Source organism: Gemmiger sp. An194, assembly GCF_002160145.1.
Classification (GTDB): Bacteria; Bacillota; Clostridia; order Oscillospirales; family Ruminococcaceae; genus Allofournierella.
Genome location: NZ_NFKA01000022.1, coordinates 1 through 54,775, shown reverse-complemented (window position 1 = coordinate 54,775; position 54,775 = coordinate 1). Strand labels below are relative to the sequence as shown.

General features: G+C 59.9%; 62 protein-coding genes and 1 pseudogene (1 of these 63 cut by a window edge). 36 read left to right on the top strand and 27 right to left on the bottom strand.

Annotated features, from left to right (window positions below; translation table 11 throughout):
• From B5F28_RS14800 to B5F28_RS12335, 16 genes are all read left to right on the top strand, one after another.
• On the top strand, positions 1–102 hold part of the coding region annotated (locus B5F28_RS14800; protein WP_206423086.1) for a hypothetical protein (this coding region is incomplete at its 5' end). The annotated region extends 236 nt beyond the left edge of the window; 102 of 338 annotated nt are visible.
• On the top strand, positions 86–388 hold the full coding sequence (locus B5F28_RS12400) for a DUF3846 domain-containing protein (RefSeq protein ID WP_087296191.1): 303 nt from the start codon (positions 86–88) through the stop codon (positions 386–388). The genes B5F28_RS14800 and B5F28_RS12400, both read left to right, overlap by 17 nt.
• A gap of 21 nt (positions 389–409) precedes the next feature.
• A complete protein-coding gene (locus B5F28_RS12395) occupies positions 410–739 on the top strand; it encodes a DUF3846 domain-containing protein (RefSeq protein WP_087296190.1) in 330 nt (109 codons plus the stop codon).
• Positions 736–1,107 (top strand): sporulation initiation factor Spo0A C-terminal domain-containing protein, encoded by a 372-nt coding sequence (locus B5F28_RS12390; protein ID WP_087296189.1) that lies wholly within the window; start codon positions 736–738, stop codon positions 1,105–1,107. The genes B5F28_RS12395 and B5F28_RS12390 overlap by 4 nt, the downstream gene beginning before the upstream one ends.
• A complete protein-coding gene (locus B5F28_RS12385; RefSeq protein WP_087296188.1) occupies positions 1,085–2,473 on the top strand; it encodes an AAA family ATPase in 1,389 nt (462 codons plus the stop codon). The genes B5F28_RS12390 and B5F28_RS12385 overlap by 23 nt, the downstream gene beginning before the upstream one ends.
• On the top strand, positions 2,473–3,660 hold the full coding sequence (locus tag B5F28_RS12380) for an ATP-binding protein (protein ID WP_087296187.1): 1,188 nt from the start codon (positions 2,473–2,475) through the stop codon (positions 3,658–3,660). Before B5F28_RS12385 ends, B5F28_RS12380 begins: the two co-directional genes overlap by 1 nt.
• 164 nt (positions 3,661–3,824) lie before the next feature.
• Positions 3,825–4,292, top strand: a complete 468-nt coding sequence (locus B5F28_RS12375) for a DUF669 domain-containing protein (RefSeq protein WP_087296186.1) — start codon at positions 3,825–3,827, stop codon at positions 4,290–4,292.
• A 1-nt stretch (position 4,293) separates the two neighbouring features.
• A complete protein-coding gene (locus B5F28_RS12370) occupies positions 4,294–5,880 on the top strand; it encodes a DEAD/DEAH box helicase (RefSeq protein ID WP_087296185.1) in 1,587 nt (528 codons plus the stop codon).
• Between the two features lie 12 nt (positions 5,881–5,892).
• Positions 5,893–8,124 (top strand): AAA family ATPase, encoded by a 2,232-nt coding sequence (locus B5F28_RS12365; RefSeq protein WP_087296184.1) that lies wholly within the window; start codon positions 5,893–5,895, stop codon positions 8,122–8,124.
• 42 nt (positions 8,125–8,166) lie between these two features.
• Positions 8,167–8,583 carry a RusA family crossover junction endodeoxyribonuclease gene (locus B5F28_RS12360; RefSeq protein ID WP_087296183.1) on the top strand — a complete coding sequence of 139 codons (417 nt, stop codon included), beginning with the start codon at positions 8,167–8,169 and terminating at the stop codon, positions 8,581–8,583.
• Entirely contained in the window at positions 8,580–8,720 is a 141-nt protein-coding gene (locus tag B5F28_RS14795) for a hypothetical protein (RefSeq protein ID WP_158097602.1), read from the top strand. Before B5F28_RS12360 ends, B5F28_RS14795 begins: the two co-directional genes overlap by 4 nt.
• Before the next feature lie 17 nt (positions 8,721–8,737).
• On the top strand, positions 8,738–9,139 hold the full coding sequence (locus B5F28_RS12355) for a nucleoside triphosphate pyrophosphohydrolase family protein (protein WP_087296182.1): 402 nt from the start codon (positions 8,738–8,740) through the stop codon (positions 9,137–9,139).
• Positions 9,136–9,381: a zinc ribbon domain-containing protein gene (locus tag B5F28_RS12350; RefSeq protein ID WP_087296181.1), complete on the top strand. Its 246-nt coding sequence runs from the start codon at positions 9,136–9,138 to the stop codon at positions 9,379–9,381. The genes B5F28_RS12355 and B5F28_RS12350 overlap by 4 nt, the downstream gene beginning before the upstream one ends.
• A 1-nt stretch (position 9,382) precedes the next feature.
• A complete protein-coding gene (locus B5F28_RS12345; protein ID WP_087296180.1) occupies positions 9,383–9,691 on the top strand; it encodes a hypothetical protein in 309 nt (102 codons plus the stop codon).
• Positions 9,688–9,978, top strand: coding sequence for a hypothetical protein (locus tag B5F28_RS12340; RefSeq protein ID WP_087296179.1), 291 nt, complete (start codon positions 9,688–9,690; stop codon positions 9,976–9,978). Before B5F28_RS12345 ends, B5F28_RS12340 begins: the two co-directional genes overlap by 4 nt.
• Positions 9,975–10,352: a sigma factor-like helix-turn-helix DNA-binding protein gene (locus B5F28_RS12335; protein WP_087296178.1), complete on the top strand. Its 378-nt coding sequence runs from the start codon at positions 9,975–9,977 to the stop codon at positions 10,350–10,352. Before B5F28_RS12340 ends, B5F28_RS12335 begins: the two co-directional genes overlap by 4 nt.
• Positions 10,353–10,421: 69 nt before the next feature.
• On the opposite strand, the gene B5F28_RS12330 is transcribed toward B5F28_RS12335, so the two are convergent.
• Positions 10,422–11,249, bottom strand: a complete 828-nt coding sequence (locus B5F28_RS12330; RefSeq protein ID WP_087296177.1) for a J domain-containing protein — start codon at positions 11,247–11,249, stop codon at positions 10,422–10,424.
• A 150-nt stretch (positions 11,250–11,399) separates the two neighbouring features.
• Between B5F28_RS12330 and B5F28_RS12325 the strand changes: the two genes are divergently transcribed.
• A complete protein-coding gene (locus B5F28_RS12325) occupies positions 11,400–12,803 on the top strand; it encodes a KAP family P-loop NTPase fold protein (protein ID WP_158097601.1) in 1,404 nt (467 codons plus the stop codon).
• 55 nt (positions 12,804–12,858) lie between these two features.
• On the opposite strand, the gene B5F28_RS12320 is transcribed toward B5F28_RS12325, so the two are convergent.
• The 18 genes from B5F28_RS12320 to B5F28_RS12230 all read right to left on the bottom strand — a co-directional run bounded on the left by B5F28_RS12320 (position 12,859) and on the right by B5F28_RS12230 (position 33,679).
• Positions 12,859–17,793, bottom strand: a complete 4,935-nt coding sequence (locus tag B5F28_RS12320) for a hypothetical protein (protein ID WP_087296175.1) — start codon at positions 17,791–17,793, stop codon at positions 12,859–12,861.
• Positions 17,794–17,812: 19 nt separating this feature from the next.
• Positions 17,813–18,880: a hypothetical protein gene (locus tag B5F28_RS12315; RefSeq protein ID WP_087296174.1), complete on the bottom strand. Its 1,068-nt coding sequence runs from the start codon at positions 18,878–18,880 to the stop codon at positions 17,813–17,815.
• 58 nt (positions 18,881–18,938) lie between these two features.
• Complete coding sequence (locus B5F28_RS12310; RefSeq protein ID WP_087296173.1) at positions 18,939–19,202, bottom strand: phage holin family protein; 264 nt, start codon at positions 19,200–19,202, stop codon at positions 18,939–18,941.
• 2 nt (positions 19,203–19,204) lie between these two features.
• Positions 19,205–19,459 carry a hypothetical protein gene (locus B5F28_RS12305; protein ID WP_087181037.1) on the bottom strand — a complete coding sequence of 85 codons (255 nt, stop codon included), beginning with the start codon at positions 19,457–19,459 and terminating at the stop codon, positions 19,205–19,207.
• Positions 19,460–19,469: 10 nt separating this feature from the next.
• Entirely contained in the window at positions 19,470–20,744 is a 1,275-nt protein-coding gene (locus tag B5F28_RS15330) for a glycoside hydrolase family 25 protein (protein WP_087296172.1), read from the bottom strand.
• A 3-nt stretch (positions 20,745–20,747) separates the two neighbouring features.
• On the bottom strand, positions 20,748–21,371 hold the full coding sequence (locus B5F28_RS12295) for a hypothetical protein (protein ID WP_087296171.1): 624 nt from the start codon (positions 21,369–21,371) through the stop codon (positions 20,748–20,750).
• A gap of 13 nt (positions 21,372–21,384) precedes the next feature.
• Entirely contained in the window at positions 21,385–21,900 is a 516-nt protein-coding gene (locus tag B5F28_RS12290; protein ID WP_087296170.1) for a collagen-like domain-containing protein, read from the bottom strand.
• A 13-nt stretch (positions 21,901–21,913) separates the two neighbouring features.
• On the bottom strand, positions 21,914–22,981 hold the full coding sequence (locus B5F28_RS15325) for a collagen-like triple helix repeat-containing protein (protein ID WP_143424748.1): 1,068 nt from the start codon (positions 22,979–22,981) through the stop codon (positions 21,914–21,916).
• 4 nt (positions 22,982–22,985) lie between these two features.
• Complete coding sequence (locus B5F28_RS12280) at positions 22,986–24,857, bottom strand: hypothetical protein (RefSeq protein WP_087296169.1); 1,872 nt, start codon at positions 24,855–24,857, stop codon at positions 22,986–22,988.
• A 15-nt stretch (positions 24,858–24,872) separates the two neighbouring features.
• Positions 24,873–25,478 (bottom strand): hypothetical protein, encoded by a 606-nt coding sequence (locus B5F28_RS12275; protein WP_087296168.1) that lies wholly within the window; start codon positions 25,476–25,478, stop codon positions 24,873–24,875.
• On the bottom strand, positions 25,475–27,385 hold the full coding sequence (locus tag B5F28_RS12270; RefSeq protein ID WP_087296167.1) for a hypothetical protein: 1,911 nt from the start codon (positions 27,383–27,385) through the stop codon (positions 25,475–25,477). Before B5F28_RS12270 ends, B5F28_RS12275 begins: the two co-directional genes overlap by 4 nt.
• 99 nt (positions 27,386–27,484) lie before the next feature.
• On the bottom strand, positions 27,485–28,489 hold the full coding sequence (locus B5F28_RS12265; protein WP_087296166.1) for a phage major capsid protein: 1,005 nt from the start codon (positions 28,487–28,489) through the stop codon (positions 27,485–27,487).
• Positions 28,490–28,525: 36 nt separating this feature from the next.
• Positions 28,526–28,921 carry a hypothetical protein gene (locus B5F28_RS12260; RefSeq protein WP_087296165.1) on the bottom strand — a complete coding sequence of 132 codons (396 nt, stop codon included), beginning with the start codon at positions 28,919–28,921 and terminating at the stop codon, positions 28,526–28,528.
• A gap of 4 nt (positions 28,922–28,925) precedes the next feature.
• Positions 28,926–29,852, bottom strand: a complete 927-nt coding sequence (locus tag B5F28_RS12255) for a hypothetical protein (RefSeq protein WP_087296164.1) — start codon at positions 29,850–29,852, stop codon at positions 28,926–28,928.
• Between the two features lie 259 nt (positions 29,853–30,111).
• The gene (locus B5F28_RS12250; protein WP_087296163.1) at positions 30,112–30,294 is read right to left on the bottom strand and encodes a hypothetical protein; all 183 of its coding nucleotides are present in this window, start codon (positions 30,292–30,294) and stop codon (positions 30,112–30,114) included.
• Positions 30,295–30,301: 7 nt separating this feature from the next.
• Complete coding sequence (locus B5F28_RS12245) at positions 30,302–31,798, bottom strand: terminase large subunit (RefSeq protein ID WP_087296162.1); 1,497 nt, start codon at positions 31,796–31,798, stop codon at positions 30,302–30,304.
• 1,065 nt (positions 31,799–32,863) lie between these two features.
• On the bottom strand, positions 32,864–33,262 hold the full coding sequence (locus B5F28_RS12235; RefSeq protein ID WP_158097600.1) for a KGG domain-containing protein: 399 nt from the start codon (positions 33,260–33,262) through the stop codon (positions 32,864–32,866).
• Between the two features lie 162 nt (positions 33,263–33,424).
• Positions 33,425–33,679, bottom strand: a complete 255-nt coding sequence (locus tag B5F28_RS12230; protein WP_206423085.1) for a hypothetical protein — start codon at positions 33,677–33,679, stop codon at positions 33,425–33,427.
• Between the two features lie 383 nt (positions 33,680–34,062).
• Between B5F28_RS12230 and B5F28_RS14790 the strand changes: the two genes are divergently transcribed.
• From B5F28_RS14790 to B5F28_RS12215, 5 genes are all read left to right on the top strand, one after another.
• Entirely contained in the window at positions 34,063–34,221 is a 159-nt protein-coding gene (locus tag B5F28_RS14790) for a hypothetical protein (protein WP_158097599.1), read from the top strand.
• A gap of 53 nt (positions 34,222–34,274) precedes the next feature.
• The gene (locus B5F28_RS12225; RefSeq protein WP_087296159.1) at positions 34,275–34,457 is read left to right on the top strand and encodes a hypothetical protein; all 183 of its coding nucleotides are present in this window, start codon (positions 34,275–34,277) and stop codon (positions 34,455–34,457) included.
• Positions 34,458–34,496: 39 nt separating this feature from the next.
• Entirely contained in the window at positions 34,497–34,679 is a 183-nt protein-coding gene (locus tag B5F28_RS12220) for a hypothetical protein (protein ID WP_087296158.1), read from the top strand.
• Between the two features lie 159 nt (positions 34,680–34,838).
• Positions 34,839–34,997 carry a hypothetical protein gene (locus B5F28_RS14850; protein ID WP_164474891.1) on the top strand — a complete coding sequence of 53 codons (159 nt, stop codon included), beginning with the start codon at positions 34,839–34,841 and terminating at the stop codon, positions 34,995–34,997.
• 94 nt (positions 34,998–35,091) lie between these two features.
• Positions 35,092–35,271 carry a hypothetical protein gene (locus B5F28_RS12215; protein WP_087296157.1) on the top strand — a complete coding sequence of 60 codons (180 nt, stop codon included), beginning with the start codon at positions 35,092–35,094 and terminating at the stop codon, positions 35,269–35,271.
• A 142-nt stretch (positions 35,272–35,413) separates the two neighbouring features.
• Here B5F28_RS12215 and B5F28_RS12210 read toward each other — a convergent pair whose 3' ends face one another.
• The 3 genes from B5F28_RS12210 to B5F28_RS12200 all read right to left on the bottom strand — a co-directional run bounded on the left by B5F28_RS12210 (position 35,414) and on the right by B5F28_RS12200 (position 37,257).
• The gene (locus B5F28_RS12210; RefSeq protein WP_087296156.1) at positions 35,414–35,983 is read right to left on the bottom strand and encodes a hypothetical protein; all 570 of its coding nucleotides are present in this window, start codon (positions 35,981–35,983) and stop codon (positions 35,414–35,416) included.
• A gap of 259 nt (positions 35,984–36,242) precedes the next feature.
• Positions 36,243–36,608, bottom strand: a complete 366-nt coding sequence (locus tag B5F28_RS12205) for a hypothetical protein (RefSeq protein WP_087296155.1) — start codon at positions 36,606–36,608, stop codon at positions 36,243–36,245.
• A 115-nt stretch (positions 36,609–36,723) separates the two neighbouring features.
• Positions 36,724–37,257, bottom strand: coding sequence for a dihydrofolate reductase family protein (locus tag B5F28_RS12200; RefSeq protein WP_087296154.1), 534 nt, complete (start codon positions 37,255–37,257; stop codon positions 36,724–36,726).
• Between the two features lie 158 nt (positions 37,258–37,415).
• On the opposite strand from B5F28_RS12200, the gene B5F28_RS12195 reads away from it, so the two are divergent.
• From B5F28_RS12195 to B5F28_RS12185, 3 genes are all read left to right on the top strand, one after another.
• Positions 37,416–37,973 carry a DUF3795 domain-containing protein gene (locus tag B5F28_RS12195; protein WP_087296153.1) on the top strand — a complete coding sequence of 186 codons (558 nt, stop codon included), beginning with the start codon at positions 37,416–37,418 and terminating at the stop codon, positions 37,971–37,973.
• A 7-nt stretch (positions 37,974–37,980) separates the two neighbouring features.
• The gene (locus B5F28_RS12190) at positions 37,981–38,445 is read left to right on the top strand and encodes a GNAT family N-acetyltransferase (protein WP_087296152.1); all 465 of its coding nucleotides are present in this window, start codon (positions 37,981–37,983) and stop codon (positions 38,443–38,445) included.
• A gap of 65 nt (positions 38,446–38,510) precedes the next feature.
• Positions 38,511–39,368: an AraC family transcriptional regulator gene (locus B5F28_RS12185; protein ID WP_087296151.1), complete on the top strand. Its 858-nt coding sequence runs from the start codon at positions 38,511–38,513 to the stop codon at positions 39,366–39,368.
• Positions 39,369–39,493: 125 nt separating this feature from the next.
• On the opposite strand, the gene B5F28_RS12180 is transcribed toward B5F28_RS12185, so the two are convergent.
• A complete protein-coding gene (locus tag B5F28_RS12180; RefSeq protein WP_087296150.1) occupies positions 39,494–40,603 on the bottom strand; it encodes a hypothetical protein in 1,110 nt (369 codons plus the stop codon).
• Positions 40,604–40,663: 60 nt separating this feature from the next.
• Here B5F28_RS12180 and B5F28_RS12175 point away from each other — a divergent pair, with 60 nt between their 5' ends.
• From B5F28_RS12175 to B5F28_RS12140, 8 genes are all read left to right on the top strand, one after another.
• The gene (locus B5F28_RS12175; RefSeq protein ID WP_158097598.1) at positions 40,664–40,966 is read left to right on the top strand and encodes a YabP/YqfC family sporulation protein; all 303 of its coding nucleotides are present in this window, start codon (positions 40,664–40,666) and stop codon (positions 40,964–40,966) included.
• A gap of 1 nt (position 40,967) precedes the next feature.
• Positions 40,968–42,128, top strand: coding sequence for a sporulation protein YqfD (locus B5F28_RS12170; protein ID WP_158097597.1), 1,161 nt, complete (start codon positions 40,968–40,970; stop codon positions 42,126–42,128).
• 150 nt (positions 42,129–42,278) lie between these two features.
• A complete protein-coding gene (locus B5F28_RS12165) occupies positions 42,279–43,250 on the top strand; it encodes a PhoH family protein (RefSeq protein ID WP_058966360.1) in 972 nt (323 codons plus the stop codon).
• A gap of 32 nt (positions 43,251–43,282) precedes the next feature.
• The gene (gene ybeY / locus B5F28_RS12160) at positions 43,283–43,783 is read left to right on the top strand and encodes an rRNA maturation RNase YbeY (protein WP_087181019.1); all 501 of its coding nucleotides are present in this window, start codon (positions 43,283–43,285) and stop codon (positions 43,781–43,783) included.
• Positions 43,773–44,240, top strand: coding sequence for a diacylglycerol kinase family protein (locus B5F28_RS12155; RefSeq protein WP_087296147.1), 468 nt, complete (start codon positions 43,773–43,775; stop codon positions 44,238–44,240). Before ybeY ends, B5F28_RS12155 begins: the two co-directional genes overlap by 11 nt.
• A 7-nt stretch (positions 44,241–44,247) precedes the next feature.
• A complete protein-coding gene (gene era / locus B5F28_RS12150; RefSeq protein WP_247643484.1) occupies positions 44,248–45,147 on the top strand; it encodes a GTPase Era in 900 nt (299 codons plus the stop codon).
• Between the two features lie 6 nt (positions 45,148–45,153).
• Positions 45,154–45,909, top strand: coding sequence for a DNA repair protein RecO (recO, locus tag B5F28_RS12145; protein WP_242956205.1), 756 nt, complete (start codon positions 45,154–45,156; stop codon positions 45,907–45,909).
• 41 nt (positions 45,910–45,950) lie between these two features.
• The gene (locus tag B5F28_RS12140; RefSeq protein WP_087296145.1) at positions 45,951–48,332 is read left to right on the top strand and encodes an endonuclease MutS2; all 2,382 of its coding nucleotides are present in this window, start codon (positions 45,951–45,953) and stop codon (positions 48,330–48,332) included.
• A 90-nt stretch (positions 48,333–48,422) separates the two neighbouring features.
• Here the strand turns inward: B5F28_RS12140 and B5F28_RS12135 are convergent, their stop codons facing one another.
• The gene (locus tag B5F28_RS12135) at positions 48,423–49,187 is read right to left on the bottom strand and encodes an EAL domain-containing protein (protein ID WP_247643485.1); all 765 of its coding nucleotides are present in this window, start codon (positions 49,185–49,187) and stop codon (positions 48,423–48,425) included.
• Between B5F28_RS12135 and B5F28_RS15185 the strand changes: the two genes are divergently transcribed.
• Complete coding sequence (locus B5F28_RS15185; RefSeq protein WP_242962346.1) at positions 49,074–49,346, top strand: hypothetical protein; 273 nt, start codon at positions 49,074–49,076, stop codon at positions 49,344–49,346. The genes B5F28_RS12135 and B5F28_RS15185 overlap by 114 nt on opposite strands.
• 91 nt (positions 49,347–49,437) lie before the next feature.
• The gene (locus B5F28_RS12130; protein ID WP_058966348.1) at positions 49,438–49,779 is read left to right on the top strand and encodes a helix-turn-helix domain-containing protein; all 342 of its coding nucleotides are present in this window, start codon (positions 49,438–49,440) and stop codon (positions 49,777–49,779) included.
• Positions 49,780–49,936: 157 nt separating this feature from the next.
• On the opposite strand, the gene treC is transcribed toward B5F28_RS12130, so the two are convergent.
• Positions 49,937–51,595 carry an alpha,alpha-phosphotrehalase gene (gene treC, locus B5F28_RS12125; RefSeq protein ID WP_087296143.1) on the bottom strand — a complete coding sequence of 553 codons (1,659 nt, stop codon included), beginning with the start codon at positions 51,593–51,595 and terminating at the stop codon, positions 49,937–49,939.
• 10 nt (positions 51,596–51,605) lie between these two features.
• A complete protein-coding gene (gene treP, locus B5F28_RS12120; protein WP_087296142.1) occupies positions 51,606–53,537 on the bottom strand; it encodes a PTS system trehalose-specific EIIBC component in 1,932 nt (643 codons plus the stop codon).
• Positions 53,538–53,770: 233 nt separating this feature from the next.
• On the opposite strand from treP, the gene B5F28_RS12115 reads away from it, so the two are divergent.
• Complete coding sequence (locus B5F28_RS12115) at positions 53,771–54,502, top strand: UTRA domain-containing protein (protein ID WP_087296141.1); 732 nt, start codon at positions 53,771–53,773, stop codon at positions 54,500–54,502.
• 105 nt (positions 54,503–54,607) lie between these two features.
• Here B5F28_RS12115 and B5F28_RS15180 read toward each other — a convergent pair.
• Positions 54,608–54,775: pseudogene (locus tag B5F28_RS15180) on the bottom strand (dihydropyrimidine dehydrogenase); the annotation flags it as partial.

The window sequence follows — 54,775 nt, the reverse complement described above, 5'->3', positions numbered from 1 at the left end:
GCGCTGGAACGGCTGCTGACCGCGGCCGTGGGCTTTGCAAACGGACTGGAAGCGGGCCTTTGCGCCGCAGAAAGGGAGGGCAGCCATGCAGGTAATTCGTAAGGACCCGGGAAAACCGCCCCGATTGGTGGAGATCCCGAACACACTCAAGGCGCTGCAGCAGGCGGTGGGCGGCTACATCGAAACGGTGAGCTTCTGTGAGGATGCCCTGGTCATCTGCAACGAAGAGGGCCTGCTGATGGGCCTTGCACCGAACTGCAGCTTTCTGGGCATCCCCTTCGTGGGAACCATCCTGATCGTCGGCCGGTCCGGGGAGGAGTTCTGCAGCCTGAGCCACACGGCCCAGCAGCTGCTCCTCTCCCAGCTGGGCGCTGGCGAACAACCGTGAACATACAGGGAGGAATACAAGATGAATGTGATCAAGATCGAACCCGGCTGCACTCCGCAGCTGGCCAGCGTGGAGGAGATCAGTGTCCGGGCGCTGAGCGAGGCGCTGGGCGGCGGCATCGAGGTCTGGAACATGGACCCCTGCGGCCGTTTCATGGCGGTCTGCCGGGCAAACGGAGCGGAGCAGGGCCTGCCGGTGAACTGCCGCATCCCCTATCTGGGGTGCGTTCTGTACGGCACGGTCTGTGTGCTTCGCCGGGATTATAACCAGCTGGGCGCAGGTGTGCAGGAAGGCGACCTGTCCCGCATCGAAGGGCTGTACCAGCCCCTGAAGGAGGAGATGAGCGCATGACGCAAGAACGGATTTTTGAGGAGCTGAACCGGATCGGCGTCCCCACAAACGTGCAGGGCCGGTATTACATTGAGACAGCGCTGGACTGGATTCTGCGGCAGCCGGGCCACCGGTATGCCATCACCAAAGAGCTGTACCCTATGGTGGCAAAAATCTATGGTGTCACCGCCAACAACGTGGAGCGGGCCATCCGGCATGCGATCGCGAATGCCTTCACTCGGGGCAATGTGGAATACCTGAACCGCTACTTCGGCTATACGGTGGATTCCCGGAAGGATAAGCCCACCAATTCGGAATTTCTCACCATGGTGGCGCGCCGCCTGCAGATGAAAGGAGAGAATCAGCATGATCCGGATCAACAGTCTTGAGGCAGAGAATGTCAAGCGTATCCGCGCCGTGAAGATCGAGCCCACCGCCACCGGCCTCACCGTGGTGGGCGGGCGGAACAACCAGGGCAAGACCAGTGTGCTGGACGCCATCGCCTGGGCACTGGGCGGCGAGCGATACCGTCCCAGCGCGGCCCAGCGACAGGGCAGCGCCATCCCGCCCCGACTGAAGGTCACCCTCTCCAACGGCATCGTGGTGGAACGCAGCGGCAAGAATTCAAGTCTGAAGGTCACCGACCCCATGGGCAACAAGGCGGGCCAGAAGCTGCTGGACGCCTTTGTGGAGGAGCTGGCCCTGGACCTGCCCAAGTTCATGGAGGCCAGCGGCAAGGAGAAGGCCCGCACTCTGCTGCAGATCATCGGGGTGGGCGACCAGCTCATGGCGCTGGAGCGCAAGGAGACCGAGCTGTACAACCGGCGCCATGCCATCGGGCAGATCGCCGACCAGAAGAAGAAATACGCCCAGGAGCTGCCCAGCTGGGAGGGAGTGCCCGCCGAGCCGATCAGCGCCTCCGAGCTGATCGCCCAGCAGCAGGAGATCCTTGCCCGAAACGGGGAAAACCAGCGCAAGCGGGACCAGTTGGCCGAGATCACCCATGCCAAGCACCGGTACAGGGATGAGCTGGAGCGGCTGGACGAGCGCATCGAGATGCTGAAAAAGCAGCGGGAGGAGCTGCTGGAGCAGTACAACACGGCGGCCAGCCAGGAGGAGACCGCCCGCAAAACGGTCCTCCAGCTTCAGGACGAATCCACCGCCGAGCTGGAGGAGAACATCCGCAGCATCGAGCTGGTGAACATGAAGGTGCGGGCGAATCTGGACCGGGAGCGGGCGGAGGAGGAATCCGCGGAGTATGCCCGCCAGTATGCGGCGCTCACCGCCCAGATCGACGAGACCCGGGCCGAGAAGCTGGCCCTGCTGGAAGGGGCGGACCTGCCGCTGCCGGGCCTTTCGGTGCAGGACGGCGAGCTGACCTACAAGGGCCAGCAGTGGGACAATATGTCCGGCTCCGAGCAGCTGATGGTGGCCACGGCCATCGTGCGGCGGCTGAACCCGGAGTGCGGCTTCGTGCTGCTGGACAAGCTGGAGCAGATGGATCTGGACACCATGCGCAGCTTCGGCGCCTGGCTGGAGCAGGAAGGCCTGCAGGCCATCGCCACCCGGGTCTCCACCGGCAGCGAGTGCCAGATCATTATCGAGGACGGATATGCGCAGCAGACGCCGGGCCGAATCTTGCCCGGCGAGGACGGGTATGCGAGCGCGGGAAGCGCAGCAGCCCAGGCCGAACCCCAACCCGCAAGCACTCCCACACAGGAATCCCCCAAACAATGGAAAGCAGGTGAATTTTAATGGCATTTCCCATCACGAGCGGTGTGCAGAAAAAGGCCCAGAAGGCGGTCATCTACGGCCCTGAGGGCATCGGCAAAAGCACCATGGCGGCCCGGTTCCCCGGCGCGCTCTTCATCGACACCGAGGGCAGCACCGCCGGTATGAACGTGGACCGTCTCCCGGCCCCGGCCAGCTGGTCCATGCTCATGGACGAGGTCCGGTATGTCCGGGATACCCCCTCACTCTGCCGCACTCTGGTGCTGGACACCGCCGACTGGGCGGCCCAGCTCTGCACCCGGCATATCTGCGAAAAGGCGGATAAAAAGGGCATCGAGGACTTCGGCTACGGCAAGGGCTATGTGTATGTGGCCGAGGAGTTCGGCCGCCTGTTGAATCTGCTGCAGGAGGTGGCGGATCGGGGCGTTCATGTGGTGCTCACCGCCCATGCCAAGATCCGCAAGTTCGAGCAGCCGGACGAGATGGGCGCCTACGACCGCTGGGAGCTGAAGCTGGCAGGCAAGGAGGAAAAAAGCCTCTCCGCCCTGGTCAAGGAATGGGCGGATCTGGTTCTCTTCGCCAATTATAAGACCTATTCGGTGGCGGTGGACGACAAGGGCCAGAAGCGCAAGGCCCAGGGCGGTGCCCGGGTGATGTATACCACCCACCACCCCTGCTGGGACGCCAAGAACCGGCACGGCCTGGCCGATGAGCTGCCCTTTGACTATTCCGCCATCGCCCATATCTTCGATGGGGCGGTGCCCTTTGCCACCGCAGCCGCCGCAGGGGTCACTCCGGCAGCACAGCCGGCCGGGGCAGCGAATACCCCGCCCGCCCCGCAGCCGGACTCCGCCCCCAGCCAGATGGAATTGACTCCGCCCGCCGCCCAGCCGCCGATCATGGTGGAGGACGATTTGCCCCGGCATACCCCGCCCCAGAGCCAGACCGACGGCCTGCGCAAGGATGCAGACTGGCAGCAGCAGCGGCAGGTCCAGCTGGAAGAGGAGGGCATCCCCAAGGCGCTGGCTCAGCTGATGGCCCAGAACCAGGTGGACCCGGACGAGATCCAGGCGGTGGTGGGTGCCAAGGGCTATTATCCGGCGGATACCCCCATCCATGTGTATGACCCGGGCTTTATCCAGGGGGTTCTGGTGGGCGCCTGGTCCAGCGTGTTCGATGCGGTGGTGAAGAACCGGGACGTGCCGTTTTAAGCAAGGCGCTTGCTTAAAATCAATCCAAAGTCAATCCCCAAGTCAATCCAAAAGTTAACCGTTATAACAACCAAAAGCATCGCCGCACCTGTTGCAACAAGCGATTAAACAAGTGATAAGCGATCAAACAAGCAAGCAATCAAGCAATCAAGGAGGAAACCACAATGGCAAATGAACGTGAATTCGGCTGGGAAGACGTTATCGAGAACGACGGCGGCGCGTGGGAGCTGCTGCCCGAGGGGGATTATTCCTTCACGGTGGTCAATTTTACCCGGGGCCGCCACCCCGGCTCAGCCAAGCTGCCGCCCTGCAATAAGGCAGTGGTCACGCTGGCTGTGCAGGGCCCCAGCGGCGTGGTCAATATGGACCACAACCTCTTTCTCCACTCCAAGTGCGAGGGTCTGCTGTGCGCCTTTTTCACGGCGCTGGGCATGCGCAAGCACGGCGAGCAGCTGCGCATGAACTGGCCCGGCATCGTGGGCAAGACCGGCCGCTGCCACATCGCGGTGCGCACCTATAAGAAGGACGACGGCACCGAAGGCCAGTCCAACGACATCAAAAAGTTCCTGGAGCCGGAGCAGCCGGTGAGCGCCGCCACCGCCGGCCAGGGCTGGACCGCGGGAGCGTTCTGAGATGGAACTGCGGCCATACCAGAGCGAAGCGAGGCAGGCCGTACAGAGAGAGTGGTCCGAGGGCCGGCAGCGCACGCTGCTGGTCCTGCCCACCGGCTGCGGCAAGACCATCGTGTTCGCCAAGATCACAGAGGACCGGGTCAAGCTGGGGGAGCGGGTGCTGATCCTGGCCCACCGGGGGGAGCTGCTGGACCAGGCCGCCGATAAGATCAAGTCGGCCACCGGCCTGGGCTGCTCGGTGGAAAAGGCGGAGCAGTCCAGTCTGGGCAGCTGGTTCCGGGTCACCGTGGGCAGCGTCCAGACCCTTATGCGGCAAAAGCGGCTGTCCCGCTTTGCGCCCGATCATTTCGATACCATCATCATCGACGAGGCCCACCACGCGGTGTCCGGCAGCTATACCGCCATCCTGGACTATTTCAGCGCCGCCCGGGTGCTGGGAGTCACCGCCACACCGGACCGGGGCGATATGCGCAACCTGGGCCAGATCTTCGATTCGCTGGCCTATGAATACACCCTGCCCCAGGCCATCCGGGAGGGCTATCTCTGCCCCATCAAGGCGCTCACCGTGCCCCTGCGGCTGGATCTGTCCGGCGTGGGCATGAGCGGCGGCGACTTCAAGGCCGCAGATGTGGACAGTGCCCTGGACCCCTATCTGGAGCAGATCGCCGCCGAGATGGAGACCCAGTGCAAACACCGCAAAACCGTGGTCTTTCTGCCGCTGGTCAAAACCAGTCAGAAATTCCGCGACATCCTCACCGCCCACGGATTTTCAGCCGCCGAGGTGAACGGGGAAAGCGCCGACCGGGCCCGGATCCTGGAGGACTTTACCGCCGGAAAATACAACGTGCTGTGCAACTCCATGCTGCTCACCGAAGGCTGGGACTGCCCCGCCGTGGACTGCGTGATCGTGCTGCGTCCCACCCGGGTGCGCAGCCTGTACTGCCAGATGGTGGGCCGCGGCACCCGCCTTGCCCCGGGCAAGGAGCATCTTCTGCTGCTGGATTTCCTCTGGCACACCGAGCGGCAGGAGCTCTGCCGCCCCGCGGACCTGATCTGCGAGAGCCGAGAGGTGGCTCAGAAGATGACCGAGAACCTGGAAGAGGAGGCGGGCGGCGCACCGGTGGACATCCAGCAGGCGGAGGAAAAGGCCGCCAGCGACGTGGTGGCCCAGCGGGAAGAGGCGCTGGCCAAGCAGCTGGAGGAGATGCGCCGGCGCAAGCGCAAGCTGGTGGACCCGCTGCAGTACGAGAAGAGCATCCAGGCCGAGGATTTGACCGGCTATGTGCCCAGCTTCGGCTGGGAGATGGCCCCGCCCAGCGCCGGGCAGGTGAAAACGCTGGAGAAGCTGGGCATCCTGCCGGACGCAGTGGAAAACGCCGGCAAGGCAAGCCTTCTGCTGGATCGGCTGGAAAAGCGCCGGGAGCTGGGTCTCACCACCCCAAAGCAGATCCGTTTTCTGGAAGGCCGGGGCTTTGCCCATGTGGGCACCTGGCAGTTTGATCAGGCCAAAAGGCTCATCGACCGCATCGCCGCCAGCGGCTGGCGGATTCCGCCCAACATCGACCCGGCCACCTATCAGCCGGAATAAGGAGAGAAACACATGGAACAGCAGCGAAGCCTTACCCCGATTCTGGATTTTCTGGACCCCACCGCGCTGGATTATACCCAGTGGCTGCAGGTGGGCATGGGCCTCAAGGAATCCGGCTATCCGCTGAGCCTCTGGGAGCAGTGGAGCCAGCGGGATGCCGGCCGCTATCATCCGGGGGAATGTGCCCGCAAGTGGGAGGGCTTCGGCCGCTGCGGGGCAGCCCCGGTCACCGCAGGCACCATCGTGCAGATGGCGCTGGACCGGGGCTATTCTCCCGCCGGGGAGGACTATGCCCTGGATTGGGACGACCTGATCGGCCCCGCCTCCGGCAGGCAGGCGTCCGAGCGCCCGCTGGTGGATAAAAACTGGGTGGAGGGCCGGGAGCTCTCCATCCCGGAGACGTGGGACCCGGCCAGCCAGCTGATCGATTATCTGCAGGCCCTCTTCGAGCCGGACGAGCTGGTGGGCTATGTGACCGAAAGCTGGCAGAAGGACGGCCGGTATGTGCCCACCAAGGGCTGTACCGACCGCACCGCCGGCCAGCTCATCGATGCGCTGCGCACCTGTAAGGGGGACGTGGGCAGCGTTCTGGGCGACTATGACCCGAAGGTGGGCGCCTGGATTCGCTTCAACCCGCTGGACGGCAAGGGTGTGCGCAACGAGAATGTCACCGAATACCGGTTCGCGCTGGTGGAATCGGACTCCATGGAGCTGGAACGGCAGAACGCCATCATCCGGGAGCTGGAGCTGCCGGTGGCAGCGCTGGTCTACTCGGGCAAAAAGAGCCTGCATGCCATCGTCCACATCGACGCCGACAGCTACGAGGAATACCGCCGCCGGGTGGATTACCTCTACGCAGTCTGCAAGAAAAACGGCCTGACGCTGGACCAGCAGAACCGCAACCCCTCCCGCCTGTCCCGGATGCCGGGCGTGCAGCGGGGCGAAAACAAGCAGTATCTGCTGGATACCGGCATCGGCAAGCAAAATTTTGAGGAATGGAAGGAGTGGGTGGAAGCCTCCACCGACGACCTGCCGGACACCGAGGCTCTGGCGGATGTATGGAACGACCTGCCGCCCCTTGCCCCGCCTCTGATCCGGGACGTGCTGCGCCAGGGCCATAAGCTGCTGCTGGCAGGCCCCTCCAAGGCAGGCAAGAGCTTTGCCCTCATCGAGCTGTGCATCGCCATCGCCGAGGGCCGCCCCTGGCTGGGCTTTGACTGTGCCCAGGGCCGGGTGCTGTATGTGAATCTGGAGCTGGACCGGGCCTCCTGCCTGCACCGCTTCCGGGATGTGTACAACGCTCTGGGCTGGCGTCCGGAGCATCTTGCCAATCTGGATATCTGGAACCTGCGCGGCCGCAGCGTCCCCATGGATAAGCTGGCCCCGCGCCTGATCCGCCGGGCGGCGAAGAAAGGCTACCTCGCCATCGTCATTGACCCGATCTATAAGGTGATTACCGGCGACGAGAATTCCGCCGACCAGATGGCCGCCTTCTGCAACCAGTTCGATAAGGTCTGCACCGAGCTGGGCTGCGCCGTCATCTATTGCCACCACCATTCCAAGGGCGCCCAGGGCGGCAAGCGCAGTATGGACCGGGCCTCCGGCTCCGGCGTGTTCGCCCGTGACCCGGATGCCCTTCTGGATTTGATCGAGCTGGAGATCTCCCCGGAGCTGCGCACCCAGCAGGAGAACGCCGCCGTGTGCGCGGTGTGTATGCAGGCGCTGCGCCGGGCAGGGAAGGAGAGCGCCGCCAGCCAGGACGACGCTTGCAGCGCATTGCAGATGCAGCTGGTCTGCGGCGAGCAGCTGGACGGCATGGAGCGGGCCAAGCTGGCGCTGGACATCGAACAGGCCCGCCGGGCTGCCGCCGGGCTCACCGCCTGGCGCATCGAGGGCACATTGCGGGAATTTGCCCGCTTCCCGGCCATGAATCTTTGGTTCGACTTCCCGGTCCACCGGCAGGATACCACCGGCGTGCTGGGCGATCTGCAGCCGGATATGGAAACCAAAGGCGGCCGCACCAGCTGGAAGACCAATTTTAACAAGCGCAAGACCGAGGGCCAGCGCAGGGAGGAGCGAAAAAGCTCGCTGGATACCGCCTTCGATGCCTGCAATATGGAGGGCAGACCGGTGGCCGTGTCAGAGCTGGCCCAGTACCTGGGCGTCACCGAAAAGACCGTCCGCAACCGGCTTAAGGAGCACGGCGGCTTCTGGGTGGACGGCGGCCAGGTCGGCCGGAAGTGATCCGCATACAAAAGAAACAAGCGAAAGGAGGTGAACCCAGCGATGGAGCTGGAATTTTTCCTACCCATGATCCCGCCCACCGTCACCCATCAGGATAAGGGCCTGCGCACCTGGCAGAAGGAGGGGAAAGCCAGGGCAGTGCTGTACGATTCGCCCCAGCTGACCCAGGCAAGGGCCAAGCTGCACGCCCACCTTGCTCCCCACAGGCCCCAGAAGCCGATGCAGGGGGCGGTGCGGCTGGTGGTGAAGTGGTGTTTCCCCACCGGAAAGAGCCACAAAAACGGGAGCTATAAAACCACCAGGCCGGATACCGATAACCTGCAAAAGGCCCTCAAGGACGTGATGACCCAGCTGCACTACTGGAAGGACGACGCCCAGGTGGCCAGTGAGATCTGCGAAAAATTCTGGGCCGATGTGCCGGGCATCTACATCCATGCCCAGGAGCTGGAGCAGGGATGAACCGGCACGATGTGCGGCTGGCCCGCCTGTTGTACCGGCTGCTGTGTGCCGGGCTGCTCACAGGGGCCGTCGTCACCCTCATCCTGTCCGCCGCGGCCCTGCTGGGTGCTTTGCGCCTGCTGACCTGGCTGCTTTAAACGAAAGGAGAAACGGAATGAGTAAACCTGTGAACATGAATGAACTGGCGAAAGAGATTCACGAAAACGCGGTCGCGCACGGCTGGTGGGAAGAGGAGCGCAGCTTTGGCGAGATCGTGGCCCTGTGCCACTCCGAGCTGTCCGAGGCGATGGAGGAGTACCGGGCCTGGCGGCCGATGGAGTGGCATGAATGTAAAATCGACGGCTTTCCGTGCGATGAAGCCACCTGCGAATGCGAAGATTGTGAAGGGGCGCATTTCAGCGAAAAGCCCGAAGGCATCGCCGTGGAGATGGCAGACTGCCTGATCCGAATCCTGGACTGGTTCGGAAAGGAAAACCTGGACGTTGACCGCATCGTGCAGGAGAAGATGGAATACAACAAAAGCCGTCCCTACCGGCACGGGGGCAAGAAATTATGAACCGGATGCAGTGGGAGGCAGCCATCCACAGGCTCTGGCAAATGGAAGAACGGCTGCCGGAGGGAAGCTTCGACCGGCTGGCTCTGGAACAGGCCCGAAAAGCGGCCCAAAGCAAAATTCCGGCCAAAGTCCGCTACGGCGGCGGTGCCTGGCGCTGCCCGGAATGTAACGAAAGTTTGCGGCCCGGGCGAAATTACTGTGGGAATTGTGGTCAAAAGCTGGAATGGCCAAATGAGGTGTAATATGAAAAAGCTGAAAAAGATCTACTGGTTTTTGCTGATCGACCACAGCACCGGATTTATGCGGGTATGCCTGCTTATGCTGATTCCCTGTGCTTTGTCAGAGGTTTTCTGCCATGTATGGATGATGCTTCTGGCACTTCTGTGCGCTGTGGTCATGGTGGCATCCGCCAACCGGTGGAACCGACATACCTGCGACACCTGCCAATGGTGGGAACCGTTCAACGGTGTGTGCTGCAACGGGGACAGTCCCAATGTTGCCGATTTTGTAGACGATGGATGCGAATGCTGGGAACGGGGGTACCCTAAGTGAAAGCCAGATACCTGACCACAAAGGAAAAGGCAGCCGCCCGCATTGCCGCCGAGTCGGTGCTGGACGCCCAGGTGGAGGACATTACCAACCGGGTCCAGTGCATGGTCTTTGCGGCCATGCTGAACGCGGGCCTGTCCGCAAAAACTGTTAACCGGGTGATCGACCAGCTGCCGGATGTGATCGACAGCTACGGCCGCCTGCGCAAGGAAAAGCTGGCCGATTACGATATGATCCAGGGCCTGATCGCCCGCGGCGTGAAGGTCCGCATGACCAAGGAGGAGTTATGAACCTGTGGGAATACCGCGACGCACTGAAAGCCGTCCAGGCGGCCCGTGAGCAGCTGCTGGAGCTCAAATCCGAGCGCATCACCCAAAGCCTGTCCGGTATGCCGGCAGCCCGCAGCCGGGAGGGTGACCGGCTGGCCAGCCAGGCCGAGCGGATCGACGAGGCCCGCTGCCGGCTGGATGCCGCTAAGGTGGAAATGTACGCTGCCTATGCCAGGGTGGCAGCTGCCATCGCGCCGGTGCAGGGCCGGGCACACGAAATTCTGAACCTGCGCTACATCACCGGCCTGTCCATGGGGCAGATCGCCCGGGCGCTGCATCTGCCCCGGTCCACCGTCTACCGCCTGCACGACCGCGCGGTGCGGCAGCTCAAATAAAAAAAATGCGTCGTTCTCGTGGATAGGGAACGGCGCAGTTTTATTTGTATAAAGCAACTACAGTCGACTTTACAGCTTTGTAAAATCAAATTGAATGGTAAATTCGGCAAATGGGGTGTTGAGTGCTTTTTTTCCATCCTCGAAAATGGTCACTTCAAGGCGGCTCGAAAAATCTGAATCTAAATTTTTCTCAAGTATCGTAATAGGGTTCTCGTCAAACCCCATATCGGGAATACGATCTCGTTCTATACACGCTGCGGAAAGGGTCAAGCGGCTTCCGGGTTCTAAATAAACGACGATTCCATCTACTCCTATGGGATTCCTGTTTATTGCAAAGTGATGTTCCCAATCCTCTCCAATGCCAGTATTATTGAGCTCATATGCAGTAGCTGTTACACGGTATTTTGCACCATTTCCAGATGCATCAGCAGGAGACAGATCTATTACAGTGGGTGAATCAGGCAAAAAGAAATTCGTATGGACCCAAAAAGTAAGAAGCGCCCCCAAAAAGGCGATGACAATACCGCAAAACCATTTGAGTTTATTTTTTCGGGAAGATCCTCTGGAGCTTTTCCCTTTATCATTGGGCTGTGGTCCGTCCGCAGAAGCATCAGACTGCTGATTCTCTTTGCTTTGATCGGAGGTGTTTTCACCACGATATTCTCGCCCTGCATTACCCTGATCGCGAGCGTTTAGTAAGAAATCATAGTCTTTCCTTCGCTGCTCATCGCGAAGAACATTATATGCATCAACTATTTTTGAAGTTTGCCTTTCCGCAAATGCTTTGTCTCCGGTATAGTAGTCAGGATGAAATGCCTTTAACATGTTCCGGTATGCAGCTTTGATCTCATCCTGGGAGGCAGTTGGGCTAACACCCAGCACATCATAATGTGTCATAATTATGCCTCCTTTTCATAGTGATATAGCGCCACTTTTAGGTTTTTAGTAATTATGACATATCTAAATAACAATAGCAAGAATGCAGACGAAAAAGCGTTGACTTTTGTGTTATAATGAGGAAAAATCCACCAGCAGGAGGTGCCCGCCGTGGAGCAGGAACTGTATTTTGAAAGGGACGATAAACTTGGCCGAAAGCGGTACGCGGAATTTCTGAAGAAGCTCATTCTGAACAGCGACGACTTTAAGCGTGATGATGAACGTAGGGCCTTTTCCATTGCCATCGACTCTCCCTGGGGCACCGGCAAAAGTTACTTTCTGAATATGTTCCGGAATTATCTGTGTACAGAGAAGGATTGCGATATGGCCGTCGTTCTGTACAATGCCTGGGAAAACGATAACTGGAACAATGCATTTGAGCCATTGGCCCAAACACTGTTTGAAGCCTTTCAGGTGTTTGACGAGGATCAGAAGGTCGAACTGGAAAACGCAGTGAAAGCAATCGCAATACTGGCTCGCGGTGTGGCCGCAAAAAAGGTGGAAAAGCACATTTCCGAAGATGTGCTTTGTGAGGCGATCGAAGCGATCACAAAGGAGAATCCAAATAAAAATATTGCTTCCAAGGAATATTTTGCCTACAAGGAAATGATTGAGCGGCTCAGGGAATGTATTGCCCAAGGGTTGGCACGGTCAGGTAAAAAACAGCTTGTGGTCATCATTGACGAGCTGGACCGCTGCCGACCGGACTTTGCAGTTCAGACCATGGAGTTTGTTAAGCATCTCTTCGATGCAGAAAATGTGGTATTCCTTTTCGCTCTTGATATGAGCCAGCTGTGCCATTCCGTGAAGTCTATCTACGGGGAGGGAATGGATGCGGAAGGATACCTTATTCGATTTTTTGACTACTACGGTAAGTTGATTGAACCAGATATGGCCGAGTTTATTCGTCAAGAGATCGGAGCGATCCCGCATATTGAAGGCAGGATAGATGATTTTGCACAAACAGCAAGGAAACTGGACTTATCCCTGCGGGATTTGAAAATGATTTTGCGAGTATTCATTCAGATGGAAAAATATTTTCTGCATGAGTATAAGAGTGGAATTGCACATTCACTTTATTTCAAATTGGTGTGTGTAAAGTATAAGTTTCCCAGCCAACTCAAGGACTTTTTAAAAGGAAAAGCCAATAATCCGCCGCTTGTAGGGATGTTGTTTCCTCCCACAATGGAGGTGTTAGCCTTGTCAGAACCTTTAGAGTCTACAAATAAAAAAATGGTTTGTAGCAATAAAGGAACTGTAACATGGACCATAGAAAAGGCTAACTGGAAAATGGATATGGTGGTTGATGCTGCGCACAAAATCTCTTGTGTTCTCATAAACCCTTACCGGCCGAATCAGAGAACGCCCAAAGATATTTCAAAAACAAGTAACATTAATGGATTGCTTTTCTACCCCGACCTGAAAAAATGGGACCAGATCAAGGACCTCACACCCGCCCAGTACCTGATGCAGCAGCTGGAAATGTTCGATTTCTTCCAGCCCAATAACCAGTAACACACAAAACGCCCCCGGCCGCCGGAAGAAATTCCGCAGCAGCCGGGGGCGTTTTTCATCCGATCACCCCATAGATCCGCTCAGCCTGGGCACGGGAATACCCGGCCTCCATCAGCGCCTCCAGGGTGTTCAGTTTTTTACTGCCGGGAATGGTCTTCCCGGCACTGTTTTTGTCGCCGGTCACATCCCCGGCAATCTCCTTCGCCACAAGGTAGGGGATCACCGCGTCGGCGCCGCCGTCCAGGTAAGCCTGCATCATGGCTTCGGTGGCGGTCAGATTCCCGCTGTTCACCGCCGTCTGGAAGTCCTCCTCCAGCTGGGGGATCACCTGGGTCTTGGCCATGGTGTTCGCCAGCGAGTAAACGCCTTCCAGCACCGCGGCCTGTCCGGCAGGTTCCAGCGCCTCAAAGGGCGCATAGCCCTCCAGCGCCTCCACCATGTCAGCGGAGGTCTGGCCCTTCACCTGCTTGCCCAGGGTGAACTGCTGTGCATCCAGCACCACCTTCTCGCCGTTCGCGGTGAGAGAGTTGCTCATCAGGCTGGGAATCACATCAGCGTTGCCGGTGGCCTCGTATACCTGCTCCACCAGCCGGTTCGCGTCGGTGGTCCGGTCCGGGCTGTAATACCCGGGCGAGAGCATCCCGTAGGCAAGGCGGCCGATGGTGCTGCCGCCCGGGTTCTCCTGAGTGCGGCCCCACACATCCACGTATGCCGGGTTTTGTTCCGAAAGACCGGGAATCCGGTTGGTGATCCTCTGCGTATCCTCAACAAGGCCTCCGGTGAAACCGCCAGCATCCGAATAAGTGGTACGCCGAACAGGGTCCAGTGCCCGGGCGATCTGCCCGCTGATAGTGGGGATACTTTGGGTAACAAAGTTTCTTGCAGCTTGCCCGAATATCGCGGAGACTGGATTCGCTTGTGCATAGGTGGCCGACTGGATGGCACTGTTGATACCGCTGAGCATGGTGGTGTCGAATATGGGTTCTGTGATATGGCTCAAAGCAGTCATGAACTGATCGAAATTGATACCATCCTGTTCGCTTTCGTGAAAAAGCTCCACACCGGCCAGCAGCGCCATCACCGCGGGGCCTGCCCAGTCAATGGTATAGGTGCCGCCGCCGGGCAGGTTGATGGAGTAATCCTGCCAGCCGCCCGCACTCTTAAATGCGTTTTGCTTCTTGTTGTCAGGAGCAACGCCGTTCACCAGTCCCTGGCTTGCCAGGAAGGCGCCCAGTGCCATGATGCCGGTGCCGGTCAACCCCTGGGCCAGGTTGTCGATCATCTCCGCCGCACTCATCTTTCCGGCTTTCATCAGCGCAGCATCCACGGAAATCGCCTTCACCAGCCCCGCCGGGCTGTAGGCAAGGCCCCGTTTGATGATATTCAGCGGCGTGGTCTTGAAGGGGACGATGCCTCCCAAAAGCGCCTTGGTATAAAGGTTGGTGCGCTCCAGGCGGCCCAGCGCCTGCGCCAGGCTGTTCGCCTCGGTGTAGGTGGCCCGCTTTGCCTCCTCAATGGCGTAGGCCCTGGCCTTGTCCAGCACCGCACCCTCCGCAGTTTTTGGGTCAATGCGGTTGGCCTTCAAGTATTGGGCCAGGCTGTCCGTGTATGCGGTTTTCTTGAACAGGGTATCCTCGGCACTCAGTGCCCCGCTGTTGGCCTTGTAAAGGCGGCTGGCCGCCCCTGCGGCGGTGTCCGCCGCCTTGCGGGCGATCCGCTGGGGCAGGGGGCTGGAAGCAGCGGTGCCCCAGCTGCCGTTCACCTTGAAGGGGTCCTTCAGCTGTTCAATGATCTGCCGGTCGTTGTATTTCTGGCTGCCGTCCAGAATGGCGGCCACGTTGTCCAGATCCTTCCGGGCGAATTCCTTCAGGGCCCGGTCTGCGCTGTCCAGCGGGTTCAGAACGCTCTTGGTCCGCTGTCCGGCAGGCACAAAGGTGGGCTCCAGCGCCGCGCCGATCAGGTTTTTCAGTCTGCGCACCGGGATGTTGATGGCGTTGGAGGCCACGTTCCGAATGTGGGTGGCGGGGTTTGCCAGCATGGCAAGGTAGCGCCAGGCGTTCCACCGGTCCGCCCATGTGGCGGGCAGCTGATCCGCAATGTTCCGGTAGATGGCCAGCAGCGCCTCGTCCTGCTCCTTCTGGCTGCCCGCCTTCATCAGAGCGTCCGCCAGCTCGCCGGGGATCGAGATGTTTCCGAACTGGCTGCCGTACTGGTCCACCAGCTCCTTCTTGAAGCTCTCCAGTGTCTGCTGGGCGTAGTAGAGCTTGCCCTCCGGGGTCATCCGTTTCAGCAGCCGCTGGGCCTGCAGGTTCTGGCCCGCCTCGGTGGCGATCCGGGCAAGGTCACCTGCCAGCTTCATGGCGGTCTCGGTGTCACCGTTCTCCGCCGCCAGGGTATACAGCACCTGTCCCTTGGCAATGCCTGCCTTGGAGGGGGCGCTGCCGTCATTCATAAGGCTTTTCCAGGCATCCAGTTCCTTCTGGTAGCCGTTTTGCTGAATGGCCTGCACCGCCTCGTTCACGACCTGCCTGTCCCTGGCCACATCGTGGGAGAACAGCCCATCCGCCACCGCCTTTTCATACAGAGGGATCATCTCATTCGGCGTCTGTGGGGCCTCCATCAGGGTGCGCACGCCCGCGCTTACCCGGTCGGTGCCGTTCGTGCTCATCGGCACATCCACCACCCGGGCAGCGTTTTCGCCGGGGGCAATGGTGCCGTATTCCGCCTGCATGCCCGCGTAGCTGGCAGGGTCGTGTTTTTTGGCGCCGATGCTGTCCGGCGGCAGGTTCAGGCTCTCCTTGAAGGTGCGACGGGAGTTTTCCAGCATGCCGTCAAAATCATCCACCCAAACAAAATCCTCCAGGCCGGTCAGCGTCGGGTTCTCCTTGAACTGGTGGTAATAGGCCGCCAGCTCCCGGTTTACCTTTTCCAGATCGTCCAGATCGTTCAGGTCCAGGGCTCCGCCAAAATACCAGTCATTGATCGTAGCAGCCGCCTTCTGATAAGAAGGGTCGAATGCATCAAAACTGGAAATGAAGGCATCATAATACTCCAGCGCCGCTTTTTCGCCGCGGTTGAAGGCGATATGAAAGTCCTCGTGCGCCAGCACATCCTTGGGGTCAAGCGAGGTGTCCTTCCAGATGTACACGACGCCATCCGGTGAGGTGACTGTATCACTCAGCCGCCTGGTTTTTCCCTTAGAGTTGACCAGAATCGGCTGATCGGTCAGCACGAATTCCCGGCCGCGCAGGGTATATCCCTCTGCGATCTGCCGGGCGTTTTCACCGGCCTGCTCCACGCCCACCGGTTTGTAGGCGAATTCGGTCCGTCTTATCTTTCCCAGCTTCATGCCGGAGGCTCTGGCCTGTGCGCGGAACTCTTCGGCTACTTGAGGTACGGGCACTCCAGCCCGTTGTCCTTCAGCCAGGCCTTGAAGTCCTGAAGCATCTGAAACTGCTGCTCCATGGTCAGCCGTCTGCCCAAGCCGCGCTCCTTGCGCCACTTCTCCCCGAAGGGAACTCCGTACTTCTTGTGGAACTCCTGATCTCTGCTCAGCTGTGCCAGATATTCCTCCCACTCCTCGTCGCTCATCCGCGGGTGACCCGTGTAGTCTGCGATCATATCCGGCAGTCCCCGATAAGGCTGCTTCGCCATCGTTCATCGCCCTTTCTGTCGATTCTATGGCTTTATCATACCGTTCGGGGAGATTCGTGTCAATTCCGCGGCTCAGTGCCCTGCGGGTGGCGCTGCTGGTCTCGGGCAGCCTGATGCCGGTCGCCTGTTCAAAGGCTGCCCGGTGAACGCCGCCCGGCTTCAGAGCGTCCATCTGGCGGCTGGTCAGGGTCCCGTTCCGGAAGGCCTCCACCAGCTGGTCCACTTCGCTTTTTTGGCCCACCGGGGCCGAACCGGCGGCCGTGGCGGGGGAGGGCAGCGCCTTCGCCGTGTCCAGCGCATCCGTAGTATTTTGTGCAGCGCGTGCCGCTGCTTGGGCGGCGTTTTGGGTGCCGCTGCGCATCCCGCGCAGGGCCTGTCTACCCGCGCTCCATAAGTAAGGAATCTCTTCGCCCACCACGTTCAGGGCAGCGTTCACGCCCAGATTTGCTGCGGTGCGTGCGGCGATCTGCCCGGCGCTCTTTCCATCCCGCACATCCCGGGCAAGGCTGGGGGCGGTGTCCATCACCAGGTCCGCTGCCTGTCCCGCCAGCATGGAGGCGATGCCTTCTGCGCCGAAGGCCTGCCCCAGCACCGGGATCTGCTGCAGCGCCTTTGCGCCCCGGGTCCCGGCCAGCGCCGTGCCCGCTTTCTGCAAGGCGGGGATCTGTGCCGCCGCCGGAGCCACCAGAGCGTAACCGGCCAGGCTGCCGCCGATCTGGCCCCCCAGGGTCCCGATGGGGTTCTGGGTCCGGGCATCCTGCACCGCGTCGTCCCCGGTGCTGCCGCCGCTCATAAGGTCTGCCAGCGCCGGAATCCCAAAGGCCTCCGCCGCGCCGGTCATCACGTTGGCAATGGGGCTGATCTTGTTGGCCAGCCGCTGCATCTGGCGGCTGTATTCCTGTTGCCGGGCGTCGGGCTGTCGGCCGCTCTTTTCCAGCTCCCACATGGCCGCGCTGTTTTCCCCGATCAGCCTGCGGGCGTCGGTCTTCTCCTCCCGGCTCAGCCGGTATCCGTCCGAAAGCCAGGTGTCCAGCTGCCGGGCCTGCTCCTCATCCTGCCCGCCGTCGGTCAGGGTGGAGGGTTCCACCTTTGCGGGAACGGCCGCCGGTTCGCTCGTTTTCTGTTTCGTCTGCTGCAAAAAATCCGCCCCGGCTGTGGGTCGTGTTTTGGGCGAAGCAGTCGGGGAAGGGGAAGAAGCGGAGCTTCGGCGGGAAAAGGAAACGGAGGAGGAAGCAGACGAGGAAGCGGGGACGCTGGGCTTGTCCGGGATCTGTTCCAGCCGTTCCACCGTTTCGCTGCGCCGCTTTTCCAGTGCGTTCAGGTCATATCGTGCCATGTCGCTCCCCCTCGCCTTGTCAGTTGATGCCCATCTGATTCAGAATGTCCAGAATGTCCTGGTTGGAAACGCCGCTCAGCATCAGCGCGTCCACCACATCGTCCGGGTTCTGGTAGCTGGAATATACCTGCTGGGCCAGCCGGTACGCGTTACTGCCGGAGCCGGCCACACCCGCCTGCCGGGTCGAAACGCTGCGGGTCGAATTTCCGGCCGAGTAGCTCTGGGCTGCCGCCTTCTGGGCCGCAGCGGCCTGCGCCTTTTGAATGTCACTCAGCTGGCTCAGGTAATCCTGGCTCAGGGCAAACTGCTGGTCGTAGTTCACGCTGGCCGCGTCCGCAATGGCATTCGCCAGGTTCTGCTCCAGCTGCATCTCGTAGGCCAGCTTGGCCGCCTCAGCGTCGCTCAGCTGGCCGTTGTAGCTCTGCAGGGCACTGGCCTTGCTGGAATCGTAGCTGTTTTTCAGGCTGGCCAGGTTGTCGTTCCGGCCGCTGTCGATGGTATTCCGGCTGTTGCCGTACTCGTTGTACAGCCCGGCCATGGTACTTTCAGCGGCGCCGCCGGAAAGTCCCTGGGCACTCATCTGCTGGCCCAGGTCCCGCTTGCTCATCATGTAGTTGATGTAGGCCTGCTGCTGGGCGTTGTCCGCCTGCTTGTTCACACCATCCACGCCCAGGTTGTAGTCGTTTTCCAGTGTGCCCAGGGTGGATTCATAGTTCTGCTTCAGCCCGCTCAGCTGGTTCTGGTAGGCGCTGCCCAAAGCTGCCATGTTCCGGTCATAGGCAGCCTGTGCAGCCTCCCGCTTGCGGCGCTCTGCCTCCTCCGCCGCCCGGCGCTGCTCCTCATAAATCGCCTGCAGCTGCGCCTGATACGCGGCATAGGGGTCATAGGCGGGGGCCGATGCGCCGCCACCTCCGGAAGAGCCGCCCGAAGAACTTCCGCTGCCGGAGGAGCTGTTCGGCTTCCGTCCCAGGCCGCTGTAGGTGCTGTGCCCGTAGCTGCCCGGCTTGTAGCTCTCGTTGATCTGCTTTTTCTGTTCGCTGGTCAGGCCGCCCCGGCTTCCGCCCAGAACCCAGTCCGCCAATGCCATACCGATCTCTCCTTTCCTGCGGCCAGCCCCCGCCATAAGGGCAGGGGCCGGCTCTGCGTTACTGCTTCAGCTGCTTTACCGCCTGATCGGCGCCGGTTGCCGCCAGACCGCTCACAATGCCCACCGCCACAGCGGTGATGGGGTCAGCCGCCGGGAACTCGGGCATGACATACATGCCCGCCACGCCCAGCACCGCACCGGCCATGCCGCACACGATGGGGATGATCTTGTTGTTGTTCCAGGGGGTCGCCTTCACGATCAGGCCAACCAGATAGCAGATCACCACGATACCGGCCACGCCGGTGATGCCCATAATTTCCATTGTTAATCCTTCCTTTCCAGAATCGTAATGCGGGTCTCATGGTCGTTGAGCGTCGCATCCTGTTCATCGTTGTGTTTCCACAGACGGCGGTGGCCTTCGGTGTTGTTCTGTTCCTGCTGGGTCTGCCGGTCCCGCAGCCCCTCCACCAGCGTGGAGAGCTTGGTGAGGGTGCTGTTCAGCCGAATCACCGGCGCCCCCACCGAGAGAAACAGTCCGGCCACCACCACCAGCACCCCAACTACGCCCCATTCATCCATCGGCTTCACCTCATTCCGCCAGCGCCGCGCCGGCCTTTTCCAGCTTGTCCAGCACCTGCTGGGCGGCGGGGTCCTCCAGCGCCTGCTGTACCAGCTCCAGCTTTTCCAGCACCCGGTCCAGCTTGCCGTCCATATCGTCCAGCATCTTGTCCAGCGCGGCAACGGCCTCCAGCACCTCGGTCAGATCCAGCTCCGGCTTGGGTTCCTCGGGTTCCTCAGGCTCTTCGGGTTCAGGCGGGAGATAGTTCTCTACGCCCAGACCAAGGCTCTGAGCTTTTGCCACAATCTGCTTGCGGTCACCCTCGCTGGCCGGGCCAACAATGATGTAGTCACCCGCGTCAAAGTGGGGCAGATTCAGGCTCTCCGCCAGTGCCGCCATGGTCTTACGGTCGCCGCCACTCACGGGGCCAATCTTCAAAGTATCGCTGTACATGGTGTTGTCCTCCTTCTCAAATCCGTTCTTTCCTGCCGCCCGGATGAGAGCGGGGAAGTCCACATAAGCCCGGTTGCAGTCCACCCGGCCGCCGATCCCGGCCACGGTGCCGCTGCTGGTGTACTGGTGCATGTCCCGCTGGATGGTCTGGTCCGGGTTTGCCCGGTAGTCCGCCAGCCAAACGGTATCACAGTGCTGCCGGATGGCTGCAAGGTCCACACTGGGCATCCAGCTGGTGTAGGAGTAATACCCTTTGTACCACTCCGCGCCCATAGCATCGAAGAAGGCCAGCGCACAGGCGGTGCGCTGCGCTGCCGGGATGCTTCCATCCTCCTGGTCAAAATAGACAGGATACTCAAACTGTTTGCCCGCCAGCACCTTGGCAAACAGCCGCCCCTCGGTGGCCGCGTCCGCCGGTGTGGTTGCATAGCTGTACCAGTAAGCGCCCACCGGAATGCCCAGGCGTTTGCACTCGGCATAGTTGCGCTCAAAGGTGGGGTCCTTCTGACTTTCATATCGGCCATACCCGGCCCGCAAAATGGCAAACTGCACACTGGGGTCCGCTGCCACGGCATCCCAGTTGATGGTGCCCTGATGCTTGCTCACATCAATGCCGTGGACGGCAAGGGCAGGGGAGGAGCGCACCAGCAGCACCGGTGCGGGCTCTGCCTCCAGTGTCCAGCCCATCCTGTCCAGATATTCCCGGATCTCGCAGCATTCCTTTGCGTGATCCGCCAGCAGCAGCTCCACGGTTGCATCATTCAGGCCTTCCACCGCCGCAATCTGCTCTGCATTCATGCCGCTCACGAAGCTTTTACAGATTTCGCGGATTCGTTTATCGCTGATCTGCATGGCTTACCTCCATTCCTGCGAATAGATGTTCCAGGTTTTCACAGTTCCGAACACATCCACCAACTGGACGAACCGGTCCATCCGCACCAGCGTGGCATCCTCATTCACGCCATCCGGCCAGGGCGAGGGCTTGTTGCTGGCGTTGCAGATGAAGTAACCGTTTCCTACCGAGTCCGGTTTCTGTCCATTCGGGAAAACACCGCCTCGACAAATTGCATTGCCGGTGTTGAATTTCCACACATTGTAGTAGTGGTCATAAGTTGCCAGCGTACCGAAAATGTCTGTGATAATCGTCTGGTTGTTGTTTCGGATGACAACAGCACTGTCATTCAGTCCCTCCGGCCAGGGGGTTACCTTGTGGCTTCCATCCGTTTCCCAGATTCCGAGCGTCAGCTCACTTACTGCAATGCCATTGCTTACAAGGCCCATCCGAACCACAGCATTTTTGGCATCTGCCGCGCCCACATCCGATGCGGTCAGTTTCTTGCCGCCCACTTTACCTTTGTTGTTAAACAGCACATGACCATCCTCAAATCCGCTGGTGGTCGTGCTGCTGCTCACCGTATTGGGGCCTGCCGCGCCCTGCGGTCCGCGGATGTTGCCCAGCAGAAGTTTCTGTTCTGCCATTGTTCCTCCTCCTTTACGAAAAGATCGCGTACAGGTTGCCCTCTTCGTCCAGTTCGAAGCTGGGCGTTTTCCCGTTTGCACCGGCCGGTCCGGTGGGGCCCTGAGGCCCCTGTGCGCCGGTATCCCCCTTAGCACCCTGCGCGCCGGTGTCTCCCTTGGGGCCCTTCAGGGTGGCCACATAGGCCCACTTTGCAACCGATGCAGCGCCGCCCAGAGTACACTTGTACACATAGTTGGTGCTGCTGTTCATGTACATGTCTCCCACAATGGCACTGCTTACGCCGCTGCCGGAGAATACGGTACCCGTGGTGCTGGTACCGGTGATTCCGGTGCCGGTGTACCAGGTGCTGCCCCGGGTACCGGCCGGGCCCTGTGCACCGGTGGAGCCGGTCGCACCCCGTTCGCCCTGCGGGCCCTGGGGGCCGGTGTCTCCCTTGGGCCCCTGCGCGCCGGTATCGCCTTTCGGGCCCTGGGGACCGGTATCGCCCTTGGGGCCTTTGATGTTGCCCAAAAGCTGCCGTTCTGCCATCTTTCATCCTCCTTTACTCGTACCGCACATACAGGTCGCCGTTCTCCTCCAGCTCCAGCGCCGGAGTTGGCCCGCGCAGACCGGTCACGTTGCCCAGATCCAGCTTCTGTCCGTCCTGCAGGGTGTAGACCAGATGGCCGTCCTCGATGGACAGGGGAGGGGGCTCGCCTGCGCCGTAGTAGACCGCAAGATTGCCGCTTTCATCCACATCCATCTTGAAAAAGCCCGGGTCACCTTTGGGGCCGGTCTCGCCCGGGTCGCCCCTTTCACCCTGTGGTCCGGGGCTGCCCTGCGGGCCGGTTTCGCCCTGCGGGCCAGTAAGCCCCTGTGGGCCCTGCGCACCGGTGTCGCCCTTCATGCCCTGCGTCCCCTGCACACCCTGCGGCCCGCGGATGTTGCCCAGATTGATCTGCACCTCATCCGATACGGTGTAGATCAGGTTCTTGTCCCCGTCGATGGAGAAGGGCGGCGTGGGCTCGCCGTCGTTGTGCTGCAAATACACGTTGCCATCCTCGTCCACGGTCAGGGCAAACAGGCCGGGGTCCAGGTCTGTCACCACGCCGCCGGGGCCGGGAGGGCCTTCCGGTCCGATCAGGCCGTACACCACAGTGGCGTCGCTGTCCGGGTCATCCTCCACCTGAGTGAACTTGAAGCGCAGCTTGCGCCGCTGGGTGTAGGTGTTGTCCAGACCGTCCTCGATCACATGGCCTCGGCTGGAAGCCACCGTGAACTTGCTGCCGTCGGTGCTCACCTCCAGCTCTCCGAAGGAATTGAGCCGGATTTTTTTCACGTCGTCGCTGATGACCCGCTTGAGAAATTCTACGCCCAGCGCAGCCAGCACGGCGTTCAGGTTGTTTGCAGTCTCTGCCGGCACGCCGGAGGGCACGGTCACGGTGATCCCGTCCGCGCCGGTGCCATTGTTCAGTGCATCCACCAGCGCGTTGAAGGCGGGCACGATGATCTCCCGGGGGATCTCATCCAGAATGCGCTGCATTTCGGCGGTATCCACACCGGGGGTGTCCGGGCGGCCCACGTTGCCCTTGCCCTTCAGGTCGCTGTCCTCGATCCGTTTGAATGCCATTTTCTCACCCCTTGTAGTTTCCGTTTTCCACGTATTCCAGCGCGTAGGCCATCAGGCCGAAGGGTTCGTTCCGCTGATCGTTTTCAAAGCGGAACCGGGCCTTGTCCACCCGTTTGATGCGCAGCTTTGTGTGCAGCGTCTTGGTGGTCTGGTCGTTGGAATAGGTGAATTTTGAATAGATCAGCCCCGCGTAGCTGAAGTAGCGGGCCTTGCGGGCCTCCTCCCGCAAAAATCCCCAGATGCCCCGCTTCTGGGCATAAAGCTTCACGCTGGTGGCAACGGCCGGGGTCAGCTGCAAAGCAAGGTACCGGAAGGTCTTGTTCTTGTAAAACAGCTTGCCGGAAAAATCCGGTGTCTCCCAAACCGCATGGATGGGCTGCCCGTCGTCGTTGTAGCTCTCCTGTGCCTTGGGGTCGTCGAAAAACCGGTATACCGATCCGGTGCTGTCCCCGAAGAACAACCGGTCGTTCTCCACCCAGATTGCGCTGGCGGGAAGATTTGTGCGGTAAAAGCAGGCATACTGCCGGGTGGAATAGGGTTCACTCCGTTCCTGCCCCAGGCTCTGCAGCCCGTCCAGAATGTAGGCGTGCCCGTTCACACACAGCCAGTAAAGGTCTCGGAACACCGCAGCCACTGCCTTCGACAGCCCGCTTTCCCGGGTCAGTGCGCCGTTCACATAGTAGCTTCGATCCTGGCTGTACCGCTCACCGCTGATGTCACTTGGGGTAATGGCGTAGATGCCCAGTGAGGTCAGAAACACCGGCTCGGTGCAAAGGTAGCAGAAGCTGCCCTTTGCTACCGCGCCCGGTCCCTGCAGCGTATTGGTGATGGGGAAGGCAGGCTGATTATCCACCAGATCTCCGCGGCGGATTACCACGTTCCGGTCGGTGTCCCGCTCATCCTTGTGGGCGGCCAGATAGTTGTTGATGATGCTGTACCCCATCACCGCGCTGCCGCCGCTGCCCAGGGTGCTGTACCCGGTATCCGGCCAGTATGTGGGGTCATTCTGCCCGGAATACCAGTCATAGCTGGGGTAGTCCGGGTTGCCGGAAAGAAAAAGCCGGTCTGCCGCACCATTTACTCCGAAAAGAATGCCGATATCACATTTGTTGATCCGGTCGGCGTATCCGGTCACAGTACGCGCTGCGGTGATCCGCACATTGTCCTGTCCGCTCACCGGGCTTTGCCCGGGAGCGGTGGTGAAGGTCACCACGCCGGTCTGCCGGTTTACCGAAAAATCAGCCCCCTCGTTTTTCTTCACCCAGTCGCCCTGGGCGCTCAGCACTTCCACGGTCACATCGGCAGAATCCAGTCCGGAAAAGCTCAGGTGGTATTCCTTGGCGTCCTCAGTGCCCAGAAACATCTCCTGAAATTTCGGCTGCAACAGGTTCAGCTGCTCATATTGCTTGCCGCCTCCGGCGGGAGCCTTCGCAATGGTGAACAAAGGGATTTTTGCAATTTCAGAGGCCTTCTTCACCGTCTTCCCGTCGTAAACCAGCAAAGCCTTTCCATCTGCAAGAAATAACCGCTCCGCCAGCTGCCAGCTGCGGCTGGGCCGGTCGGCGGCCTCGCTGTACACCAACTCCGGCTCGCTATCTCCGGCAAGGTCCACCCGATACAGCTTCGTTCCGGCATGCAGCAGGCCGGGCTTTTCCCCGTAGCCGTGGTAGCCGTGAATCGCACCCTCCAGCATAAACAGCTTTTCATACCCCATGCACTTGCGCACCTTGCCGGGCACATCCCGGATCAGGTTCTGTCCGTTCGGGCTCTGGCCCTTGTCCACGTTGCTGGGGTCGTTGGTCATGTCCACGCCCAGCAGGGTGTCCACCGTCAGCACGCTGCGGCTCACCTGGCTGGGCACCTTAAAGGTCGCCAATCGTCACACCTCCCGTCAGATCCACCCGCTCACGCTGGTGAATTCGTCCGAGGTCACGCCGGAGCAGGGCTGCTTCAGCAGCCCGAAGGCCACCTCGAATTCGTTCCGGTACACCGTGGCAATGGCAATGTCATCGTCCTTGTACAGCTGGCTGGCAATGTACAGCGGCAAAATCACCGCGGCATCCGGGTCAAGGGGGATCTCCTCATCGTCCGGCGTGGTCAGGGTAATGGCAGGGGGCCATGCGTCGTAATAAAACAGCACCTTGCCCTGCACCCCGTCCGGCAGCACTAAAAACCGTCCGCCCACAAGCTGTGCGCCGGTCACGGGGCAGGGGGTGCCCGCCTCATCAAAGCCGTATACCTCCAGCCGGTCTGCCCGGTAAAAATCCGTCAGCTCCCGGGTAAGGTCAACGGTCATCACCCCAGCGTCCTTGTCCGGGATCTCGTAGCATTTTCGCAGCGCCTTGCCTGCGGTGCAGAGCAGCTGAAGCCCCTCATTTGCCGCCTGCGGCATGGCATTCATGTACTCCCGCACGCTCTCATCGTTCTCATTGATGGTGGTCCCGTCCGCCGAAAACATCTTCTGCAAAACCGCCAGCTTCACGTCTTTCCAGGTCATAAGCCGCCCTCCAGATGTCCGGTATCCGCCGCGGCAGCCTGGCCGGTCAGGCCGGGCTGCGCCCCCGCAGCCTGCAAAGCGGCGGCCTTCTGCTCGTCGATCTCCTGCTTGATGCTCGCCTTCATGGCCTCCGCGTGGGGGTAACCGGTCTCGGCCAGCAGGGTCCACAGCCGATACTGGCTCTGCAGCTCGTTGATCGGGCCAAAGGCGCCCGCCTGATACTTCACGTCGATCATGCTCCACAGGGTCTCCCGGTTGCTGGCCAGGTTGGAGGCCGGGTCCACCTCAAAGATGAACTCATCGCACCAGTAAAACTCGCCGGCCGCGTCCCGCTTCAAAAAGTCGTACCGGTCAAAATGGGTGAACTGCTGCTGCCCGTCCGGCTGCTGGTAGGTCAGGGGATAAGGCTCATCCGCATAGGCCAGCATGAACTGGAACATCAGCTTGTAAAGTTTCGCGTAGGCCTGGTTTTTCATCTCCCGTTTGGACTGCAGGCGCCCCGCCGACTGGTTGGCCGAGAACTGCTTGGCGGTTCCGCTGGTGGCCGAGGCATCGTATTTGCCCTGGAAGGCATCGGTGATGCCCAGGGTGCTTTTGGCCCAGGCGTAGTTTGTCTCCAGCATGTTCTGGTCCCGGCTGGTGTCCACCTGCACGTTGACCACGCCGATCATGCTCTTGTCCGCCGGGTTGCGCATCCGCAACACCTTCAGCTCCCGGTCGGTGGTCTCCACGTTCACCCCTTCGGGCAGGGTCACATAGCTGCCGCCCTTCAGCAGCTTTTCCTCGATCTTGGTGCCGAACTTGGAAACGGCGATCTGCTGATCCTCGATCACATCCACATCGCTGGAGCCCAGAAGCTGGCCGAACAGCCGCACGTTGCGCCGCAGCACCAGGGGAAACGCGTTCGGCTTGTAGTAGGGGATGGTGGTGCGCACCGGGGGCCCCTCCTGCCAGATGGGTTCGCCGGTCAGAAGATCGGTCTGGATGCTGCCGTCCGGGTTTTTCACCGGTTCCGGTTCTCCCGGCTCAAAGGCGGGGACAAGGGTGCCGTCCGCCAGGGTGATGTCCCGCTCCAGCTCCTGAGCCTCCAGTGGGGCCTGCCGGAATTTTTTCGAGCCGCACACCGGGCATGCGTCGGCGGTGCGCCGGGTCCCGCACTCGCAGCACACCTCGCCCCGCCGGGCCTGATAGTCCTCCAGATCCTCCAGGGTTTGGTCGCCCACCCAGCTGAACAGTCCGATCCCTCCCTCCCGGTTGCGGAAGTAAACAATGTTCTGGGTCACAAGCCCTTCCACGTATTCGCCATCAGCGGTGCGGGCGCTCACATCGCTCTCGCTTTCCTCTTCGATCTTCACCCCGTACCGCCGTTCCAGATATTCCCGGCTCTGGCTCACCAGCACGAAGATGTACTCCATCTTCTCCACGTCGTACACGCCCGGCTGGGGGATCACCTGCTTGGGATGGCGCTCGCACACACTCAGATCGCCCAGCGTGCAGTGGAAGCCCGCATTCGGGTCCCACTCCACCTGCCAGTAGTCGCCGCCCTGAATGGGCACCGTGCGCTCCTGCAGATCGTTCAGCTCCTTGAAATTCAGCAGCCGGATCTGGTTGAGCAGCAGCGCCTCGATCTTGCGGGCCAGCTCCTTGTCCTCCGGGTGGATGGCAGTCACCCGGGGCTGGGGCACGGTGCTGTCCACCTGGCTCTCGATCAGCTCATACACGATGTTGCGCACGTTGGTGGCGTCCTTGGCCTTGCTTGCGCCGGAGGCCGCGGGGATGGAATGGTCGCCGGTGTAGTAGGCCTGCCGCCGGTCCATCTTCTGGCGCAGCGGGTCGTAGCTGCGCTTTGCGTAGTCCAGCCGGGCCTGCCATTTCGCACGCTTTGCTGCAGAGCCCTGGGGCTGCATAAGCTTTGCGCGCCTCAAAAATCCTTCCTTCATAGGCCCTCCTGTCTTTGCATGAAGGCCGCACCGCCGGCACAAAACCGGCGGTGCGGTCCGGTCCGCTTACTCGCCCAGCTGGGTGCCGCTGCTCATCTGCGCGCCGCACAGTGCAATGCAGCGCCAGTTGTTGAAGCCCGCGCCAAAGCGGGCGCGGCCCTTGAACACGTTGGCGTCGGTGTTGGGGTCAATGTCGCTGCGCACGGTCAGGGGCAGGCGATCCAGCCAGGGCAGGCACTCGTAGCTGTCCTTGAATTTCGAGTCCAGCAAAAAGAAATACTCGCCGCCGGCCAGCTTCTGGGGCAGGTAAGGCCAAACGATCACGTTCCACAGCCCCACCTGGAAGTTCACCGCGTTGTTGTTGCTGTCCGGGTCCAGATCGCTGCCGATGGCGGCGAACACCTTCCGCTTCAGGCTGCCCACGTTGGGGATCACGATGGTGTCCGGGGCCACGTTCAGCAGGTTGCCGTTGTCGTCGGTGAACATCTGCATCTTCTCCTGCACCTCGTCCAGGATCTCCGCCGAAAAGGCGGCCTTGAACAGGTTGGACTGGTTGCCGGTGTTTTTGGTGATGCTGGGGTGGTCCTTGGAAAACAGGGCCACGTTATCCGCGCTGGCAGTGCTGTAGGTTTTCTGGTTGAACTTCACCGTCTTGCCGGTGCCGCCCGCCAGCAGAGCCGCGGCGAACTTCTCCCGGGTGCGGTTGTAGCTCTGGGTGAAGATGTTGGCCCGGCTGCGGATCTTGCCGATCTTGGCATCCTCCATCATCTCCTGGGTCACCTCAAAGCTGGACTTCCAGGTGGTGGGCTCCACCACCTTGGAATAGCCCTCCTGGATGCTGGTCTTGGGGTAGGCACCGTTCTCGCCCACGTCGGCAAAGTCGCCCATGCTGGTCTCGCTGGTGTACTTCTCGGCGTAGTTCTTGGTGGTGTCCATGCTGAAGATCTTGTCCACGGCGCTGAATTCCTGGAAGGCCTCCACACCGCTCTCGATCAGGGCCTTAATGGGTTCCTGGCTTTTGCCGAAGATGCTGTTCGCCACGCCGGAGCCCTCGGAAAAAATAATGCTCATATCCTGCTGTCCTCCTTTTCGTCACTGTCTGCGGGTTCAGCCGCCCGCACCGGCCGCCGCCCGGAAGTAGCCGCGCACGATGCCGCCGCTGGCCGCTTCGTCGGTCTCGGTCACAACAAAGCTGCCGCCGCCGGTGGCGGTCACGCCGTCCGCGGTGGTGTTCAGCTGCACGTCGGTGCCCACCTTGGTTGCGTCAATCTGGGCCTCGGCCCGGGTCTCAAAAATGGTGGCGGGCAGCACCCGGATCACCGGATAGCAGCCGTCCTCCCGCTTCGGCCCCTGCACGATGTATTCCGCCGTGTCGGCGGCTTCGCACTTGGCCAGCTGGCCGCTGGCCAGCTTGGCGGCGCTGCCCAGGGCAAGGCCTTCCGCGCCGGGCAGAAATTCAAAGGGCTCCACATCACCGATGGCCCGCTTGTAAACAGAAAACATACGCTTACTCTCCTTTGCTGTAATTTTTGTGGAAGCGGGAAATATCCTCCCGGGTCCATTTGGGGTTGAATCTGCGGTATTCCGCAATGATCTCCTCGGTCAGTCCGTCCTCCGCACCGGCCTTGCCGCCCACCGGGGCCAGATGCTGCTTGCCCCGGGCCGCGTTGATGGCTGCCTGCTTGGCGCCGCTGGCCTGCCGGTCCTGCAGCCGCTGGAAAAACGCCAGCTTGTATGCGTCCACCAGATCGTAGCCGCCGCGCACCAGCCGGTCGAATTCGGCAAATTCCGGCTGGCGGCGAATGTCCTCCAGGCTCTTCATCTCCGGGTCCAGCCGGCTGATCTGTGCCATGCGCTCAGCAAGCAGCTGCTCGCCCCGCGCCAGATCCTGCTGGCGCTGCATCTGGTGCACCCGGGTCTGCAGCTGCTGGTTCTCTTCCTCCAGCCGTCGGCGGGCCGGGTCGTTCTGCAGGGCGTCCATCAGCTGTCGGGCCTGTTCGGGCTCCATGCCGCTGGCTGCCTGGCGAACGGCCTGCTCCCGGCGCAGCTGCTCCTGCGCGTCCAGCGCGGCAAAGTAATCCTCCGCCGTCTGAATGGGCTTGCCGGTTACGGGGTTGGTCAGGTGGCCGAACCGCTGGGCAAACATCCGGTCGGTTCGCTCTCTGGCCTGTGCCTCCGCCTTCCGCCGGGAGATCGCCCAGATCTGATCCTGGGTCAGTCCGCTCCGGCTGCTTTGGCCGTCCGGCCTGCTGTCAGTCTCCTCACTGCGGTTCTCCTGTTCCTGCTGTTCCTGTTCGGGGTCGTTCTCCGTCCGGGTCGCTGCGCCGGAAGTCTCGCTCTCGGAAAACACCTCTTCCAGACTCCTCGCGGCAGGGGCGGCTCCTTCCTGCCCGGGCTGCTGGCCCATTGCGCCGCCATTGTGTTCCAGTTCCATAAAAAACCTCCTGGCAGCTACCACGCCGCTGCCCGGCTAAACATTCGGGGAAAAACATTCAAAGAGTGAAAAACGCGGTTCAAAGCAGAGCGGCCGGTCCGGCAAAATGCCCGCTCATCCGGCCGCTCTGCCGGGCCTCACTTGCTGCCCTTGGCCCGCAGGTCGCCGCCCTTGCTCACCACGGGCTTTTTGCCGGGCGAGGTCTTGCCGGCCTTCACCATCTGGCCGCTCTTGCCGTTCACATTCAGCTTCATCTGTTTCACCTCCCTTGCTGCTGGGGTTCGTGGGCGGATTCGGGCGTTACCCGAAGCTCCGCCACCACCCGCCGGGCCTCTCCCGGCGCAGTGTAATTGGGGCACTGCGGGTTCCGGCAGGCCAGCTTCAGGCTGGTGCCGGTGCGCTGTGTCACCATCATCTCAATGCCGCACTGGGGGCAGCGCATCTTCTCTTCACCTCCCGCAGAACGGATCGCCGTATTTCTGGATCAGATACGCCTTTCCGGCACTGTCCGCATTGTCGTAATCCTCGTAAAGGTCCGCCTCCCAGATAGCCCGCCGGGGTTTGTCCGTCTGCTTTGCGGGCAGCGGCCACCATACGCAGAAATACCGCAGGCTGTCCGGGGCATGGGTCAGGTTGTGGGGGGTCTTGGCATACACATCCGGGTTTTTCTCGTCCTTCTGGATCTTCTGCAGATGCTGCATCAGGGTGGGGCAGTCCATGAACTGCATCCAGGGGGTCCCGGTGGCCGGGTCGGCTGCCAGCCATTGCTTCATGGCAGCGCACCCGGCCGCAAAATCCCGGCTGCTTTTGGTCAGGCTCAGTCCGTTTTCCCGGAACAGATCCGCCCGGCTGCGCCCGCTTTCCTGGCTGCGGCTCCAAAGGTCGGGCGGCGCAAGGAACAGTTCAATGTCCTCGCCCGCGCTCATCCGAAGGATTGCCGCCGCTGCCTGGCCGATGGTCTGGTTCGGCTCGTCGTATTCCCGGTACACCACCGCGTGGCCGCTCTGATCCACGTCAATCCAATGCACGCTCAGCATGTCCAGCCCATAGTCCAGCGAAACATACCGCCGCCCCGCCTGCAAAAGCGGCTGGGTGCGCCGGTGGGTCTTGGCCTTCACTTCGGGGAAGTAGGCGCCGCCGGGAACGGTCAGGGCCTCCTCCACCGTGGCGGGGTATTCCTCCAGGGTCTTGTCCTCACCCAGCGCGCCCAGCGTGTTCCGGTACCACTGCTGGTCCCGGCGCGGGTCCGCGCTCCAGGGCAGAAAGATCTTGTGGAAGCCGTTGTCGGGGTTGGTGAAGATCTCCTCGAACAGGGTTCCCCGCTTGATGGTGGAAAGCCCGATCACCCGGCCGCCGGTGGGCCGGTTCACAACCGGGAAAGCAGACTGCCAGATCTCCTGCGCAAACTGCTGGAAGGCCCATTCGTCAATGATGATCAGGTCGGCGGTGAAGGAGCGGCCCACCGCCGGGCTGGAAGGGAAGGCCTTGAACACGCTCTCCGGCCGGTCCGGAAAATGCACGGTCAGGCTCAGCGCCGTCACGGCAAACACCGGCCCATCCCAGCCGGGGGGCACATGGCCCTCCTCGGCCACGAACTCGGGCATGTAGCGCAGGATCACGCCCAGCCGGCGCACCAGCTCCTTGGCCTCGTCCTCCGAGCGGGAAAGGCCCACCACCGTGCGCCCCGCGCTCAGAACCACCAGCCGGGCCCCCTCGCAGAGGGCCAGCCAGGTGAAGCCCAGCTGGCGGGCCTTCAGCACCACGTTCAGCCGGTAGCGGCTGAATTCCTCCAGGGCGCGGCGCTGGCCGTCCCAAAGGCGGAAGGGAACGATCAGCTCCGCCGCGTCCTTGTCCTCAATGTGGCAGTAGGTCTCCACAAAATACACCGGGTTTTCCCGGCAAAACTCCGCCTCCGCCTGCCGGATCGCGGCCGGGCTCAGCTCCATCCCGTCTCCTCCTTTCCATCAAACATCAGACGCCCCAATATCCCATAGCGGCAAACAGGGTGCGGCGCTCCGGTGCGTGGTGTATCACACATGGCCCGCGCCCCAAACCGCTGCGTCGTGTGTCCGGTGCCCGCCGCCCCGATGTGCAAAGCAGGCAAGCGTCCGGGCGAATCGGCATACGGAAAATTTCATTGTCACGGCCAGGGGAAGGGCAGGAGGGAGGGCGTGAGCATTCTCCCTCCTCCCTTGCCCCCGTGACCGGCAGGGAAGCGGAACGCAGTTACCCCCGTAGGGGGTACCGTTTTCTTCCCAAGAGAAAATATCGGTCCTTCACCGACTTTTTCCAAAGAGAGAAATTCCCGGTCCGTCACCGTGTTTTTCCTTTCCCGCCAAAGCGGATGAGAAAGGCACAAAAGACCGGTTCTTTCCAGCGAGATTCTTTTGCGGGCCGCATATTTTTTACGCTCCGGCCGTAATCGCAGCCGGGGGTCGCCCGCATGGGGGGAGGGGGATCATCACCCCATCCGCCCGCATCCGTCCGGCGCACCATCCGCAAAAAAAACGAAGGGAAGCAGTACCGCCCTCCTGTCAGCCAGCCACCGAACCGGCCCCGGCGCATCCACATCAGTGCCCGGCAATCTCCCGATGAAAAGGGAAGGCCGGAGAACAAACCCATCCGTCTGCCCTCCGGCCATCACCCCCTTTCCGCCCGTCATCCCAGGCACCAGTCTCCCCAGAAGGAACCAATCCCGCCGGGCATCCATGCAGCTCAGTCCGCCTCGCAGCCATCCCGGCCGCAAAGCAGGGCCCAGCCACCGGAGCGGCCGGTCAACCTTTTGGAAGCTGGCAAAAGCCAGCCCGCAAAGTCCCATACCCCGCCGCATCCCCGACGATCTTCATCCCGCCGGAGCGAACCGGCGCCGCTTCGTCCACTGCAAGGCGTTCTGCCGTGCCTGGTTGGATTTGTAGCACCGAACGCGTTGCAGTTTCGCTAAATAGCTGTTTGACGAAACAGAAAATCACGGTTTTATGCGGAAAATTCAGAATAACAGGAAAGCGTCCTGATTATTCTTGCCGGTTTTTATCCTTTTGTTGCAATCTGGCGGCCACATTGGCCATCAGCTGGCGGTCCGCGTCGGTCATCCCGGTGGACACCTGCACATCATCGGCAGGCTTGTCACCGGCGGAATCCCGCACAAAAACAGCGGCCTTGGTGTTTCCGGCCATGGCCTGTGCCACCTGTGCCAGCGTCATCGCCTCGTAAAGGTCCAGCGGCTGCCCCCGTTCCTCGGCCAGCTTCTGGGCCACCTGCGTCAGCTCTCCCAGCTCGGCAGCCCCCTGCGGAGCCTCCATCGCAAGCAGGTCCGCACAGATCTCCCGGATTGCCCGCTTCCGCCGGCGGTTTTCGGCACTTTTCTGCCCACCCTTGCGCCCAATCTCCCGAGCTTCCTCCGAACTCGGCACCCGCAAATTCTCCATCCCAGACGCCACACATCACACCCCCTTTGCAACAAAAAAGGCCCGCTCCCGAAAAGGAAGCAGGCCGCCGCGAATGCAGCAAAAAAGCCGCCCCGGAATCTCTTCCGGTGACGGCTCTTTTTTATACTTATCACTATACCAAGTTTATCATTTCGCTGTCTCACTGTCAAGCACAGAAGACGCATTGCAAAGCGAATTATCGGGCTTTGGAGAAAATGTGTAACCATCGCGCTCCATGCGTTCCCGAACGGCTTGCAATATATATGCCTGCAAGCTTTGCTCTTTGGCTGCTGCGGCTTCTCGAATAGCAGCGCCCTCCGCTTTGTAAGGCTTAATCAGAATTTGCATATACTTTTGGTCGCTTTTTTTGTTGCTGGCTTTCTTTGCCTCGCTCAGAGCCATATCAACACCTCCCGAAGATATTGTATCACAAATTCAAACAGCACGATATAGTGAATGATGCACAAAAGCGGAAGGCACGATATAGTGCTAACTGCCAATTATGGAGAATGTTCACGATATCGTGTTGACAATGGCACGATATCGTGCTAGCATAGAGGCACAGCAAGGGAGGCAGAAAGGAGGCTGCCAATGAAGTTTGCGGAATGGCAAAATCTCAATGCCGCCCAAAAACGAGCTGCCTTTGAGGCATACAAAAAAGAGTGGTTAGCTACTCGCAATAGCTAACCACCCAACAGCAAAGACCACTAACTAGCAAATAGCCTCCCTTGCTGCTCTTATTATACCACGAGACGAACCACTCAACAATAGAAGGAGGGCAAAACGTGAAAGTAACCATCTACTGTATGAACAAAGGCACAGCGTCTCAGTATTTTGCCCTGAAGGACGCGGAGGAGAACCAGCCGCTGCCGTTCACACCCACCTGGAAGACCGAGCGCGGCGCCCGCAACTGGGCCATCAAACAAGTTCTGGAGCTGGTTTGAACGAATGCCCACCCGGGCGGCCAAGCAGATGCCCGGGAGAAAGCGAGGAGAGTATGAGCAGCGAACGCATTGCCCGCATTCTGGACTTCCACGGCATGCGTCATTATCAGGACGAGGCCGGACACATTTACGGCGTTATGCCCTGGACCAACGTTATCACCGGAGAGACTGGTGAGGATCATGAAGATCTTACCGGCTACAGTATGGCGAAGGTTCTGTGGTGGCTTGGATACTGAGCGCCGCCAACTCAATGATACAAAGCAGGAGGTTTCACGATGTTCAAGAAAGAAAAATATATCGGCTTCGAGATTCACTACCCAGCCGATCATCCGCAGGCCAACGGCAAATATTTCGGCAAGACCCCGATTTTTGAGCAGGCACTGAAGGCTGCTCAATCCATCGGCGGTGCGCTTTACGGTATCACTCCAGACGGCAAACGCATTTTTATTTTATACTGACCCGCAAGGCCGACGCATAAACGCGCCGCCGGTGCAAGCCCGGCCCCGCCCCATCAAGGCGGGGGTGCTCATGGGTTGCGTAAAACCGAAGGTTTCACAATGGCAGCCGATAAAGTACCCTGTCCCAACAGGGCTACAGTACAGAGAGGAGCGTAGTTCATGGTAGCATATTACAAAGACGAATCTGCCGTTGATGCCGCGCTGAAGGCAGCAACAACTCCCGAGGAAGTTCATAAGATCGCGCAGGATCTGGAGCAACGCATGGCACCCAGCCACTGGATACAAAAAGCCCTGCATGTCTACTGGACTATGCTCTGACGATGCACCGGATACCTTCAACGGGCCGTCAGGAACAAAACGGCAGCATCCGTACAATACCAGCCGCCCAGAGATAAGGGCAGAAAGGGCAAAAATGCAACAGATCACAAAGGCTGAATATGGCCGCATCGGGAACGACTTCAAGGGCGTTTGGCATGACTACTGGGGCGATCACCCAGAATGGAAAGGCCGCCGGGTGGCTTTCCTGCCCGGTCATGGGACAACGCTTTTTATTGAGGGTGTATCTTTTGAGATTGTAGACAAGAGGGACTAAACCAATTAGTATTCGCAGTCTCAAGTGGGACCGGATCACCTGCAAGAGACGCCGGATCTTGGCGCGGGATGAATAAGGAACGAAGAAAATCAAAAAGAGCCTTCCGGAAGCTACCGGAGGGCTCTTTTGTTGTGTAGAGTATTTATGTTTTTTGTGCCAGGCATTTGTATAAAGCGAAGCAGCACAGGCACAGTGAAGCGGTGGCGCAGAACATACCAGGCTTGTCAGCACTTACGGCATCCAAAGCGGAAACGCCCAGGGAGTCAGAGGTCAGAGGGGGAAGGGTAATCGTAATATCGATACCATCATGTGAGTAAACCAGGTGCTCGGTTTCTTCAGAAGGAAGGCCGTCAACAGTGTTTTCTATCAGCAGAGGATCCTCGTCATTGCGAAACGAGAGAGAAAGGATCTCGAATCCTTGCGGGAAAATATCGATACTGGACATCGCGTAGCTGCTTTTCTCTTCGCCGGTGTTGTCGTCATAAATTTCAGCAGTGACAGGAACAGAATAAATACCAGAAGGGATTACGGTAGTCACTAAGAGACAGAAGTAGATAACAGCCAGGATTATACCCAAGAAGGAGCCTCGAATAATCCATTTTTTATATTGAACTATGGCTGAATGCGAAAAAACGACCAGAGCGATTGTTATAGTAAGAAGGACTAACGCTACTGAAATGTAGCCGATCGTCACAGCGTATTCAGTTATCATGGTAACACCTTCATCCAGGATTGGCTCAATGTATGTACATGTATTTTAACAAAGACTCCCCGGATATACAACAATGCAATCTCATAGAAAACACAGATAGGCTAACAATAAACTAACAAAATGCCTGTTTTTAGCTTTGTAAAGCCATTTGTTATCTGATTCGTAATCAGCAGGTCGTCGGTTCAAGTCCGATCTCCAGCTCCAGAAAAAGCCCAGCCGTTTGGCTGGGCTTTTTTCGTACAGAGGATCATTCATTCCATCATATGAACTGAACATCCAGCCGCTGTTTTGGCTGGCCGATGTACTGCCGGGATTCTTGAAGCCGCTGTTCCAAGGATGAGATTTCATCCTGGATTTGGCGGCGACTCCTCTTTCGGTTCACTTGCAGATAGAAATGATACCGCTCTTGCAGCGTTTCCGGCTTGGGTGGAAATTTGATGATCTCCTCGCCAATTCGGTTGCCTTCCAATTCATGTCGGCAAATTTCATCGTCCATGACGGCCATATACAATGCATATCTGGTGAACTCTTTAAAAGGCATTCGAATCGTCCAGCGCCTGTAAGCAGCAATACCGGCTCCGGCTACCAGGCAGCTCAGAATTGCGGCTTTGCAATACGTTTTCATTTTCGTTTACCCTCCAATAAGATGTCTTCTTTTATATAACAAATAAAAGTGTATTGAAAATGAAGGTAACCTTAAGAGTTTTTAAGTTTCCGGAGAGCTATAAATATATTTGCAGTTACCGCTTTTCATAGATAAGATCCACAATGCCGTTGGATTGCTGTGTATCCACCAGCTTCAGCGGCAGCGCCTGGGGTAGCTCGTCGGGAAATAGCCGGATGCCTTTTCCCAGCACCACCGGAATGACGGAAAGCCACATTCGGTCGATGCAGGCTTCCTTTAGCAGCTGCCCGGCCACCAACGCGCCGCCGCAGATCCAGATGTTGCCCGTATATTCCGCTTTTAGTTTGTCCATCAGTGCGGTGAGTTCACCGTTCCAAAAGCAGATGCCTTCCTGATTTGCTTGCTGCCGATGGGTCACCACATAGCAGGGTCGCCCCTCGTAGGGCCAGCTGCCTGGAGAAAGCTGAGTAACGATTCGGTGATACGTGGACCAGCCCATAACAATAGCATCCACGGTTTTATAAAAATCCGGATAACTGCCGGAAGCATCCGGCTGGCTGCCATCACCGCCCAGCCAATCCACGCCACCCTGTTCGTCGGCAATATAACCATCCACGCTCACAGCAAGATATAAAACGATCTTTCCCATCTGTACACGCTCCTTTTTGCTTATTGTACCCAAGCCATGCTGAAATCACAAGAATCAGGACCCCGACGGACAACCGTCGGGTCCTTGTGCTATAATACACACAAAGAAAAGGCCGGAGCGGCCGAAACGTTTTGTTTGATTACTTGGGAGGCAGTAACATGAAAGGCTTTACCCGTGCGGAAACCCGTTTCTCCCTGTGCGGTCTCAACTGCGCCCTGTGTTCCATGCAGCTGGGCGGGTATTGCCCCGGCTGCGGCGGTGGGGCAGGGAACCAGAGCTGCGCAATCGCGAAATGTTCACTGGAGCATGGTGGCATCCAATTCTGTTGGGAGTGCCCGGAATATCCCTGCTCCCGCTATGAAGGCTTTGATGATGGCGATTCCTTTGTTCCGCATCGCAGCCGCAAGCAGGACATTGCCAGCGCCCGGAAGATGGGAATGGAAGCATATCTTGCACAACTGGAGGAAAAGCGAACTGTTTTAGACGCGCTGCTGGCGGATTACAATGACGGCCGCCGCAAAACGATTTTCACCACGGCGGTGTATTTGTTGTCGCTGGAGGAGCTGCGCAGTGTGCTGACTGTGCTGAACAGTCAGCCGGAATTGGCTGGCCAGCCCATCAAGGAACGGGCAGTTGCTGCCGCTGAGCTGCTCCGGGAGGCAGCAGATCGCCAGGGCATCAGCCTGAAGCTGAACAAAAAATCGAAGAAAGGTTGATCCCGTTATGGAACTCAGACTTGCAAGCGCACAGGATATCGACGCCTGGATGGCGCTGGTGGAACAGGTGCGGGAGGCATTTCCCGGTCTGGAAACCAGCGAGGCGATGGCGGAGCACCGAGCCACCGTTCTGAATTTTATGAGAAACTCTGCCGCGGTTTGTGCGGCGGAGGGAGAGCGCATTCTGGGGGCGCTGTTGTTTTCAAAAGAAAACAGCATGCTCTGCTTTCTGGCGGTAGACCCGGCCTGCCGAAGGCAGCATATTGCGCAAAAGCTGGTGTCTTTTATGCTGACGCAAATGGAAGAGGAGAAAGACATTACCGTGACCACCTACCGGGAGGGCGATCCCAATGGGGCCGCCGCCCGCGCATTTTATAAACATCTGGGCTTTTCCGAGGGCAGGCTGGGCGAAGAATTCGGCTGCCCGGTGCAGGAATTTATTTTGAAGCGCCCTGCTGCCGGACAAAGATGAGCACGGAAAATCGGGCAGAGAAGATCGCTTTCCGGTATGCTGAATCCAGAAGGAAGGTGTGACCAATGGATTGGGTAACAGGCATTCATCAGGCGATCCGCTATATTGAGCAGCATCTCCGGGAGGAGTTGACCATTCGGGATATTGCGCAGGCGGCATTGTCCCCCTTTTATTTTCAAAAGGGTTTTGCCCTGCTGTGCGGCATGACGGTGGGCGACTATATCCGCCAGCGCCGGCTTTCCGCCGCCGGGCTGGAGGTCCTCACGACGGACCGGAAGATCATCGATATCGCACTGGAATTCGGCTACGATTCACCGGACAGCTTTACCAAGGTCTTTGCCCGCTTCCATGGCCTCACACCCGCCGCACTGCGAAAAAGCGGAGGCGCGGTTCGCTCCTTTGCTCCGCTTCGGATCAAAGTGACATTGGAAGGTGGTCAAAGCATGGATTGCAAGATTATGAAAAAAGAGGCGTTCACTGTTCTCTGCCGGGCGAAAACATTTAAATATGAGGATGCTGCTGATGCGGTGCCCCGGTTCTGGGCCGAGCATTTTGCCGCAGGTGATGGCCAGGTGGTATGCGGCATGTACGGCATCAATCTGGATGAGAGCATGGGCGGCAACGAGTTTGAATATCTCATTGCCGACAACTACGACCCCACCGGGGAAGTTCCCGATGGCTTCACCACCCGCACCATTCCGGCCCACACCTGGGCGGTGTTCCCCTGCACCGGGCGGATGCCTCAGGTGCTGCAGGGGCTGAACCAGCAGATTTTCTCCCAGTGGCTGGCCACGAACCCCGACTACAAGATCGCCGCCGGCATCAACGTGGAGATGTACAGCGATGCCAGCAAGTTTGAACAGGGCACGCAGGACCAGGAATACTACTGCGAGGTCTGGATTCCGGTGGAGAAAAAGGAATAACTGCATCGGCAGAGCAGGCGAATGGGACAAGATGTCCGCAGCCGCTGCGCCGCAGAAAGCCTCCCTCGACCCTTATGCGGTCGGGGGAGGCTTTTTTCTCGCTCTCAGTTTCGAATAGAATCGGATCAGTCCCGGCGGTTTCGTTGCCCCGCTCCCTGTCGTATTCGGCGGCTGCCCCGTTCCAGCCGGAACAGTACCAGGCAGCAGAAGGCAAACAGTACCAGTGCGGCGTCCGGCGCGGTGCGGGTGCGGCAGATCACCCGGGGGGCAAGGGTGCTGATCACATCAGCAGCACCGGGAAGCCAGTGAAGAAACAGCCGGAAAAAGCAAAGCGAAAGTCCCAGGTGCAGCGGGCGTGCCGCGGCAAGCGGCCAGAGGGGCAGCTCCGGGCAGAGCAGCGCCCGCACCTGCAAAAACACCGAAAGGCTCTGCACGCTCAGTGCGGCGCAGCAGGCCATGGCAGCACAGCTGGACAGCGCTGCCCCTGCCGCACAGCCGCTGGTCACCTCCAGCCCGGCGCAGAGGGCATAAAAGCCCGCCGCATCCAGCGAAAGGGCCTGTGCGGCGGCTTCGCACAGAAAACGGAAAAACACCACAAAGCCACACACGACCAGCATGGAATGCACCGCGCTTTGAATCGCCCCCACCAGCCCGGCGGCTTCCCCGGCCGCAGGTTCACTTGCGCCGACCGGTGCGGACGAAGCCTTTCCGGGAAACAGCGCCAGCACGAGCCGGAACACCAGTGCGGTGCACGCGTTGGCTGCCAACATGGCCCCCAGCAGGCAGATCCCCAGCGGGGCGCTGTCCAGCATCAGAAGCCCCACGGTGTTCACCACAAAAGCCGGGCCGGAGCCCACTCCGCCCACCAGCAGCAGCATGGCCTGTCTGCGGTCCAGCACGCCCTGACGAAAGGCCCGGGAAATGGCTGACGCGGCCACCGCAAAGCCGCCCAGCCAGCACAGCAGCAGAACCGTGGCGGCCCGCCGTTGCCGGATGCCCAGGCCCAGCCGGGTCACCGGGCAGAGGGCAAGGCCCAGCCATTCGGCCAGGGGGCTTTCCAGAATCAGACCGGTGACCACAAAAAAGGGAAACAGAGCCGGAATCACCTGAAAGGCGCAGCTTTTCAGCCCCTCCAGCACGCCCTGTGCGCTGGGGCCCGGCAGGCAGGCCAGCAGGCAGAGAATGCCCAATGCCGCCGCACCCAGGGCAAGGCCCTTGCCGTCAAATTTCTTCATAACATGTTCCTCCCTCGTCGTATATATGCGTGTAACGGGCTGAAAAGGGGGCGGGCTGCGGTGAAGCGCAAACCAAAACAGATAAAAGAACCGGCGGGCCGGATTCTGCGGGATCTGTTCCGTCAGCCGGCGGCGGATTTTTACGCGCAGCCGATGCTGCACATCAACTGCTACGGACAGGTGCAGGTGGAGAACTGCCGGGAGATCCTGCTGTACGACAGCAGCCAGATCCGGCTGGACATGGGCCGCTGGGAGGTGACCCTGTATGGCGACGGGCTGGAGCTCTGCGCCGCCAGCCGGGGCCAGCTGCTGTTGCGGGGCTGGGTGCTGCGCACGGAATTTTCCTACAAGGAGGGGCAATGAGATGGCAAAGCTGTGGAGCGGGCTGTTTGCCCGGGTGCGGTTTGTGGCGCTGGGAGGGCGCTACGAGCGTTTTGTGAGCCGGTGTGCACAGGCGGGCATTCCGCTGTCCCGGCTGCGGCCGGTGCCGGGTGGAGTGTGTGGTGTGATGCCTGCCCGCTATTATAAACAGGCTGCGGCGCAGGCGCGTCCCTGCCGCACCCGGCTTCGGGTCAGGCGCCGTCAGGGGCTATGGTTCCGGCTGCGGCGCTACCAGGGCCGCTGGGGGCTTTTGCTGGGGCCGCTGGCCTTTGCGGCGGTATTTGTGCTGATGCAGCAGATGGTCTGGTCCATCCGTTACGATACGGCGCTCACCCCGGCACAGCGCTCCGGCATCTGGCAGGCGCTCTACTCCATGGATATTTACGAGGGGGCCTTTTTAAACCAGACCCGGCTGCGCCAGGCGGAAAAACAGCTGCTGAACCAGAACGACGGCCTGGCCTGGGTCTCGCTGAACTTTTCCGGCGGGCGGCTGGTGGTGGAGGCCGCCGCTGCCCAGCCCCAGCCCGCGGTGGAGGATAATGCCTATACCAATCTGACCGCTCTTACCGACGGGCTGATTCTGGAAATGAATGTGCAGGAGGGCTTTGCGGCAAAGCAGCCGGGCCAGACGGTGGCAGAGGGGGAGGTGCTGGTCACCGCAGGGAAAAAGGATTATGACGGCGTTCTGATTCCGGTGCATGCCAAGGGAACGGTGCAGGCCCGCTTTGCCCGCAGCTACCAGTGCACCCAGCCGATGGAATACCAGAGCCGGCTGCCCACCGGCCGGGTGTGGAGCTGCTTCAGTCTGCGGGCGGCGGATCAAAGCCTCGTTCTGCCCGCCCGGCAGGCCGGTGAGCTGGACCGCTGCATCACCACCCACCGGCCGCTCACCCTATTGGGCTTTGCGCTGCCGGTTACGGTGGAGGAGCAGCTGGTGATGGAGCAGCAGAGCGAGACGGTGCGGCTGAGCGAGGACCAGGCCCGGGACAAAGCCCGCCTTGCCTGCCTGCGCCAGCTGTTCCGGGACTTCCCGGACGCACGCATCCTGCGCCAGACCGAGGAGGTTTCGGCCGATGAAAACAGCGTTACGGTCACGGTGATTTTGCAGGTGGAGGCCAACATCGCGGCGGCAGAGCAGATGTGAAAGGACATACGAAAAATTTTGTTGGTTTTTAACAGTTCCATTGCAAAAATTTTGTGATATAATTACTGATGAAATACTATGCACAAATCTGTTAAATCGCAGAATTTGGGCAAAAATACAGCAAAAAACAAACAAAAGAGCAGGTGTACAATGGCCGAAAAACTGATTGAACTGAACAGTGTGGACACAGCGCTTGCCATCTTTGGCAGCTGCGACGAAAACATCCGTTTGCTGGAGGGCGAATTCGGGATCACCGCGGTGTGCCGCGGCACCCAGATCAAGTTCACCGGCGAGCCGGAGGGCGTGGCCGCCGCAGGCCGTGCGGTGGACGCGATGCTCACGCTGCTGGAAAATCATACCCCCCTGGAGGAGCAGACGGTGCGCTACTGCATCAGCCTGGCCGGTGCAGGGGAGGAGAGCCGGGTGCAGGAGCTCACCGAGGACTTTGTGGCCATCACGGCCAAGGGCCGTCCGGTGCGCCCCAAGACCCTGGGCCAGAAGGAATACCTGAATTCCATCCGCAAAAACGCCATTACCTTCGGCGTGGGGCCTGCCGGTACCGGCAAGACCTACCTGGCGGTGGCCATGGCGGTGAAGGCCTTCAAGAGCAAGGAGGTCACCCGCATCATTCTCACCCGCCCGGCGGTGGAAGCGGGCGAGAAGCTGGGCTTTCTGCCCGGCGACCTGCAGAACAAGGTGGACCCCTACCTGCGCCCGCTGTACGATGGCTTGTATGACATGCTGGGCCCCGAGACCTTCCAGAAGCTGCAGGAAAAGCAGAGCATCGAGGTGGCCCCGCTGGCCTACATGCGCGGCCGTACGCTGGACGATGCCTTCATCATTCTGGATGAGGCCCAGAACACCAGCCCTGAGCAGATGAAGATGTTCCTCACCCGCATGGGCGTGGGCAGCAAGGTGGTGGTCACCGGCGACGTGACCCAGATTGACCTGCCGGACAAGGCCCGCAGCGGTCTGGTGGATGCGCTGAGCGTGTTGAAAAACGTGGAGGGCATCGGCCGGGTATATTTCAGCGAAAAAGATGTGGTCCGCCATCGTTTGGTGCAGCAGATCGTAAAAGCATATGACCGGGCCGCCGCCGCGCGGTCCCGCAGGAATGGGTGATCGTACCCCATAGAACAGCGAGGAGAGAAGCTATGTCGAACAAAGTTTACATCACCAACCATCAAAAAGCCGTAAAGATCCCTTCCGGGCTGCGTATCCTGATCCGCCGCAGCTGCAACGCGGTGCTGGAATATGAAAAATTTGAAGGTCCTGCCGAGATCAGCGTCACCTTTGTGGACAACGCAGCCATCAAGGAGCTGAACGCCCAGTACCGGGGCAAGGACATGCCCACCGACGTGCTCAGCTTTCCCCTGGGCGAGAACGGCGTGTACGACAAAAACGAGGACACCGGCGCCAGCCTGCTGGGCGACATCGTGATCTCGATGGAAAAGGCCATGGAGCAGGCGGAGCTCTACGGCCACGCGCTGCAGCGTGAGGTGGCTTTCCTGACCGTTCATTCCATGCTGCATCTGCTGGGCTACGACCATGAGGCCGGCGGCCTGGAGGCGGTGCGCATGCGGGAAAAGGAGGAGGCCGTGCTGATTCAGCTGGGCCTGCCCCGCACCGTTTCCTACACCACCGATGAAATCTGAGCTGCGCCGCTTTCTGCGGGGCTTTCGCTACGCGGCCAGCGGGATATGGGCGGCCCTTCGCGCCGAGCGCAACCTGCGCTTTCATCTGTGCGCGGCGGTGTACGTGCTGCTGTTCAGCCGCTTTTATTCCTTCAGCCGGGCGGAGTATGCGCTTTTGTTTCTCTGCATCGGCGGTGTGATGAGCCTGGAGCTTGCGAACAGTGCGGTGGAACGGGCCGTGGACCGGCCGGATGCCGCCCACTGGGCCGCCGCGGGCCTTGCCAAGGACATGGCGGCGGGAGCGGTGCTGGTGTTCAGCCTGGCCGCTGCTGCAGTGGGCCTTGTGCTGTTCTGGCAGCCCGCCGTGCTGGCGGGCATTCCGGGCTGGCTGGCGGACCATCCGCTGGCGCTGGCGCTGTTGGCGGTATCGCTGCCCTGCGCTGTGTGCTTTGTGCTGCAACCAAAAAAGAAAGGGTAACTGAACCGTGCAAACTTCTTCTGTATTCGTGGCCCTGGTGGGCCGTCCCAACGTGGGCAAATCCAGCCTGACCAACCGGCTGGTGGGCGAGAAGGTGGCCATTGTCACCTCCAAGCCCCAGACCACCCGTACCCGCATCACCGGCATCGTGACCCGCGGCCCGGTGCAGTATGTGCTGCTGGATACCCCCGGCGTGCACATCCCCCGCACCAAGCTGGGCGAGCGGATGAGCAAGGCCGCCAGCGATTCGGTGGCGGATGTGGATGTGAGCATGATGCTGTTTGAGCCCTACGGCGACTTCACCGAAGCCGAACAGGCCATGCTCAAGGCGCTGAAGTCCAACGGCGGCCCCGCGCTGGCCGTCATCAACAAGACCGATACGTTGAAGAACGAGGCGGATCTGGAAATCCGCCGCCGCCAGCTGAGCGAGCTGGGCGTGTTCGATCAAGTGCTGTCCACCAGTGTGCGGGAAGACAAGGGCTGCGAGGAGCTGTTCGACGTGCTGGCCCGCTACGCGGTGGAGGGCCCCCATTTCTTCCCGGATGACGCCTACACCGATATGCCGGAAAAGGCGCTGGTGAGCGAGATCCTGCGGGAAAAGATGCTGTTGAACCTGCGGGATGAGATCCCCCACGGCATCGCCGTCACGGTGGAGCGCTTCAAGGAGCGGCCGGACAAAAACATCATCGACATCGACGTGAACATCTACTGCGAGCGCAAGAGCCACAAGGGCATGGTCATCGGCAAGGGCGGCCAGATGCTGAAAAAGATCGCCAGCCAGGCCCGCCTGGACTGCGAGGACTTCCTGGGCGCCAAGGTGAACCTGCAGTGCTGGGTCAAGGTGAAGGATGACTGGCGCGATTCCGACTTCCTGCTCAACGACTTCGGCTTCAAGCAGACCAACTGACCGGCCATGGCAGCGGGAATGCAGCTGGTGACACCGGGCCTTGTGCTGCGGGAGGTAAAAATCGGCGAGGCGGACCGAATCCTCACGGTGCTCACACCGGAGCTGGGGGTCATTTCGGTGTCCGCCAAGGGCAGCCTGCGGCTGAAAAGCAAGCTCTTCAGCGCCTGCGGGCTTTTTTGTTATTCGGAATTTACCCTGTTCGCGGGCAAGAACATGTATCTGGCCAACGACGCACAGGTGAAAAAGGTGTTCTTCGGCCTGCATGAAAGCGTGGAGGCCATGGCGCTGGCCATGTATCTGGCTGAGCTGGCGCTTACCCTCTCGCCGGTGGGCGGGGAGGCCGAGGCGCTGCTGCGCCTCACCCTGAACAGCCTGTATCTGATCAGCGAGGGCAAAAAGCCCCTGCCTCAGATCAAGGCTGTGTTCGAGCTGCGCGCGGTATGCGAGGCCGGCTTCATGCCGGATCTGCTGTGCTGCCGCAGCTGCCAGAAATACGACGGCGGCGACTTCTATTTTGACGGGTCGGCCGGGCTGCTGCTGTGCGCCGACTGCGCGGCACGCCAGAATAAAACGCCCAACCTGGACCCCGCCGCCCTGCTGGCGCTGCGTCACATCGCTCTGGTGGAGGATAAAAAGATCTTCAGCTTTTCCATCCCGCCCAAGAGCATGGAGGCGCTGGGCCGGGTCACCGAGCGGTATGCCCTGCAGGTGCTGGACAAGCCCCTGAAAACCCTGGATTTTGTGCATACCATGCTCAGCTGACCGGTGCGCCTGTTTTTTTAAATAGTTATGAGGAGCGATCCATGGAAAAAAGTTATCTGAAAACGCTGGAGCTGGAAAAGATTTTGAATCGGGCAGCCCAGCTTGCGGTCTGCCCGGAGGCCCGCACCCTGCTTTTGGAGCAGGATGCCTTCGAGACCGTGGAAGAGGTGCGCTACGCCCTCTCCCAGACCGATGCCATCAACACCCTGCTGCTGAAAAACGGCAGCCCTCGCTTTGGTGGGGTACAGGGTGTGGACAAGGTGGTGAACCGGGCGCTGAAGGGCGGTATCCTCTCGATGGCGGAGCTGCTGGAGGTGGCCGGTGCACTGCGCAACTTCCAGAACCTGGTCAGCTGGTACCACATCACCGAGCACGACATGCTGCCGGTGGATGACCTGTTCTATGCCCTGACCCCCCAGCCCACTCTGGAAAAGAACATCTCCAGCGCAATTCTGTCGCCGGAGGAAATGGCGGACACCGCCAGCAACACCTTGTTTGAGATCCGGCGCAAGATCCGGGCAATGGAAAATTCCATCCGGGACAAGCTGGATGCCATCATCAAAAACAGCACCACCAATAAGTTTTTGCAGGACGCGGTGGTCTCGCTGCGTAACGGCCGCTTCGTGGTGCCGGTCAAGGCCGAGTACCGGGGCGAGGTGGGCGGCGTCATCCACGACGTATCCTCCAGCGGCTCCACCGTGTTCGTGGAGCCCACAGCGGTGGTGGAGGCCAACGCCAAGATCATGCAGCTGCGCAGCCAGGAGAAAAGCGAGATCGAGCGCATTCTGGCCGCCTTCACCGATCAGGTGGCCTCCATCGAGCCGGTATTCAACTTCAGCTATCAGGCCATGCTGAACATCGACGTGCTGCTGGCCAAGGCCCGCCTGGCGTTGGAGCAGCAGGCCTACATGCCCCAGGTAGCGGACAGCATGTGGTTTGACCTGAAAAAGGCCCGTCACCCCCTGATCGACAAGGACAAGGTGGTTCCGGTGGACGTGGCTCTGGGCAAAGAGTACGACACCCTGGTCATCACCGGTCCCAACACCGGCGGTAAAACCGTTACCCTGAAAACCGCGGGCCTGCTGTGCGCCATGGCCCAGCACGGCCTGCTGATCCCGGCCCACGAGCAGAGCACCGTCTGCGTGTTCAGCGAGTATCTGGTGGACATCGGCGACGAGCAGAGCATCGAGCAGAGCCTGTCCACCTTCTCGGGCCACATGAAGAAGATCACCGGCATTCTGGACAATGCCTACAAAAATACTCTGGTCCTGCTGGACGAGCTGGGCGCGGGTACTGACCCCGCCGAAGGCGCGGCGCTGGCGGTGAGCATCATCGAGCAGCTGCGCATTCAGGGCGCCCTGATCATGGCCACCACCCACTACTCCGAGATGAAGGTCTTCGCGCTGGAGACCCCCGGTGTAATGAACGCCAGCTGTGAGTTCGACGTGGAGAGTCTGCGCCCCACCTACAAGCTGAGCGTGGGCGTGCCGGGCAAATCCAACGCCTTCCTGATCAGCGAGAAGCTGGGCGTGCCGCCCCGGGTGATCCAGCGGGCCCAGACACACCTGACCAACGACGACAAGCGGCTGGACAGCGTGCTGGCCCAGCTGGATGACCTGAAGCTGCAATTGAAGGCCAGCCAGGATGAGGTGGAAAAGGCCAAGACGGAAGCCGAGCACAAGCTGGAATCCGCCCGCAAGAAATACGACGCACTGGTCAAGCAGGGCGAGACCGAGCTGGAGGCTGCCCGTTTGAAGGCCCGGCAGATGGCCCAGCAGGTGCAGGACGAGGCCTACCGGCTCACCGATGAGCTGCGCAAGCTGCAAAAGGACGAAAAGACCAGCGCTGCCCAGCGCGCCGCCCGGGCCCGGGAGATCGCCCGCAAGGAGACCGAGAGCCTGTACGGTAAGACCGATGTGGTGCACAACGTGGTCAAGGAGTTCGTGCCCCTCAAGCAGGTGAAGGTGGGCCAGGAGGTGGTCATCGCCGACATCGAGCAGACTGCCACCGTAATGAGTTTGCCGGACCGGAACGGTCTGGTGGAGGTACGTGCAGGCATCCTGAAAACCAAGGTGCCGCTGTGCAACCTGAAAGCGCCGGACAAGCTGAAAAAGCCGGCGAACAACGGCAAACCCAAGCCCCAGCCCCGCAGCACCACCGTGCAGCGGGTGCAGCGCAAGGCCAGCATGGAGATCAACCTGCTGGGCATGACCGTGGAGGAGGCCCTGATGGAGACCGACCAGTTCATCGACCATGCGGTGATGAACGGCCAGACCATGGTGTACCTGATTCACGGCAAGGGCACCGGCGCACTGCGCAAGGCCATCCACGCCCATCTGCGGGGCCACCGCAACGTGAAGAGCTTCCGTCTTGGCCAGTACGGCGAAGGCGAGGCCGGCGTGACCGTGGTGGAGCTGAAGTAAGCAAAAATAAATACAACAAACAAAAGCGCCGGGCGCTGCCTCCCTTTTGGGAAGGCTGCGCCCGGCGCTTTTGTTTGAAAAGACTAGGGACTAAAGGATAAGCGGGTGCGTAGCTTTAAGAAAATTATGAAGCTCGTTTTTGGGCATGGGTCTGGCCAGAAAAAAGCCCTGCATATAGTCGCAGCCCAAACGTTCCAGCATACTGTATTGCGCCATGCTTTCCACGCCTTCGCCTATCACGGTAAAACCGAGCTCATGGAGCGTAGGAATCAGATTCTTTACCAGTGACGTATAGGAGGGAGAATGGGGCAGTGGATGGATAAACGCTTTGTCCAGCTTGATCGTGGAAAAGGGAAGAACGGCCAGATAACGCAGGCTGGAATAACTGGAGCCGAAATCATCCAGACTGAAGCTGACGCCCAGTGCACGGATCTGCTCCATGCGGCAGGCCAGCTGTTCCACGGAAGCAGCCGCCACGCTTTCGGTCAATTCCAGCTCCAGACGCTCAGGCCGCACACCGGTATGGTGCAGAATCTGCTCCAGCATGCGAAGAAACTTCGGTCGATCCAGCTGAAGCGGTGAAAGGTTAATGTGCAGGGTGAGTGGAATTGCCTGCTCCTCCAGTTTGGCAAGCAAACAGCAGCCCTCCTCCAGCGCAAACTGCCCCAGCGCTGCAATGCGGTCAGTTTGTTCCGCCAAGGGGATAAAGTGTTCCGGTGAGACTGTTCCCAGAAGGGGATCATGCAGCCGGAGCAGTGCCTCGCAGCGGGAAAAACACCGGGCAGAAGCCTGCCAGATGGGCTGATAACAGAGGGAAAAACCGGCCTGAGCCGGTGGAAGCTGCAGCAGCCGCAACAAGCGGTCTCGTTTGCCAGTGGGAAGGGAATTGCCGCAGGGAGAAAGATTCATAGCGCTCAAATCCTCTTTTGCAGAATTAAACAGGTCTTTCAAAATTCACGGGAAAGGAAATCTGTTGTTTCGATTGTATCATATAACACATATAAAAATCAATGATTATCATATATTTCTATCACTGTATTGGCCGGGCGTTTTCCGTTAGAATATACAAAAGAAGATTCAAAATGAGCTAAAGAAGGACGAACAATTGAACAAGAACATCGACCCGAGGGTACGGGATGCGGCCGCGAGGTTACGTAAGATTCGGGAAATGAAGGGCCTTACACGGGAAAAATTCTGTGAGCCGTTGGGAGAAAACAGTGAATATTGGGGCCTGATTGAACGTGGGGAACAGGCCATCAGCCTTGTAAAGCTGTTGCAGGTATGTGAGGTCTATGGTATCCCCATTGAGAGTGTAATCCAGCTGAATTATGCAGAGGAAAATGACGAACAGCTGCGAATGAGGATCGGCGAGCTGTTGCAGCAGTGCCATGGCCGTCAACTGGAGGTCGTGAAAAAATTCATCCAGGACATTGCTCTGAGTCTATGAATAGACGGGGGCAGACAAAAATAAAAGAAAAAACCGGAGGAACCGCCTGTGAACTGCACCTCATTTGTTAGACAGTATGATATACTGAATAACAAATGGGGTGCAGTTCATGTTGCAGGGGTCCTCCGGTTTTGTTTTTGAGGCAAAAATCCTCTGTTCAGTTGCCGTCGGCTTCCCGAATCAGCAGCACCGATTCATAGGGACGCAGTTCCCAGTCGGCGGTGGGAGTGCTGTCGCCGTAGTTGGACAGCAGCACACGGTAGCCCTCCAGCGACACCGGGCAGTGCCAGTTGCAGGCAGCCCGGTAGAAGTTATTCACGCACAACAGGCTCTGGCCCTTGTATTCCCGCCGGTAGGCCAGCACCGAGGGGTGCTTCTGGTCCACCGGGGCAAAATCGCCGTAGGCAAACACATCGTATTCCTTACGCAAGCGGATCAGCGCCTTGTAGTAGGCAAAGATGGAATCCGGGTCCTCCACCTGGCTGGCGGCGTTGATGCGGCTGGTGTTGGGGTTCACACTGATCCAGGGTGTTCCGGTGGTGAAGCCGCCGTTTTCCCCGGCGGTCCACTGCATGGGGGTGCGGCTGTTGTCCCGGGAGTGGATTTTCAGAATGTTGTAAACGCTCTCCTCGGAAAGGCCCTTGTCCCGAAGAATCTGGAAATGATTCAGGCTTTCCACATCCCGGTACTGATCCAGCCGGGTGAAGCCCGCGTTGGTCATGCCCAGCTCCTCGCCCTGGTATACATAGGGGGTGCCCCGCAGGCCGTGGATCACACCCGCCAGCATCTTGGCGGATTCCTTCCAGTATTCGCCCTCGTCGCCGAAGCGGGAAACCACACGGGGCTGGTCGTGATTGCACCAGAACACCGCATTCCAGGCGTTGTGAGCGGCCATGCCCTCCTGCCAGGAGAAGAGCAGCTCTTTCAGGCGGCCAAAGTCCGCGGGAACGATCACCCATTTCTCGTTGCCCATGAAGTCCACCTTCAGATGATGGAAGGAGAACACCATGGAAAGCTCGCCGCAGTCCGCACCGGCGTACCGGAAGCAGTTCTCCATAGAGGTGGAGGACATCTCGCCCACGGTCACGATCTCCGGGTCCTGGCCGAAGCTCTCCCGGTTCAGCTCCTGCAAAAATTCGTGGATGCGGGGGCCGTCGGTGTAGAAGTGGCGGCCGTCGCCCAGCTCGTCGTCGGCGTATTCGCCCTTGCTGATCAGGTTCACCACATCGAAGCGGAAGCCCTTCACGCCCTTGTCCATCCAGAAGCGGACGATCTGCTGTACCTCACGGCGCACGGCGGGGTTTTCCCAGTTCAGGTCCGCCTGGGTCTTGTCGAACAGGTGCAGGTAATACTTGCCCACCTGGGGCGCGTATTCCCAGGCGCTGCCGCCAAACTTGCTCTGCCAGTTGGTGGGGGCGCTTCCGTCTGGCCGGGCGGGGCGGAAGATGTAATAATCCTGATACACCGGGTCCCCGGCCAGAGCCTTCTGGAACCAGATATGCTCGGTGGAGGTGTGGTTGAACACCATGTCCAGCATCAGGCGGATGCCCCGGCGCTCGGCATGCCGGGCCAACGCCTCAAAGTCCTCCATAGTGCCGTAGCGGGGGTCAATGGTCCGGTAGTCCGCCACGTCATAGCCGTTGTCGTTCTGGGGAGAAACGAAGAAGGGGGTCAGCCAGATGTAATCCACGCCCAGCTCCTTCAGGTAATCCAGCTTGCTTGTCACGCCCCGCAGCTCGCCCAGGCCGTCACCGTTGGTGTCCAGAAAGGACTTGGGGTAAATTTGATACACAACACTTTTCTTGAAATCCTGCATAAAAAACGCCTCACTCAAAGCGAATGATGGGGGTGGTGCCGGCCTGTGCGTCCATGCCGGTCTCGAAGGAAAGGGTACGCCCGGCGGTTTCCGGCACCACCACAGCGGTGATGGTGGGATGCCCGGCGGCGCGGATTTTCTCCAGATCAAAGGAGATGAGTTTGTCGCCGGTTTTCACCCGGTCGCCCACCTTCACGTGCAGCTCGAAGCCGTCACCCTTCATGGCCACAGTGTCCATGCCCACGTGGATCAGCATCTCCATGCCGTTGTCTAGGGTCAGGCCGCAGGCGTGCTTGCTGTCTTCGATCACAGAGGAAACGGTAGCGTCGGCGGGAGCCACCACGAAGTTGCCGGTGGGGTCGATGCCCACGCCCTCGCCCAGAATGCCTTGGGAAAAGACCTGGTCAGGAATCTCGCTCAGGGGAATCACCTTGCCGGAAAGGGGAGCCACCAGCAGGTCCTCCTGAGGGGCAGCTTCCGGCTCGGCAGCGGGAGTGGTTTCTGCGGCGGGAGCTGTGGCAAGGCCCCGGTCAGCGGCAGAGAGACGGCGGCTGCCCACGGCGATGGTCAGACCGAAGGGGATCACGATGGCAGCAGCCATTGCAATCAGGAAGCCCAGCCAGTATTGGGGCTTGATGGACAGGATACCCGGCAGACCGCCCACGCCGATGGAGTAGGCCTCCACCTGGAAGCTGGTGGCGATCACTGCAGCCACCGAGGAACCGATCATGCCGCATACCAGCGGAAAGCCGTTTTTCAGGTTAACGCCGAACAGGGCAGGCTCGGTCACGCCCAGATAGCAGGAGATGCAGGCGGGAATGTTTACCTGCTGGGCCCGCTCGTTCTTCTTCTGCAGCACCGACATGGCCAGCACGGCGGAGCCCTGCGCAATGTTGGAAAGGGCGATCATGGGCCACAGGATGGTGCCCTGATACAGATTGACCAGCTGGGAGTCGATGGCGTTGGTCATGTGGTGCAGGCCGGTCATAACGATCGGCGCGTAAATCAGGCCGAAGACCGCGGCGAACAGCCATTTGACCTGAGAAGTCAGGCCCATGTAAACCACGGCGGCGATGGCGTCACCGATTTTCCAGCCGATGGGGCCCACGATGGTGTGAGCGATGGCCACGGCGGGAACCAGAGAGCAGAAGGGAACCACGATCATGCGCACCACTTCCGGGCAGTGCTTCTGCCAGAATCGCTCCAGATACACCAGCACGAAGCCTGCAAGCATGGCCGAGATCACCTGACCCTGGTAGCCGATCATGGAGACCTGAGCAAAACCGAAATCCCAGACCGGGATCTCCGTGGCGGTGGCCACCGAGAAGCCGTTCAGCAGCTGGGGAGAAACCAGGGTAAGGCCCAGCACGATGCCCAGAATCTGGGTGGTGCCCATTTTCTTGGTGATGGACCAGACAATGCCCACCGGCAGCATGTGGAACACCGCTTCGCCGATCAGCCACAGGAAGTTGTAAACGCCGGACCAGAACTGAGAGATGTCCGCCAGACTCTGGGTGCCGTCCGCGAAGAAGTTGATTTCGCCGATGATGTTGCGGAAGCCCAGGATCAAGCCGCCGCAGATCAGCGCCGGAATGATGGGGGCGAAGATTTCGCCCAGGGTGCCCACGATGCGCTGGGCCAGCGACTGGTTGCTGGTAGCCGCCGCCTTCACCGCGTCCTTGCTCACGCCCTCGATGCCGGCAAAGGCGGTGAACTGGTTGTAGAAATCCGCCACATCGTTGCCGATGATGACCTGGAACTGGCCCGCCTGGGTGAAGGTGCCCTTCACCGAGGGCAGTGCTTCGATCTTGTCGGTTTCGGCCTTGGCCGGGTCCACCAGAACAAAGCGCATCCGGGTCATGCAGTGGGACACCGCCCGAATGTTTTCCTTGCCGCCGATGTGCTGCAAAAGAGCTTTCACATCGGCCTGATAATTCGCCATGGTGCGTTCCTCCTCAAAGTTTTTGTGTTGCCGGGCGTTTGTGTGCCCGTTCTTTCTGCATGTTCAGAATAACACACTTGTTTAAACAAGTAAATAAGGCAAAAGGCCGAAGCTTCGGCCGGGTTTTTGGGCAGATACACGATTTATCGAAGGTCGAATGGCAGCGGCTTGACGGGGCCCGGAATGGGCGATATAATATTATGATTCAAATGTTCAAACAAGTGAGGGAGACTATGCCGCGCCAGAAGTTTTTGCAGATCTATTCACAGCTCAAGCAGCGAATTGAATCCGGGGAATATCCGGTGGGCCAGCTGCTCCCCTCAGAAAATACCCTGATCGGGGAGTTTGACTGCTCCCGAAACACGGTGCGACGGGCCATCTCGGAGCTGGTGCGGGATGGTTATGTCCAGACCCGGCAGGGCTGGGGCGTCTGCAACATCTTCCAGCCCATCGAGCATTCCTCCTATACCATGGGCATGATCGAGTCCTTCCGGGAAACAGCCCGCCGTACCGGCCAGACCAGCACCACCCGGGTAGTAGCCTTTGACACCTGCATGGCAGACCAAGCCATCGCCGCCCAGACCGGCTTTCCGGTGGGGGAAGAGCTGTTTGCCTTGCATCGTATCCATGATCTGGACGGCGTGGCCCGCATTCTGAACATCAGCTACCTGCGGCGCAGCTGCATGCCCGGCCTCACCCGTGAGATTGCCGAGGGGTCGTTGTACCGCTATCTGGAAGAGGAGCTGGGCATGTCCATTATCACCAGCAAACGAACCTTCACGGTGGAACTGGCCACCCCGCAGGATAAAAAATGGCTGGACCTGGGCGAATATAATTGCCTGGCAGTGGTGGCAAACCAGGTGTATAACAGCGAGGGCATCATGTTTGAGTATACCCAATCCCGGCATTATCCCGGCAGCTTCCGCTTTCAGGATAACGCGGTACGCCGCCCGGCGGAATCCTGACCATGACAAAATATCCCTGTCTCTGCGTTCACGCGCAGAGACAGGGATATTTTTATCTGAAAAAAGGCGGTGCCATTTCCGGCACCGCCTTTTGTGAAGCATTGCTTACTTGTTCTTGCTCTTGATGTACTCGTCAATGGCCTTGGCGGCATGCTTACCAGCGCCCATAGCAAGAATAACGGTAGCTGCACCGGTCACGGCGTCACCGCCGGCGTACACGCCCTCGCGGCTGGTCAGACCGTCGTCGCCGTTGGTCACGATGCAGCCGTGGCG

What these genes read in the sequence shown, in the direction of transcription:
- B5F28_RS14795 (WP_158097602.1), top strand. Translation starts at nt 8,580, where the DNA reads ATGAACCGGCACGATGTGCGGCTGGCCCGCCTGTTGTACCGGCTGCTG.
- B5F28_RS12390 (WP_087296189.1), top strand. Translation starts at nt 736, where the DNA reads ATGACGCAAGAACGGATTTTTGAGGAGCTGAACCGGATCGGCGTCCCC.
- B5F28_RS12380 (WP_087296187.1), top strand. Translation starts at nt 2,473, where the DNA reads ATGGCATTTCCCATCACGAGCGGTGTGCAGAAAAAGGCCCAGAAGGCG.
- B5F28_RS12270 (WP_087296167.1), bottom strand. Translation starts at nt 27,385, where the DNA reads ATGCAGCCCCAGGGCTCTGCAGCAAAGCGTGCGAAATGGCAGGCCCGG.
- B5F28_RS12260 (WP_087296165.1), bottom strand. Translation starts at nt 28,921, where the DNA reads ATGTTTTCTGTTTACAAGCGGGCCATCGGTGATGTGGAGCCCTTTGAA.
- B5F28_RS12305 (WP_087181037.1), bottom strand. Translation starts at nt 19,459, where the DNA reads ATGGATGAATGGGGCGTAGTTGGGGTGCTGGTGGTGGTGGCCGGACTG.
- B5F28_RS12375 (WP_087296186.1), top strand. Translation starts at nt 3,825, where the DNA reads ATGGCAAATGAACGTGAATTCGGCTGGGAAGACGTTATCGAGAACGAC.
- B5F28_RS12220 (WP_087296158.1), top strand. Translation starts at nt 34,497, where the DNA reads ATGTTCAAGAAAGAAAAATATATCGGCTTCGAGATTCACTACCCAGCC.
- B5F28_RS12225 (WP_087296159.1), top strand. Translation starts at nt 34,275, where the DNA reads ATGAGCAGCGAACGCATTGCCCGCATTCTGGACTTCCACGGCATGCGT.
- B5F28_RS12335 (WP_087296178.1), top strand. Translation starts at nt 9,975, where the DNA reads ATGAACCTGTGGGAATACCGCGACGCACTGAAAGCCGTCCAGGCGGCC.
- B5F28_RS12190 (WP_087296152.1), top strand. Translation starts at nt 37,981, where the DNA reads ATGGAACTCAGACTTGCAAGCGCACAGGATATCGACGCCTGGATGGCG.
- B5F28_RS12250 (WP_087296163.1), bottom strand. Translation starts at nt 30,294, where the DNA reads ATGCGCTGCCCCCAGTGCGGCATTGAGATGATGGTGACACAGCGCACC.
- B5F28_RS12360 (WP_087296183.1), top strand. Translation starts at nt 8,167, where the DNA reads ATGGAGCTGGAATTTTTCCTACCCATGATCCCGCCCACCGTCACCCAT.
- B5F28_RS12400 (WP_087296191.1), top strand. Translation starts at nt 86, where the DNA reads ATGCAGGTAATTCGTAAGGACCCGGGAAAACCGCCCCGATTGGTGGAG.
- B5F28_RS12275 (WP_087296168.1), bottom strand. Translation starts at nt 25,478, where the DNA reads ATGACCTGGAAAGACGTGAAGCTGGCGGTTTTGCAGAAGATGTTTTCG.
- B5F28_RS12140 (WP_087296145.1), top strand. Translation starts at nt 45,951, where the DNA reads ATGGAAAAAAGTTATCTGAAAACGCTGGAGCTGGAAAAGATTTTGAAT.
- B5F28_RS12350 (WP_087296181.1), top strand. Translation starts at nt 9,136, where the DNA reads ATGAACCGGATGCAGTGGGAGGCAGCCATCCACAGGCTCTGGCAAATG.
- B5F28_RS15330 (WP_087296172.1), bottom strand. Translation starts at nt 20,744, where the DNA reads ATGCAGATCAGCGATAAACGAATCCGCGAAATCTGTAAAAGCTTCGTG.
- treC (WP_087296143.1), bottom strand. Translation starts at nt 51,595, where the DNA reads ATGCAGGATTTCAAGAAAAGTGTTGTGTATCAAATTTACCCCAAGTCC.
- B5F28_RS12295 (WP_087296171.1), bottom strand. Translation starts at nt 21,371, where the DNA reads ATGGCAGAACAGAAACTTCTGCTGGGCAACATCCGCGGACCGCAGGGC.
- B5F28_RS12355 (WP_087296182.1), top strand. Translation starts at nt 8,738, where the DNA reads ATGAGTAAACCTGTGAACATGAATGAACTGGCGAAAGAGATTCACGAA.
- B5F28_RS12310 (WP_087296173.1), bottom strand. Translation starts at nt 19,202, where the DNA reads ATGGAAATTATGGGCATCACCGGCGTGGCCGGTATCGTGGTGATCTGC.
- B5F28_RS12170 (WP_158097597.1), top strand. Translation starts at nt 40,968, where the DNA reads ATGGCAAAGCTGTGGAGCGGGCTGTTTGCCCGGGTGCGGTTTGTGGCG.
- B5F28_RS15325 (WP_143424748.1), bottom strand. Translation starts at nt 22,981, where the DNA reads ATGGCATTCAAACGGATCGAGGACAGCGACCTGAAGGGCAAGGGCAAC.
- B5F28_RS12230 (WP_206423085.1), bottom strand. Translation starts at nt 33,679, where the DNA reads ATGGCTCTGAGCGAGGCAAAGAAAGCCAGCAACAAAAAAAGCGACCAA.
- B5F28_RS14850 (WP_164474891.1), top strand. Translation starts at nt 34,839, where the DNA reads ATGGTAGCATATTACAAAGACGAATCTGCCGTTGATGCCGCGCTGAAG.
- B5F28_RS15185 (WP_242962346.1), top strand. Translation starts at nt 49,074, where the DNA reads ATGCAGCCGGAGCAGTGCCTCGCAGCGGGAAAAACACCGGGCAGAAGC.
- B5F28_RS12345 (WP_087296180.1), top strand. Translation starts at nt 9,383, where the DNA reads ATGAAAAAGCTGAAAAAGATCTACTGGTTTTTGCTGATCGACCACAGC.
- B5F28_RS12385 (WP_087296188.1), top strand. Translation starts at nt 1,085, where the DNA reads ATGATCCGGATCAACAGTCTTGAGGCAGAGAATGTCAAGCGTATCCGC.
- B5F28_RS12370 (WP_087296185.1), top strand. Translation starts at nt 4,294, where the DNA reads ATGGAACTGCGGCCATACCAGAGCGAAGCGAGGCAGGCCGTACAGAGA.
- treP (WP_087296142.1), bottom strand. Translation starts at nt 53,537, where the DNA reads ATGGCGAATTATCAGGCCGATGTGAAAGCTCTTTTGCAGCACATCGGC.
- B5F28_RS12200 (WP_087296154.1), bottom strand. Translation starts at nt 37,257, where the DNA reads ATGGGAAAGATCGTTTTATATCTTGCTGTGAGCGTGGATGGTTATATT.
- B5F28_RS12210 (WP_087296156.1), bottom strand. Translation starts at nt 35,983, where the DNA reads ATGATAACTGAATACGCTGTGACGATCGGCTACATTTCAGTAGCGTTA.
- B5F28_RS12290 (WP_087296170.1), bottom strand. Translation starts at nt 21,900, where the DNA reads ATGGCAGAACGGCAGCTTTTGGGCAACATCAAAGGCCCCAAGGGCGAT.
- B5F28_RS12315 (WP_087296174.1), bottom strand. Translation starts at nt 18,880, where the DNA reads ATGGCATTGGCGGACTGGGTTCTGGGCGGAAGCCGGGGCGGCCTGACC.
- B5F28_RS12395 (WP_087296190.1), top strand. Translation starts at nt 410, where the DNA reads ATGAATGTGATCAAGATCGAACCCGGCTGCACTCCGCAGCTGGCCAGC.
- recO (WP_242956205.1), top strand. Translation starts at nt 45,154, where the DNA reads ATGGCAGCGGGAATGCAGCTGGTGACACCGGGCCTTGTGCTGCGGGAG.
- B5F28_RS12205 (WP_087296155.1), bottom strand. Translation starts at nt 36,608, where the DNA reads ATGAAAACGTATTGCAAAGCCGCAATTCTGAGCTGCCTGGTAGCCGGA.
- B5F28_RS12115 (WP_087296141.1), top strand. Translation starts at nt 53,771, where the DNA reads ATGCCGCGCCAGAAGTTTTTGCAGATCTATTCACAGCTCAAGCAGCGA.
- B5F28_RS12330 (WP_087296177.1), bottom strand. Translation starts at nt 11,249, where the DNA reads ATGACACATTATGATGTGCTGGGTGTTAGCCCAACTGCCTCCCAGGAT.
- B5F28_RS12195 (WP_087296153.1), top strand. Translation starts at nt 37,416, where the DNA reads ATGAAAGGCTTTACCCGTGCGGAAACCCGTTTCTCCCTGTGCGGTCTC.
- B5F28_RS12165 (WP_058966360.1), top strand. Translation starts at nt 42,279, where the DNA reads ATGGCCGAAAAACTGATTGAACTGAACAGTGTGGACACAGCGCTTGCC.
- B5F28_RS12215 (WP_087296157.1), top strand. Translation starts at nt 35,092, where the DNA reads ATGCAACAGATCACAAAGGCTGAATATGGCCGCATCGGGAACGACTTC.
- B5F28_RS12180 (WP_087296150.1), bottom strand. Translation starts at nt 40,603, where the DNA reads ATGAAGAAATTTGACGGCAAGGGCCTTGCCCTGGGTGCGGCGGCATTG.
- ybeY (WP_087181019.1), top strand. Translation starts at nt 43,283, where the DNA reads ATGTCGAACAAAGTTTACATCACCAACCATCAAAAAGCCGTAAAGATC.
- B5F28_RS12320 (WP_087296175.1), bottom strand. Translation starts at nt 17,793, where the DNA reads ATGGCACGATATGACCTGAACGCACTGGAAAAGCGGCGCAGCGAAACG.
- B5F28_RS12155 (WP_087296147.1), top strand. Translation starts at nt 43,773, where the DNA reads ATGAAATCTGAGCTGCGCCGCTTTCTGCGGGGCTTTCGCTACGCGGCC.
- B5F28_RS12245 (WP_087296162.1), bottom strand. Translation starts at nt 31,798, where the DNA reads ATGGAGCTGAGCCCGGCCGCGATCCGGCAGGCGGAGGCGGAGTTTTGC.
- B5F28_RS12365 (WP_087296184.1), top strand. Translation starts at nt 5,893, where the DNA reads ATGGAACAGCAGCGAAGCCTTACCCCGATTCTGGATTTTCTGGACCCC.
- B5F28_RS12265 (WP_087296166.1), bottom strand. Translation starts at nt 28,489, where the DNA reads ATGAGCATTATTTTTTCCGAGGGCTCCGGCGTGGCGAACAGCATCTTC.
- B5F28_RS12185 (WP_087296151.1), top strand. Translation starts at nt 38,511, where the DNA reads ATGGATTGGGTAACAGGCATTCATCAGGCGATCCGCTATATTGAGCAG.
- B5F28_RS12255 (WP_087296164.1), bottom strand. Translation starts at nt 29,852, where the DNA reads ATGGAACTGGAACACAATGGCGGCGCAATGGGCCAGCAGCCCGGGCAG.